The following is a 56,674-nucleotide window of genomic DNA, read 5'->3' as shown; positions in this document are numbered from 1 at the left end:
TGCTGGCCAGCCTGGCCCGCGAGCGGCTGGCGGCCAAGACCGTGTACAGCAACCTGCCGCTGTACCTGCTGCCCGAGCGCTTCACCGTGCTAGAGGCCGTGCAGGCCACTCAGGCCTGCCTGGGCGCGCCGGTGAACAACACCTCGCTGCGCAAGCGCCTGGAGCGGATGAAGGCCGTGGACTGGGTGTGCGACACCGGGGAGCGCCATCAGCCCAGGCTGGGGCGGCCGCAGCAGCTCTACCGGCATACGCCTCAGTCGCCAGACTTGTTCACGTTCGAGCGCAGCCTGTTGCCCGAAGGGTTGGGCGGATGAAGGCGGGCGCGGAGTCGGGTCCGGTTGCGGAGCCGTTGCGCGCCGCTCGTTCCGCTTCGGTACAGGCGGTTTTCGAGCAGGGCAATCGGCCAATTCACCGAGCTCATCAAACACTTGAAGCTATGCTGATGCCATGACCAGCCCCCCTCAGTTGCGCCAACCTTGCCCACCCGGCGCCTGCGATTGCGGGCGCGAGCAACTGGCCGACTGTGCACCGCCCGCCCAGCGCATCCTGATGCTGACGCGCCAGGAAGAGAAAAAGCTGCTTCAGCGTCTGGAAAACCTCAATGACCTGGCCGACCTCTACCACCTGCAACAGCGCCTGTACGACAACCTCGGCATCCGCCTGAACATCAGCCCCGGCCACAACGAGGTACGCACCCGGCTTGGCGTTCTCATCGAACTGGAGGCGCAGCCTGGGCTGTGCCGCAAGACCCGCCGGGAAATCCCCGCCGCTATCCGCCGTGGCCTGGAGCGCAACCCTGACGTGCTGTACCGCCTGCTGGATGCGCACGACTTGCTGGGCAGCGGCTGAGGGGCTTGCACCCTGGAGTGGATCGCCCCGGATATTGCTGACTAATTTTGCAGAAGCTTCCTACGTTCTTTGAGGACCTGCCCTGCGCCTGCGCAGCGGCTTACCCTCAAGGAGACAGGCAATGACTTCCGTATTCGACCGCGACGACATCGTGTTTCAGGTAGTGGTCAACCACGAAGAGCAGTACTCCATCTGGCCCGACTACAAGGCCATCCCCGCCGGCTGGCGCACCGTGGGCAAGAGCGGTTTCAAGAAAGAGTGCCTGGCCTACATCGACGAAGTGTGGACCGACATGCGTCCGCTCAGCCTGCGCCAGAAGATGGCCGAAAGCGCGGCGCAGTAAGCCGTGACAGCCCTGAACCTGCTGTGCCTGCCGTACTCCGGGGCCAGCGCCATGGTCTATGCGCGCTGGCGGCGCAAGCTGCCGGCCTGGCTGCAGGTGCGTCCGGTGGAGTTGCCAGGGCGTGGCGCGCGCTTCGGCCAAGCGCTGCACACCGACCTGCAGGCCCTGGCCCGGCAGTTGGCCGATGAACAACGCCTGGCGGCCAGTGGGCCCTATGCGCTGTTGGGCCACAGCCTGGGCGCCTTGCTCGCGTTCGAGCTGGCCCATGAGCTGCAAGCGCTCGGTTGCCCGCCGCCGGTAGCGCTGTTCGCGTGCGGCACCGCCGCGCCGACGCGTCGCGAAGACTACGGCGACACCCAGTGGCGCGAGCCCAAGAGCGACGCCGAACTGATCGATGAACTGCGCGAGCTGCAGGGCACCCCCGAAGAGGTGTTGGCTAACCAGGAGCTGATGAGCCTGACCCTGCCGATCCTGCGCGCCGATTTCCTCATGTGCGGCCACTACGCCTACCGTCAGCGCCCAGCGCTGCGCTGCCCGGTCCATGTGCTGGCCGGTGATGCCGACCGTGCCAGCGAAGAACAATTGCTCGCCTGGGGCAAGGAAAGCCTGGGGCCGTTCGAGCTGCAGATGTTCAGCGGCGGGCATTTCTTTATTCATGAGCAAGAAGATCGGGTGCTCGACACGCTGGCCCAGCGGTTGCAGCCTCATCGACTTTCGGCCTGATTGACGTAGTCCTTTACCTGGGGGAGGCTAGGTCGACTCTCTATTCAGGCGAAGGACGCCCTTATGCTGATCGATCCACGCCAGACCACGCTGCTGGTGGTCGACATCCAGGAAAAACTCATCGATGCCATGACCGACCCTGTCGGGATGCGGGCTCGTGCGCGCTGGTTGCTGGCCGTCTGTAGCGCATTGGAAGTGCCTACCGTGGTCTCCGAGCAATACCCCAAGGGCCTCGGCCATACCTTGGCTGAACTGATGGAGGCAGCGCCGTCGGCTACGGTGGTCGAGAAACAGCATTTCTCCTGCGTGGCGGCCGACTGCCTGCCGGCCACGGCACTGGCCCGCGAGCAGTTCATCGTGTGCGGCATGGAAACCCACGTTTGCGTGCTGCAGACCGTGCTCGGCCTGCGTGCGCTGGGTAAACAGGTGTTCGTGGTCGAAGACGTCTGTGACAGCCGCAGCGCAGCGAACAAGGCCGCAGGGCTGGCGCGCATGCGCGACGCTGGCGCGCAGATCGTGACCCGCGAGATGGTCCTGTTCGAGCTGCTGGGCAGCGCCAGCCACCCGCAGTTCCGGACGTTAAGCAAGACCTACCTGGTGGGGGAGCAGCCCTGAACGGCGCGGCGGGGTCAGGCGCGGCGGATCATGCGGTTCGGGGCCTGTCGCGCAGCACTGGGTCGAGCAATGCTGCAGGCGTGCACGCTCCTGAGGCGGATCTGCCGGGCTTGCCAGGCACCTTGAGCGATCTGTGGCGCTGGCGTCACTACGCCACGGGCGTGTTGCTCGCGGCTCTGCTGCAAGGCTGCGCAGGCCATAAACCTGCACCCGAACCCGAAGCCGAGCCAGCCGCCGTGCGCGCCCAGTTGCTGCGTCTGCTGCCGGCGCAGGTCAAGGACCGCCAGGGCTGGGCCGAAGACATCCAGACCGCGTTCAGCGCCCAGCACCTGCGCGCCGATCAGAGCAACCTGTGCGCCGTGCTGGCGATCACCGAGCAGGAATCCACCTTCACGGCTGATCCGCAGGTGCCGGGTCTGGGCCGCATCGCTCGTGAGGAAATCGACCGCCGCGCCGGGCGCTTGCACATCCCGCGTCTGCTGGTCGACCGCGCACTGAACAGCACATCGGCCAATGGCAAGACCTACCAGCAGCGCCTGCTGGCCGTGCGCAGCGAGCGCGAGCTGAGCGAGCTGTACGACGATGTGATCGCGGGCCTGCCGCTGGGCCGTACGCTGTTCGCCGGGCTCAACCCGGTGCACACCGGCGGGCCCATGCAGGTCAGCGTCGATTTCGCCCGCAAGCACGCGCACGGCTACCCCTACACCTACAGTGGCACCCTGCGCGATGAAGTCTTCACCCGCCGCGGCGGGATGTATTTCGGCATTGCCCACCTGCTGGACTACCCGACGCATTACCCGGCGCCGCTGTACCGCTTCGCTGATTTCAACGCTGGTCGCTATGCCAGTCGCAATGCCGCCTTCCAGGCCGCCCTGAGCCGTGTCACGGGTGCCAGGCTGGCGCTCGACGGTGACCTGATCAACCCAGGTGCGCTGCTACCCGGCAAGACTGAACAGGCCGCGCGCACCCTGGGCGTCAAGCTGGGCCTGCGCAACCCACAGATCCGCCGGCAACTGGAGCAGGAAGATCAGTTGGCGTTCGAGGAAACGGCGATCTACACGGGCGTCTTCGCCCTGGCTGACGCCAAGGCCGGCAAGCCGCTGGCGCGCGCGGTGCTGCCCGGGATCGTGCTGGAAAGTCCGAAGATAACCCGCACGCTGACCACGGCGTGGTTTGCAGAGCGTGTCGATGCACGCTACCAGCGCTGCATGCAACGTTGAGGAGACCTGGGCGGCTCAAGTATTTCGCGGCCTCAAGGATTGAGGCGCGCGCGGATAACACGACCGATGAGAAGTGCCGCGCAGTGGCGTTCCCGGAACGTCAGGCAGGTCAAGCACGGTCATTGTGTGATTTGGCGGCGTACAGGCCACTCGCTGGCTGAGAAACGGCTGCCAGTTGGTGAACGGAGCTGCAGGGGAGGGGCTTGAAAGGCATTGGACAAGTCCCGCGCAAGAAAGCGGGGTACTGCAACGGCGTGACCCGTGAACACGGGTCAGCGCCGATTACGCATTACTGCTTGGGCGTGGTGTTGTCAGTGCCTGGCAGCGAATTGGTGCTGCCGTCGTTGTTTTTTGGCTTGGGCATGCCTGCGGCCGAATCGGAATTGGTACCCGAACCCGTGGTCGAGTTGTTTTTCATGCCGCTGGCACCGGAATTGACGCTGCTGCCTTGACCCGCTGTGGTGCCAGGGGTGGTGCTGCCGGGCGTGCTCATGCCGTTGCTGGTGTCCGCACCACTGCCGTGCGTGGTCGAGGTGCTGGTATGCGGTTTGGTCGCGTCGTGGTTCATGTCAGTCGCAGCGAAGCTGGCAGTGGAAGCCAGGCCGAAGCTCAGGGCGAGTGCAATGGAAAGCGGGCGAATGCTGATCATGTGAATCTCCTGAAGGCAAGGGATCTTACATGCTGTTCGGCCGCGAGAATGGGGGCGGGGTGCCCGGCCGGCGACAGACGGTCGCCGGCGCTAGGTTACTGAATGTTACGTCGCAGACGGCTTGTCTGCGTCCTGCGCTGTATCGACCGGATCGGCGTAGGCGTGCGTATCGGCCATGGTCGGGTGCTCGTGCGCCGCATGAATCAATGCCTCGGTTACCCGCAACTCGGCGCCGGTCGGCGAGAAGGTGGCCGACGGTGCAAACGGCGCCGGGTGCTCGGGCGCCGGGCGTTTGCCGCGTCGCCAGAGGAAGAAGCTCACCATGCCCAGGTTGACCACGGCAAAGGCCCAGAACAGCCCGGCTTCGCCGTAGGCGGTCATCGCTGGCGAGATCATCAGCGGCGCAATCGCCGAGCCTAGCGAGTTGATCAGCAACATGCCCTGGATCATCGGCACGATGGCGTCGGCCGGAGCCCGGTCGGCAGCGTGGCTCACCGCCACCGGGTAGATCGCAAAGACCCCGCCGCCGAGCAGGAACAGCAGCGCTGGCAGCAGGTGCGATCCGGCCGGCAGCAGCAGAATGCCCACCGACAGCAGCACGCAGAGCGAGCCGAGCACGATCAGCACATCCTGGCGGTCGGTGCGGTCCGACCAGCGACCGACCGGGTACTGCAGCAGCATTGCGCCGAGAATCACCCAGGCCATCATGCTGCCCACCGCTCCAGTGTCCAGGCCGATACGCTGCAGGTACAGCGGCAGCAGCGAGTACACCGCCGCAATCGCCACGCCCGAGCCGAAGCAGCCGACCAGGCCACTGGGCGTCACGCTGAGCAACTGGCGCGGCTTGAGCGGTTCGACCTGATCGAGCAATGGCGACACCCGCGGCAGCACGCCAATGGGCAGAATCGACAACGACGCCAGCATGCCCGCGACCATGAACGGCGCAGTGGCGCCCCAGCCGGCCAACTCGCCGAGAAACGCCTGGCCCAGCACGCCTGCGCCATACAGCGCGATCATGTACAGCGCCAGCAGGCGGCCGCGGATCTTCGCGTCACCGGCCAGCAGCATCCAGCTTTCGATCACCAGGAATACCCCCACGGTGGCCCAGCCGTTGATCAGGCGCAGCACCATCCAGCCCCAGGTATCGACGAACAAGCCTTGCAGCAGGATGGTCGCGGCGATCAACGAGGCGAAGCAGGTGTAGGCGCGGATGTGGCCGATGCGCAGGATCAACCGATCGTTGAACAGTGCGCCGAGGGTGAGGCCGAGGAAATAGGCCGAGGCCACGACCCCGATCATCGTCGCCGATTCGCCAGCTTCGCCCAGGCGCAAGGTGGTGAGGGACGACAGGAAACCGTTGCCTAGCGCAACGATGAACAACCCGAGCAATGGCGCCAGCGCCATGCCCAGCAAACGCACGGACATACGTACCTCAAATGGGAAAGATCGATGAGTGCCTCGTTCGCCGCGCAGCACGCCGCCGCCTCCAATGAGGTCAGCGCTGCAACGAGATGCCAGGGAAAGTCTGCGACCAGGCATGACGCGACCACGGGCCCCTGCGGGCAGTGGACGGTTCGATCACCCCTGGTCCAGAGGCGGCGCAGGAGGACAGGGTCATGGCGACGGGTTGCCAGTGTTCGTGGCGACTGGACGAAAAGGCCGAGCGGATTCTACGGGCGCAGGCGTCAGTCAGCAGAAGATTCTGCTGCGACAGGATGACGCACCGGCGCGACCGGCTGCGCTGTCTGATCTGCTGAGCTTCGACTAGTGTGTAGTGAGTGTCGACAAGGACATGTTCTCATTCAATGGAGGTTCACCATGAAGTACCTGTTGCCTGCTGCTGCGCTGGCGCTTGCAGCTGTTCTGTCCTCGCCGGTGGCACTGGCTGAAGGCGATGTCGCGGACGGTGTGCGTCACGATGTGCGTGAAGCCGACAAGGGCGTCGACCATGATGCCAAGGAAATCGACAAAGGCATCAAGCACGATGACAAGGAGATCGACAAGGGCGCCAAGCACCTGGACAAAGAGCGGCACAAGGCCGACAAGCATGTCGACAAAGAAGTGAAGAAAGACCTGTAAGCCGACCCGCCGATCACCACCTGGGTCCAGGCGGGAGTTTCCCCCTGGGCCCAGGTCAACGCCCTGGGCGCAGGGTCGTTGCCTAACCGCAGGCCCAATCCATCTGCATCAACGCCAGGTCGAACTGAGCCGTGCCGCCGCCGAAGTTGAAACCGCCAAAATCCTCCTCGCAGCCCAGGTAGCGCGGCCCGAAATCCGGGTAGCCCTGCTCGGGCATCATCGTGCCGCCCAGGTGATTCAGGCCGAAGAATCGCTCCAGGTCCAGGCCCTCAGCCTGCTCGCTGAAGGCTGGCACGTAACCGCTGTCGACGCATTCGTGTTCCCACTCGCGCGGCGGCTTGCCAACGTTCGGGTCGCCCTCACGCACCCGGGTACGAATGGGCAGCGCCGTTTCCAGGCCGGCATCGGCAAGCAGTGCAACCGGTGGCTGACCAGGCTCGCGCACGGGCATGTCGTAGAAATACCTCGGGTAGGGTTGCGTCAGCCACGCCGGCTCCGGGCCCAGCAACTCGCTGGCCGGCAAGCGCGGCGGTGGGCACAGCGCGCCATCGAACTCGGCCTGGGTCAGCCACAGGGCCGCATAATGGGTGCCAAGAATGTCTTGCATGTCGAAGCGGCGCGGGTGGCGATCGCGGGTGTGCTGCCACAGCACCCGCAGCGCGGGGTCACTGGGTGGCGTTTCGCTCGCCGGGGCGGCGTAAAACGCCTGCACGGCCTCATTGCCTGACAGCTCTTCGAACTGATCGTCGACGAACACGCTCAGTGCCACCAGCGCTTCACCTTGCGTGCGGTACTCAGGCGGCACATGCAGCGTGAATGCATGGCGCAGCGGGTGGCCCAAGGCCTCACTCATGGGCCACTGGCTCGTGCGCAGGCCTGGCGGCAGGCCCAGGCTCCAGCCACCGGCCCACTCGGCGCCGCGCTCGGAGGTGGGCTGAAGGCGCTGCGCATCGCGCAGCAGGTCATAGGCGACGGTCAGGCTCGGGTCGGCCAGCAGCTTGGGTGGGGTGGGGTACACGGCGTTGGGCAGGCTGATCTGCAGCGCCTGGATCGCGTCATCCCGAAAGGTCACCCGCAGCTCGTGGCCTTCTGCGGTGAACATCTGGCATTGGCGTTCTCCCGGGTGGTGCTCGTCGTTTGGCGGTAGTGGCTCAAGCAGTGGCTGCGCGGCAATCGCGGCGGTGTAAGACATCGACAGATGCAGCTTTTCAATGGCCTGTTCAGTGGCGAACGGCCTGAAAAAGCGCACCGAGCCCACCGTTGCGCCCCTCTCCAGGCGGATGCGCAAGCCTTGTTCGTAGGTATCAGGCAGGTAGCCATCGGCATCGGCCTGGGCGGCGAGGGCAGCTAATGAACCCGGCAGCGCGTGGGCGGGCAGTGACGGGCGCAGGGTGGCAAGAGTCGAGGGCTTCACGAGGGCTCCATGGCGGGTGAAGAAACGCTGCACAGCGTAGCGCAACAGACGCGGCGCGGGGGGGGGGTGATCGTTGCATTGACGAGAACGGCCACACCGGTGATCGATGTCCGGTTTTCCAGGGTAGGAGCCTCTGCATTCGGCACCGCTACCCTGCGGGTGTCGCCTGTTGTCAGCGACCGCGGCGGCGAGACACGCGGGCCTCGATGTTCTTGCGGCCGATGAGCAGGGGCGGGGCTTGCGTGACGGGTTCATCGGCCAGCCATTTGTACATCACCAGGCAATCGACCAGCCCGAGGCGGGCATGTCGATAGGCTTTGGGCAGCCGCCCGACCGTCTCGAAACCCAGGGCGTGCCACAGCGCCACCGCCACTTCATTGGTCGCCACCACCGAATTGAACTGCAGCGCCAGCAGGCCGCTCTGGCGGGCCAGTTTCTGCGAGTGCTCGCACATCGCCCGCGCCACGCCACGCCCGCGCGCGGCCTCACAGACCATGTAGCCGCAATTGCCCACGTGCGCACCGGGCCCGGCGGCATTGGCTTTGAGGTAGTAGGAACCGAGCAATTGCCCGGCGTCCTCGGCGACCAGCGTGTGCATCGGTAGCTCGAGCCACAGGTGGCGCGCCTGCTCGAAGCTCAGCTCGGGGTCGTAGGCGTAGGTTTCGCGGGCCTGGGCCACGGCCTGGAAAGTGGGCCAGAACCGCGCGAAGTCGTCCGGCGTCATGGGGCGAATGTGCATGGGCAACGTTTCCTGTGCGATCGAACCGCGCAGTGTGTGATGCCCCACGCTGCGGCGCAAGCCTGGCGGCGTCGAGCGCTGCCCATGCAGGCGGGCTTGCTCATGCGGCCGCGGGTCTGACGCCTTGCGTAGCAGCCACTCAGGCCTGTTCAGGTCCCGCCCAGCGCATCGAGAGCCCTGGCCGAATACACCAGGGCGGCTCCGGCGTTCATCGCCACTGCTACGCCCAGTGCCTCGGCGATTTCTTCGCGGCGAGCGCCGTGTTCCAGTGCGGCCTTGGCGTGCACGCTGATGCAGCCGTCGCAGCGGGTGGTGACGGCCACCGCGAGGGAAATCAGTTCACGGGTCTTGGCGTCCAGGTACTGCGTCTTGGCGCCCGCGCCGCTGGCGGTCAGGTAACCCGCGACGGTATCGGGAGACAGTTCATGCAGTTCGCCAATGCCCGCCATCAGCTGTGTGCGGTAGCCATTCCAGTCGAGCATGCTCATGGTCTTCACCTCAGTCGGTTCTGTGCAGGAACCGTGAGGCTAACCGGGCGCCGCGCGCTGTGCGGTGGGCCTTGGGGTGTAAATGCTTGCGACTTTCGGCTTGCTACCGGGCTCAGATGTAGATGAAGAGCAGCACCAGCGCCGCGACCACCAACCACTTTTCCAGGTAGTAACGGGTGCGGTTGCGCTTCTTCAGCGCTTTGCCGCGTTCGCGAATACGGTAGATGCGGGTGAACAGGCGGTTGATGGCGCCGGTCTTGTCATTGGCATCATTCGGCGCGGCGGCCGCGGCCATCACATTGCGGCTGAACCAGCGGTTGAACGCGGTGGCCCAGCGGTATTTGAGCGGGCGCTCGACGTCGCAGAACAGGATGATGCGGTTGTGCTCGGTGGTGTTGGCGGCGTAGTGGATATAGGTTTCGTCGAACATCACGGCCTCGCCGTCGCGCCAGGCGTATTTTTCGCCGTCGACGTTGATGTAGCAGCCGTCGTCGTTGGGGGTATCCAGACCCAGGTGGTAACGGTACGAACCGGCGTAGGGGTCGCGGTGGCGAACCAGCTTGGCGCCTGGCGGCAGGGTGGCGAACATGGCCGCCTTGACCGTGCCGATGCCCTGCAGCAGCTCGGTGGTGCGTGGGCACAGGCTGATCGCCGACGGATGGCTTTCGCCATACCATTTGAGGTAGAAGCGCTTCCAGCCGGTCTTGAAGAACGAGTTGAAGCCTACGTCATCGAAGTTTTCGGACTTCTTGATCTCGCCGCCGTGCAGCAGTTGCAGGGCTTCTTCGCGGATCTCCTGCCAATGGGCCTGCAACGGAGCGAGCTCGGGGAAGGCTTCGAGCGGCAGGTAAGGTTTGGCGGGATGGCGCGAGAACAGGTACAGGAAGCTGTTGATCGGCGCCAGGAAGCTGGAGTGATCGCCCAGTTGTCGGGTCAGCTTGTGACGTACGCGGCCGCGCAGGTGTACGTAGCTGATGGACAGGACGAAGATCAGGACAAGGGCGATTTTCATGGGCGGTACTTATCGACAGATGTGGCCAGAGTGATGGCGCAAGCCCATCAGCATACCAATGGGGATTGAACTTTGTACATTCTGTTACATCAGCTTGGACGGCAACGGGTCCATCGCGCAGGGCCGGCCGCCTGCCGGACCGGCCGCTCCACACGGCCCGGCCAAGCAACACATCCAACGTCGGTTGATCGCGACGACGGCTAGCCGCGCAGCGCCTTCACCACCTGCTCGACACTGGCCTTGAGCCCCGCCACAGTGTCATCAGCATCGCTGTCGACCACCACCAGCACCGCCCCGCCTGCCTTGATTGCCTCGGCCAGGGCCGCATCAGGCTGGCGATGGTGCAGCACCAGCGCCACATCCTGGGCCTTGAGGTTGTCGGTCAGTGCTTTGAGTGCGCTGGGCTCCCAGCGGTCGTCTTCGGGCAACGGCTGTTCGACCACGTCGAGGTTCAGGCCGCTGGCCAGGTAACCCAGGCGCTCTGACAGGTTGACCACGGTGAGGTTGTCCACCTCGGCCAGTTGCGTCTGGCTGGCCGAGAGCAATTCCAGCATCTGCCGCTTGATACCGGCCAGATTGCTCTGGATCCGGGCTTTGTCGGCCGGTGCCAGGCGTTCGAGGTCATTGGCCAGGACATCGGCCATGCGCCCCAGGTTGGTCGGGCTGAGCCAGGGGTACGCGGCAAAGGCGTTGTCCCCCTGCACGGCGATGCCTGGTAGGGCGCCGTCCACTGGCCGCGCGGCGTCGATCTCGACGATGCGGATATTGCTGCGCCGGGCCATGGGATACAGCGGGTCGTCACGCCAGATCGAGCGCAGGCCGATCACCGCGTCTGCCTTGCGCGCGGCCTTGTCCAGGCTGGCGCCACCACGGCCACTGAAGAACGACGGCTGACGGCTGGCCGGCAGGTTGGCAGGAGCGGCGCGGTTGAGCTGCACCGAAGTGCCGTCGAGCAGGGCGGCAGCCAGGCTGTGGGTGACCGGCACGGTGGTGAGCACGGTCACCGCGGCCGCTTCATGCTGACCTGCTGCCGCCTGCTTGCCCGCTGGCGCGCTGGGGGCTGGCGCGGCCAGCGCGAAGGCGGGCAGGCCAGCCAGGGCCAGGGCCAGAGAGAGCTGCTTGAGCGAGAAGGTCATGCCGGGCTTCCTTGCAGGTGTAGGGTAGGGGTGCAGGCCAGCGCGACGGCCCGGTGCTGAAGGCAGAGGGTCATGCCGGATTTCCTTGCAGGCGTGGGACGAGGGCGCGGGCCAGGGCGGCCAGGGCGAAACACAGACCGGCCATGAGGATGATCGCGGCGCCCGACGGAATGGGCAGGTCGAACACGATCGGCAGCAGAATGCCGGTCAGCGTACTGAAGGTGGCGATCAGCACGGCGATGAAGAAAAAGCCTTTCAGCGACTGGCTCACCAGGCGCGCAGCGGCCGCCGGAATCACCAGCAACGCGCCCACCAGGATCGCGCCGATGACCTTGACCGCGGCCACGGTAACCAGGGTCACCAGCACCACGAACAGGTAGTCGAGGGTCTTCACCGCCACACCCCGTACTGCCGCCAACTGCGGGTTGAAGCTGGCCAGCATGATGCGGTTGTACAGCGGCACCGCCAGGCACACCACCAGCAGCGCGACGATCCCCAGCACCAGCAGGTCCTCGCCGCTGACGGTCAGTACCGAGCCGAACAGGACGTTTTCCAGAATGTGCACGTTGATCTTCCCCGCCAGCATCAGCAGCAGGCTTGCGCCCAGTGCCAGTGACACGGAGAGGAACACGCCGATCAGTGTGTCCGGCGACAGCCCGGTGCGGTTGCGCAGGAAATTCAGCAGGATGCCGAACAGCAGGCAGTAGCCGAACAGGCTGCCGTACGGCCCGGTATAGGGCTCGCCGAGCAGAATGCCGATGGCCACGCCGGTCAGGGCCGCATGGCCGACCGCTTCGGAAAAGAACGCAAAGCGCTTGACCACTACCAGGGTGCCCAACCCGCCCAGTACCGGGCCGATCATCAGGCCTGCGAGCAGCGCGTTGATGACGAAACCATAGGCCAGCGCTTCGGGCAGGTAGCCGGCGTTGGCCCACTCTTGGACCCACTGCCGGAACAGTTCAAAGCTCATCAGGCGTTCTCCTCGCGGCGCGGGTGAACGGAAAACAGGCTGAGCAGCCGCTCCGGAGTCAGCGCCTCGGCGGGCGCAGCGTCGAACAGCACCTGGCGGCTCAGCCCGGTGACCCGGTCGGCCAGACGCAGCACCGCCTGCAGGTCGTGCTCGATCCACAGCACCGTGGTGCCGGCGGCGCGCCAGGCATGCAACAGCTGCTCGAACACCTGGATGCCCGCCTCATCCAGAGCGGACATCGGCTCGTCCAGCACCAGCAACTGAGGCGTCGGAATCAGCCCCTGCGCGAGCAATACCCGCTGACGCTCGCCACCGGACAACGCGCCCATGCGCCGCGAGCGTTTGTCGAGCATGCCGACCCGTGCCAGGGCCTGGTCGATGTCCGGGCGTACGCGCCGCGACAGCCCGAGAAACGCGGGGCGGCGCTGGCACATGGCGGCCATGAAATCATCCACGGTCATCGGTAGGCCGCGATCGAACTCCAGCGCCTGCGGCACGTAGCCGATCACTTCAGCAGCGCTCGGCCAGTGCAAGGTCAGCCGACCCTGGTGCGGCATCTGCCCCAGCAGGGTCTTGATCAGCGAGCTCTTGCCGCCGCCGTTGGGTCCGACGATGGCATGAATGCTGCCGGCCGCGACCGTGAAGCTGACCTGCTCGAGAATGCGCGTGCGGCCTAGGGTCAGGTCGATACCGGCGAACTCGATGCGTGGGCCACCTGATTCGGGAAGCTTGGCCGCGGCGGTCATGTACGGTTCTCCTCGATGGCACGTACGACCGTGTCGAGGTTCTGCTTCATCTCGACTTCGTATTTGTCCTTGGTGTATTCGCCGTAGGAAATGTGCGTCAGCGGATACAGTCGCACGCCCGATTCACGCTGGATGGTTTCCACGTAGGCTGAGGGGAAATCCATTTCCGAGAAGATCACCTTCACGTCCAGCGCCTTGAGCTGGTCGATGGTCTTCTTCAACTGCGCCGGGCTCGGCTCGATGCCGTGGGCCGGTTCCACGACTGCCGTGACTTCCAGGCCGAAGTCGCGCACCAGGTAGTCGTAGGCGGCGTGGATGGTGGCCACGCGGAAGGTGGCGTTGGGCGCCTCGGTGACCTTGGCCAGGGCCGCAGCGCGCAGGCTGCGCAGACGCTTGGCGTAGGCGCGGGCGTTCTGTGTGTAGAACTTCGCGTTATCAGGGTCGAGCTTGCCCAGATCCCGGGCGATGTTGTTGACCTGGGCGATGGTGGTGCTGATCGACAGGAAGGTGTGCGGGTTGACCACTTTGCCAGCGCCGCGCGCAGCGATGCCGGTGGCGGCCAGGAGCGGCACGTTGCGGTTGGCTTCGATGGTGGCGATGTCGGGCTTTTCGCTGGCGGCGATCATGCGGTCGGCAAAGTCGTCATGGCCCACGCCGTTGAGCACGATCACGTCCAGCGTGCCGATGCGTTTGATGTCTTCGGCTCGCGGTTCGTAGGCATGCGGGTTGAAACCGGCTGGAATCAGCGGCACCACCTCCGCCCGGTCACCGACGATATTGCTCACGTAGCTGTAGTAGGGATGCAGGGTGATGCCGATGCGCAGGGGTTTACCGGCATCGGCCAGGGCCAGGGCGGGCAGGGCGCAGGCGATCAGCAAGGCAAGGGCGCGGCGCGCCAGGGTGGAGCGAAACATGGGCAGAGTCCTTGGTTCAGTGACGGTGCTGGCGGGTAACCCCAGCGTCGAAATGGCTGACGACCTGTTGCCAGCCGGCGCCGATCAGCGCGCTGGGCGTGCGCGCCAGCGGCGGGTTGCCATCGCCTGTGCGTTGCAGCCAGACCACTGGTTCTGCGCCATCGTCGGCGGGCAGCAGCACCAGCAGGCTACCGGCCACCTCGGGCGCCTGGCTCTGGCCCAGGTAGGCATCCTCGGCCAGGCGCTGCCAGTGGTGGCCGCCGCGGCTCTGGCTGCTGGCATCGACCACGAAGGGCGGCAGGCCGTCTTCGGCCAGCCGCTCGACCTCCGGGCTGCTGCCGTTGTCTTCGCGCAGCAGGCGAATTTCGTCGACGGCCACGCGCAGGTCGGTGTAGAGGCCTTGCTCAGCAGGCGTCAGTTCGCGGCGGGCGTCGATTTCATGGGCGGCGATGCTGACCTCATCCTCGCGCTCGCCGCGCACGCCCACCACCGTAGCGGCCAGCAGCACGATCACCAGCGCGGTCAGCAACACATAGAGGGTTTCATGCCCGGCACCGGCCGGGCGTACCACCTGGGCGCGGCTCATGGCGCAGCGATGTCGGCGTGGTCGACTTCCACCACATGGCCGGGGCCGGCGTCGAACAACACGTAGAACTCACCGTCCGGGCGCTTGAAGGTCAGCGTCGAGTCATCGCCCAGCTTGCCGCCGACCAGTACCTGCTCGTCATACCCGATCACGTCAAGGGTCACGCCGGCGGCGCCGCTGCCATCGGAGAAACCGCCCTTGCAGGTGATCTCGCCGGTGGCTTTTTCGTCGCATTCGCACATCGGGTTGTGCGCCAGGGCAGGGCCGGCGCACAGCGCCAGCACGGGCAGGGCGAGCCTGCGGATCAGGTGTTTCATGGTTTGCCTCCTTGTTTGGCGAGCCAGGCTGCAGTCGCGGGCGAAGCCTCGGCGAGGGGAACGGACGCCTGGTACATCTGGCCGTCCCAGCCTTCGATGGTGATCCAGATGTGCGCGTCGGGTTGGGTGCGCAATGGAATGGGCAGCGAGGTGAGCATGCGATACGGCGAGCCGAAGCCGATGCTGCCGGCCGCCCGCAGGCTGCGCGGCTTGCCGATGCGCAGGTAGATGGCCTTGACGCCCTCCTTGCACTCGGCGCACAGGGCCAGGTTGAAGATCTTGAAATAGCCCGCCGGTCCGTCCTGCTCAGGGGCAGCGTCGCGCATCTCGGCCAGGCTCACGCTCCAGCGGCCAACCGGGATATCGGCCTGAATATGCTCGCCGAGGCCGCCTTCACCGCGGAACAGGCGCATGTCGGCGAAATACTTGGGCATGAACGCCAGCGGAATCAGGATCAGCAGGATGTTCAGGTGGAAGCGCCATTTCAGCCACCAGTGCTTGAAGCCGCGTGGCGGCAGGGTCTGAGCCTGGTTCATGAGTGCACCTGCGGCGTTTCTTGGGCGGCGCGTGGTGCGCGCACCCGTGCCGGGCGCTCACTGCGCTTGAGCGCGGCGGCAGTGGCCTGGGCAGTGCGCTTGGTCCAGATCAGCAGGCCGCTGAGCACCATCAGGGTCAGGACCAGACCGAAGAAGAACCACACCAGCTTGATCGCCAGGCCGCCGAACTCGCCCGTGTGCAGCGGGCGCATCGACTCGATGACGAATTCCAGTGCGCTGCGGTCGGCCAGCAGGAACTGGCTGTCCACCACCCGCGTATAGGGGTTGACCGACGCCGACTGGAACATCAGCGGGTACCAGCCGCGCCCGCCCATTTCAAAGTGGCTATAGGCCGTGGCTGGCAGGGAAATGAAACTGATGTCCAACCCGGAGATGCTGGCTTCGGCAATGCGCGCAGCTTCATCCAGGCTGATGCGCGGGGCGGCGCTGCCATCGGGCATCTGCGGCACCTGTTCGCGGGCAATGACCGGCACGATCGGCTCGCTCGAGGTGGTGATGTGGTTGTCGCCCAGAATCGCCTGGATCAGGAACCAGGTGCCGGTGATGGAAATCACCGCGATGAACCAGATCGACCAGACCCCGGCCAGGCGGTGTACGTCGCCCCAGAAAATCCGCGAGCCATGGCCGGTACGCACCGGCTTGAAGAAGCCGCGCCAGAATTTCTTGTAGACCACCAGCCCGGTGACCAGCGACGCCAGCATCGGCAGGCCGAGCAGCGAAACCAGGTACCAGCCCCAGCTGTAGCCGTTGGTGAAGGGCACCAGCCACCAGCCGTGCAGGGCGCGGGTGAAGGCTTCGAAGTTGAAATCGGGGCTCTTGCCCTGAATGACGCCGGTGTAGGGGTTCACATACAACGTGGCCCGTGAGCCGTCGGGGCGGGTCACGCCCAGGTTGAGGGCGAAGTGCGAGCCATCGGGCTGGCGGATCGAATCGACCGCTGTGTCCGGCTCGGCGCGCTTCACGGCATCGAGCACTTGCTGGAAACTCAGGCGCTGGGCGTCGGCCGTGGGCTTGCTGGCGCGCACATCCGGGTTTGCCAGCCAGACGATTTCCTGGCTGACCACGGCGAGCATGCCGGTGAAGCAGACGATCAGCACGAAGAACCAGATCGGCAGTGCGAGCCAGCTGTGAACCAGGAACCACAGCCTGGATTTGGATTTTTTCGGGGATTGAGCCATCAGTCGATCTTCTAGAAGGGGGTCGAGCAAACGCTCGACTTTATAGGGGCTGCACTAGTAAGGACGAATGAGAATCGAAATACTGCTTGATTAATTGAAAGCAAATGTTTCGGCGCCAGTACAATCGGCCCGCGCGATGATCGCGCAGGCCGACTGCAGAGGTGTTGACCTGAGTGCGTGAATTATTTCATGCGCTGTCGCGCACCCACGCTGGTGCGGTGCGGCCGTGCTGGCGCGCGATGTCCTGAAACAGTGCTTCACCGATTTCTGCAGCCCGCGCCGGGAGTACCGACAGCAAGGTGTCGCTCAGGCCATGGCTGCTTTCGCAGAAGCCTTGCAGGTACACCGAGGCGTGCAGGTCCGGGCCGGTCAGCAGGCGGTAGTTGCGGTCGACGCTGTAGTCTTCCAGGTAGCCTGCCAGTGGCGCCAGCAGCTCGCGGTGCGAGCTGCGCGCATAGCCGGTGGCAAGGATCACCGCGTCGTAGCGGTGGGTCTGCTGGCCGCCGGTGGCCAGGTCGGCGATGGTCAGCTCGATGCCATCGGCACTGGCGCTGACTGCTTCGATCTGCCGGCGGCAGAGCACATTGTGGCGGAACTGATGGGCGACTTTCTGCCGGTAGAGGATGCCGTAGATGCGTTCGAGCAGGTTGAGGTCCACCACCGAGTAGTTGGTGTTGTGGAACTGGTCGATCAGCTTGCTGCGTTCGGCGGCGGGCTGGTTGAACACCAGGTCCGTGTAGTCGGGCGCGAAGATCTCGTTGACGAACGGGCTGTCGTCGGCGGGCTTGAGGCTGGCGGCGCGCAGGATCATGTCGACCTTGACCGACGGGTAGCTGTCGTTCAAGTCGATGAACGCCTCAGCCGCGCTCTGCCCCGAACCGATCACCGCAATGCGCATGGGCTTGCCCTGGGCGCAGGGCAGCCTGGCCACGCTGCTCAAGTACTGGGAATGGTGGAATACCCGCGGATCATCCTTGAAACCGCGGAAGATGTCCGGGACCTTCGGCGTGCCGCCGGTGCCGACCACCACGCTGCGTGCCCGGCGCACCTTTTCCCGGCCCTGGGCATCCTGCGACACCACGCGCAGGTGCTCGACGCGGCCCAGGTGCAGTTCAGGCTCGATGCGCAGCACCTGCTCGCCGTACTGCGCCTGGGTGGCGAAATGCTCGGCAGCCCAGCGCAGGTAGTCGTTATATTCCAGCCGGCACGGATAGAAGGTGCCGAGGTTGATGAAGTCGGCCAGGCGCTGTTTCTGGTGCAGGTAGTTGACGAAGCTGTAGGGGCTGGTGGGATTGCGCAGCGAGACCAGGTCCTTGAGGAAGGAAATCTGCAGCTCGCTCTGGCTTGCAAGCGTCTCGCCATGCCAGCGGTAGTCGCTCTGCTTGTCGATGAACAGCGCATCGAGGGCGTGACCGTGGGTCTGGGCGAGTTCTTCCAGGGCGATGGCCAGGGCCAGGTTGGAAGGGCCGAAACCCACGCCGATCAGATCTTTGGGTGTGTCCGAAGTTGAGGTCTGGCTCATGGCGGTGTCCGTAGAAGTCGAGGGAGGCATGCCTGCCGTGTGGGTACGGCGCCTGCGCAGGTACTTCAAGGGAACGAGCTGCTGTGGGGGGAATTTAGCGCCGCGACCCTGGGCGCATCGCCAGGGAACGCGCCAGGTGGCTCAAGCTATGTGCGGCCGCTGCCGATACAGCGGTTACCTCGTATGACGCCCGCGCAGGAGCGCTCCCCCCATGGTGAATTTTTCCAATGTGATGGTCCCTGCGGCCACAAGCACCGCCACTGCCGCCAGTAGCGCGAAGGTCAGTGATCAGGCTACCGCCGCCAGTAGCGCCAACGCTGGCGACCAGGCCACGCCGGCGACACCGCGGACTCAGGGCAAGACCTTCAATGAAGGCCGTTCGCCCCAGGCGGCCGCGGGTTCTGGCGCCAGCAGCAAAAGCACTGACAGCGAAGCGCTCAAGCAGCTCAAGGCGCAGATCAAGGAATTGCAGAAGCGCCTGGCAGAGGAGCAGCGCCAGCTGCTGCAGATCAGTGCGCAACGGATCACCGAGCAGGCCAAGCAGGCCGCGATCGCTGGCAAGCAAGCCAGCATCGCTTCGCTCAACGCAGCGTTGATGACCGCGACGGGGCAATTGCTGACGTTGTTGACGGCACAGGGCAAAGGGTCGGCTGGAAGCATGGTGAGTACCCGCTCCTGACCTCCAGACAGGGCAGTCGATAAAGTTGGCCGCCGTCGGCGGGCGTTCCTGCAGTGCAAGCGAGCCGCCACCCCAGCTCAACACCACCCAGTCCGCTGTTCAAAACATAGATGAGGTTGTATCCACAACCCATTGATTACCCTGAAAAACCGTGGGAGCGACTTCAGTCGCGATGGGCCGCAAAGCGGCCCCAACCCAAGCACCGCATCTGTTCTATTGCAACGCCAAAGTCGCCCTAAGCCGGCATCGCCCTCCTCATGACCAGAATCGCCACAGTCCGCACAAAGGTCGGCTTCCCCATAACGTCAGACGTTTTACTTAGCCACCTAATAAATATTTTGACATTCACTGCCTAAGCAGTAACATTTGCACACACTTACCCTCCCGTGGTGTGCCATGCCGCATTTCACTCCCGACAATTTCCCGCATTGCGCCATTGGCATGCTCCTCGGCCGGGCCGCGCTGCTCAAGGACCGCATCCTCGATTCTTACCTGGAGAGCGAGGGCGTCACTGCCGCGCAATTCAAGGTGCTGATCATCACCACCCAGTATCAGGTCGATACGCCGGCCGAGCTGTGCCGGTATCTGGGCCTGGACAGCGGCTCGATGACACGCATGCTCGACCGCCTCGAACAGAAGGCGCTGATCCAGCGCCAGCGCTGCCCGCAAGACCGCCGCCAGGTACGCCTGGCGCTGACCGCCGATGGCCAGCGCCTGGCCGACCGCCTGCCCGAGGTCGGCGCCCAGGCCATGAACGAACTGGTCGGCGTGCTCCAGGGCGACGAGCTCGAAACCCTCGAACGCCTGCTGGCCAAGGTCCTGCTCAACGCCGGTGATCCGATAACCGTCCGCCGCTTCGGCGAACGTTGAACCCTTACGTATTCATCAAGGTAACGCCATGGCCACTTCCCCTGACGCCCAAGCCCCCGACGGTAAAGCCGCCGAAGCCAACCCTGGCGATGGCAACGCTGCAGCCGGCACCGCACCCGGCAGCGACAACACCGAGCAGCCCGTCAAGTCGCGCAAGCGCAAGCTCTGGCTGCTCGGTCTGTTGCTGCTGGTGATCCTGGGCGCCGCCGCCGGTTGGGCCTGGTACACCCTGGTCGGGCGCTGGGAAGAGAACACCGACGACGCCTACGTGAATGGCAATGTGGTGGAAATCACCCCGCTGGTCACCGGCACCGTTACCAGCATCGGTGCGGACGACGGCGACCTGGTCCACGCCGGTCAGGTGCTGCTGCGCTTCGACCCCTCCGACACCGAAGTGGCTTTGCAGTCCAGCCGTGCCAAGCTGGCCCGCACCGTGCGCGAAGTACGCGGGTTGTACAGCAATGTCGACGCCCTCAAGGCCCAGGTGCAATCACGCCAGGCCGCGCTGAAGACCGCACGCGACAACTTCAACCGGCGCAAGGCCCTGGCCCAGGGTGGGGCGATTTCCGCCGAAGAGCTGTCCCACGCCCAGGACGACGTGACCACTGCGCAAAGCGCCGTCGACAGCGCCCGCCAGCAACTCAACACCAGCACCGCCCTGGTCGACGACACCCAGGTGGCCTCCCACCCAGATGTCATGGCCGCTGCCGCCGAGCTGCGCCAGGCCTACCTCGACAATGCCCGCACCACCCTGGTAGCACCGGTGACCGGTTACGTGGCCAAGCGCACCGTTCAGCTTGGCCAGCGTCTGCAGCCGGGTGCCGCAACCATGGCGGTGATCCCGTTGGACGAGGTGTGGATCGACGCCAACTTCAAGGAAACCCAGCTGCGCAAGATGCGTATCGGCCAGCCGGTGCACGTGACCGCTGACCTGTACGGCGATGACATCGAGTACCGCGGCACCGTGCAGAGCCTCGGCGCCGGCACCGGCAGTGCGTTTGCCCTGTTGCCCGCGCAGAACGCCACCGGCAACTGGATCAAGATCGTCCAGCGCGTGCCAGTGCGCATCCAGCTCGACCGCGAGCAGTTGCAGCGCCACCCGCTGCGCATCGGTCTGTCGACCGTGGTCGAAGTCGACCTGCACGATCAGGATGGCCCGGTACTGGCCCAACAACCACCGCAGCAGGCGACCTATTCCACCCAGGTGTATGACCAGCAGCTGGGTGAGGCAGACGCGCTGATCAGCCGCCTGATTCGCGACAACAGCGCCGCTGGCAAGACGGCCGCACCATGAGCCAGGCAGGCGCTGCGCAGTTCACCCCGCCGAGCCTGCTGCTGACCACCATCGGCCTGTCGCTGGCGACCTTCATGCAGGTGCTCGACACCACGATTGCCAACGTGGCCTTGCCGACCATTTCCGGCAACCTCGGGGTGAGCTATGAACAGGGCACCTGGGTCATCACCTCGTTCGCCGTGAGCAATGCCATCGCCTTGCCGCTGACGGGCTGGCTGAGCCGGCGTTTCGGAGAGGTGAAGCTGTTCATCTGGGCCACCTTGCTGTTCGTGCTGGCCTCGTTCCTCTGCGGAATCGCCCAGTCGATGCCTGAACTGGTCGGCTTTCGCGTGCTGCAAGGCGTCGTTGCCGGGCCTCTGTACCCGATGACACAAACACTGTTGATAGCGGTGTACCCCCCGGCCAAGCGGGGGATGGCCCTGGCCTTGCTGGCTATGGTCACCGTGGTGGCGCCGATTGCCGGGCCGATTCTGGGCGGCTGGATCACCGACAGTTACAGCTGGCCGTGGATCTTCTTCATCAACATTCCCATCGGCCTGTTCGCTGCCGCCGTGGTGCGCCAGCAGATGCGCACGCGGCCGGTGCACACCAGCCGCCAGCCGATGGACTACATCGGCCTGTTGAGCCTGATCGTCGGCGTCGGGGCGCTGCAGGTGGTGCTCGACAAAGGCAATGACCTGGACTGGTTCGAGTCGCCGTTCATCATCGGTGGCAGCCTGATTTCCGTGATCTTCCTGGCGATTTTCATCATCTGGGAGCTGACCGACCGCCATCCGGTGGTCAACCTGCGGCTGTTCGCGCACCGTAACTTTCGCGTCGGCACGATCGTGCTGGTCGGCGGCTACGCGGGCTTTTTCGGCATCAACCTGATCCTGCCGCAGTGGTTGCAGACACAGATGGGCTACACCCCCACCTGGGCGGGCCTGGCCGTGGCGCCGATCGGCTTGCTGCCGGTGATCATGTCGCCATTCGTGGGCAAATATGCCCACCGCTTCGATCTGCGCGTGCTGGCAGGCCTGGCGTTCCTGGCCATTGGCGCCAGTTGCTACATGCGTGCGGGCTTCACCAGCCAGGTGGACTTCCAGCACATCGCGCTGGTGCAGCTTTTCATGGGTATCGGCGTTGCGCTGTTCTTCATGCCGACCCTGAGCATCCTGCTGTCGGACCTGCCGCCGCACCAGATTGCCGATGGCTCGGGGCTGGCGACGTTCCTGCGTACCTTGGGCGGCAGTTTTGCCGCTTCGCTGACCACCTGGATCTGGATTCGCCGCGCCGACCAGCATCACGCCTACCTCACCGAGCACATCAGCCAGTACGACCCGGTTACCCGCCATACCATCGAGCAGATGGGCGGCGCGTCCCAGCAGACGTACGCGCAGCTCGAGCAGATCGTCAATGCCCAGGCCTACATGATGTCGACGGTCGACTATTTCACGTTGATGACCTGGATTTTCGCCGGCTTGATCGTGCTGGTGTGGTTTGCCAAGCCGCCGTTCACGGCCAAGGCTGCGCCGGGCTCGGGCGGGCATTGAGGGTGCGGCAGCGGGGCGTGGTCTGGTCTACCGTGGAGGATCTTTCCCGCCACGTAAGGAGATGCGTATGCGGCCTGTCATGATCATCACAGGCGCCACGCGCGGTATCGGGGCAGCAACTGCACGCCTGGCGGCGCGCGCGGGCTATGCGGTGTGCCTGAACTACCACCGCGATGAAGGCGCCGCTGCGCAGGTGCTGGCCGAGCTGCAGGATCTGGGTGCCGAGGCGGTCGCGCTGCGTGCCGATGCCAGCGTGGAAAGCGAGGTCATCCGGCTGTTCGAGGAGGCTGAGCGTGCCTTGGGGCCCGTCACGGTGCTGGTCAACAACGCCGGTACCGTCGACCTGCAGAGTCGTCTCGAAGCGATGAGCGAGGCTCGCCTGCTGCGCATGATGAAAATCAACGTGGTCGGCCCCATGCTTTGCGCCAGGGAGGCGGTGCGGCGCATGTCGCGGCGCCATGGAGGGCAGGGCGGCAGCATCGTCAACGTGTCGTCGCGCGCGGCATTGCTCGGCTCGCCCAATGAGTACGTCGATTACGCCGCCTCGAAAGGCGCGCTGGATACGTTCACGGTGGGGCTTGCGCTTGAGGTGGCCAGCGAAGGGGTGCGGGTCAATGGCGTGCGACCCGGCCTGATCCATACCGGTTTTCATGCGCTGAGCGGTGATGCCGAGCGCGTCGATAAACGCGAAGCAGGCGTGCCCATGGGGCGTGGCGGTCAGGCCGAGGAGGTCGCCGAGGCGATTCTCTGGCTGGCCTCGGCCAAGGCATCTTACGCGACGGGAACGTTCATCGATGTGAGCGGCGGGCGTTGATGGCGCAGAGCAAGCGCTTTGCCGAGATGTGCGTCACCAGCGTCACGCAGCGAAGTTCATGCAAGTAGTACAGGAGGCTATCTCGGCCTTTCGTGAAAAGCCTTGAAACTCGCTCAGGCTGTGTTGAATCAGCCTGAACCTTCGCTGAAGACCATTGGCGCGGGCCAAGGCCTGATGCAAGTTCGAAAGATCAGCAGGCTGCTTGATTAAAAAACCCGCCCGCGTGCATCAATGCTCAAGCGGGCGGGTTTCATGTTGGATCAACGGTCAACAGAAACCGTTACTTGGGCATCGACCACGGCTGCAGGTCGTAGCCCTTGTCGTACAGTTCAGCGCGTACTTCTTCGATCAGGCTGGCCCATTGGGCAGGGTCGGAATAGGTACGCGACGACACCTGCTTGCTGCCGATACGCGTGTTGGTCCGGTCGATCACCGCCAGGCTCAGCTCTCCAGTTCCATTTGGCGCATCCCAGGCTACACACTGGAAGGGCTCGAAAGCGTGGTCGGCGATCAGCAGTGCTTCGTTGACACGGAGCGGGGCGTTCATGGGTAGCTCTCTCTAGATTCCTGTACTGCGAAAGTAGGTCCGCACGGCGGTCATGCAAACAGCGCCTGCCAAGCGGGGTTACTTGTACTGATGCACGCCGGTAGTGAATGAGTCACACATTTGTGAAAAACTTTTTCGGCCTGTGGTGGGCGACGTTTTATAAGCACGGCCGTGTGACGTCAGTTGCGCTATAAAATTCCTGGGCCGGTAAATTCGACGGGAATTTGGCAGACAGACGGTCGTGGGTGAATGCAAAGTAGTTGCTACCTTTAATTCCGGCGTCGCAACTATTTGTTTCCAATCGGAAAACTATTAATTGACGCCAAGGAACGGTCATGTCAGAAACTGCGCCGCTGCGCCGCTTGCTCATTGTTGACCCCTGTGATGACTGTCATCGCCTGCTCCCTGGCCTGCGCAGCGCGGGCTGGGAGGTCAGCAGTTCGACCCTGGCCACGGCCCTGGAACACCCCTGCGACATCGGCGTGCTGCGCCTGCAAGGCTCGCACCTGCGCCACCCGGATGCGGTGAAGGACCTCATCAAGCGCAGTAACACGGAATGGATCGCCGTGCTCAGTGCCGAGGAGCTGCGCACCCAGAACGTCGGCGACTTCGTGTGCGAGTGGTTTTTCGATTTCCACACGCTGCCCTTCGATGTTTCACGTGTGCAGGTCACCCTGGGCCGTGCCTTCGGCATGGCGCGGCTGCGCGGCAGGAATGTGCCGACCGTGGACCTGCCGGACCACGAGCTGCTCGGTGACAGCCGGCCGATCCGCGAACTGCGCAAGCTGCTCGGCAAGCTGGCGCCCACTGAATCGCCGGTGCTGATACGCGGCGAAAGCGGCACTGGCAAGGAGCTGGTGGCCAAGACCCTGCACCGGCAGTCGCAGCGCAGCGACAAACCGTTCGTGGCGATCAACTGTGGGGCGATCCCCGAGCACCTGATCCAGTCCGAATTGTTCGGCCATGAGAAAGGCGCCTTCACCGGAGCGCACCAGCGCAAGGTGGGGCGCATCGAGGCGGCCCACGGCGGCACGCTGTTCCTCGATGAGATTGGCGACCTGCCGCTCGAGCTGCAGGCCAACCTGTTGCGCTTTCTGCAGGAAAAGCACATCGAGCGGGTCGGCGGCAGCCAACCGATTGCCGTGGATGTGCGAGTCCTGGCAGCCACCCACGTCGACCTGGAAAAGGCCATCGAGCGCGGGCGCTTTCGTGAAGACCTCTATTACCGCCTGAACGTGTTGCAGGTCCAGACCGCGCCGCTGCGTGAACGGCACGGCGACCTTTCGATGCTGGCCAGCCACTTTGCCCACTTCTACAGCCTGGAAACCGGCCGCCGACCGCGCTCATTCAGCGACAGCGCCCTCTCGGCCATGGGCCACCATGATTGGCCGGGCAACGTGCGCGAGCTGGCCAACCGGGTGCGGCGCGGACTGGTCCTGGCCGAGGGGCGGCAGATCGAGGCACAGGACCTTGGCCTGGAAGCGGCCGAGCAGGACGTGCAGCTGTTCGGCACGCTGGACGACTACAAGCACCGCGCCGAGCGCCAGGCGTTGTGCGATGTGCTCAACCGCCACAGCGACAACCTGAGCATTGCCGCGAAGGTGCTCGGCGTGTCGCGGCCGACCTTCTACCGGCTGCTGCACAAGCACCAGATCCGCTGACCGCCGCACGGCTGCGCCGGGCAGGGGCGTGCGTTATCATGCCAGCCCCTTTCCCGCACCTGAGGCCCCGCCGCCATGCCCTTGAACGCCGAACAGATGGGCGAATTCCGCGCCTTTGCCGAAACCCTGGCCGACGCGGCTGCCGCGGCGATCCAGCCGTACTTTCGCGCCAACCTGTCGGTCGAGGACAAGGGCGGGCGGATGTATGACCCGGTCACCGTCGCTGACAAAGCCGCCGAAGACGCCATGCGCACACTGATCGAGGCGCGCTACCCGGCTCACGGCATCCTCGGCGAAGAACACGGTGTTGCCCAGGGCAGCAGCCCGTTGACCTGGGTGCTCGACCCCATCGACGGCACCCGCGCCTTCATTACCGGGCTGCCGCTATGGGGCACGCTGATCGCCTTGAACGACGGCGAACGCCCGGTGCTCGGGGTGATGAACCAGCCGTTCACCGGCGAGCGCTTCATCGGCACCGGTGACGCCGCCTGGCTTGGCGATCGCCCGTTGAAGACCCGTGCCTGCACGGATCTCGGCGCGGCCTCGCTGATGTGCACCACCCCCGACATGTTCGAGAGCGCCAGGCACAAAGCGGCATTCGAACGGGTCGCGGGCAAGGCGCGAATGCTGCGCTATGGAGGCGACTGTTACGCCTACTGCATGCTGGCCAGCGGTTTTGTCGACGTGATCGTCGAAGCCAGCCTGCAGCCATATGACGTGCAGGCCCTGATGCCGATCATCGAAGGGGCGGGCGGAGTGATGACGGCCTGGGACGGCAGCTCGGCGCAGCATGGCGGCTGTGTAGTGGCCTGTGGCGATCCGGCGCTGCATGCGCAGGTGCTGGCGCTGCTCCAGCACGCCGATGGCGTGGCGCCTGGGTGTGATGTGCAGGGCGAGTAGGGTGGGTCCGCGGCCAGGCCGGTGAATGCGCTTCTGGTCGCGAGGGCTGGCACAACCGGCCCATCACGCCGAATCCTGTGGACGCGGTTGCAGCCCGGATCGATGCGGGCTGCCGCGCCGAGGTGGCGAATGCCCTACGGCCACTGCACGGCCTGTCGCACTTTTTCCACCCTTGAGGCTCTATCTCTGGCCAGGCCCCGCCACCCCGGCGCGGCTGCCAGACTTCGACCCGGTGCCGATGGTTGCTCCCAGATCCGCTTCCCTTTCACGCCTGCTGCTGCTGGGCGTCTTGTCCGTGATGGCCGGTTGCACCCATGAGCAGGGTCGCGACATCGTGCAGCAGCTCGGCGACGGCAAGCCCAGCGAGCTGTTCCAGACCAGTGTCGACCGCATGGCAACCTTGTCGATGCACGACAACCTGGACAGCCTCTACCTGCTGATGAACAAGCTCTACCAGCGCAATCCGAACCAGTGGAAGCAGTCTGGCTACCTCGACGCCGCCACCGCCGAAAAGCAGATACGCCTTGCCATCGAGCAGCGCCAGCCGCTGCCGCAACTGGGGCAGCGGCGGGACCTGGCAGCGCTCAGCTACGCCTTGGACCCGGCGTTTCGCGGTGATCGGGTAGGCGCGTTCATCTATGCCATCGGCAGCATGCTGGTCACCGCCCACGGCGGGCGCACCGAGTTCTACATCACCGATGCTATCGACCCACTGTTCGTCAACAACGCCGCACGCAATATCGAGAAAGCCACCTGGATGCTCAGCCAGCGCCAGGATGCCAACGGCGTCCTGCTGCTGTTTTCCAACGAGATTTCCGAAGCGGGCAGCAACCTCAGTTTTGCCGTGGAATTCGGCAAGATCGTCGCCCGGCTCGACCTGCTGGCGCAGATGCTCGACGAGCGTTACCGGCGCATCGGCCTGAACTACGCGCAGAGTTTGCTGCTGATGAATTTCCTGCCGGTGCAGTGAGGCGCTGCAGCGCTGTACACTGGCAACCTTTGCCGGTCGCTGCTGTTTCACACTGTCCATCGAGGCTCCCCTTGGCACTGCAACAAGGTTTTCTCCTCACCCGACACTGGTACGACGCCGCGCAGGGCACCGTGCTGGAGTTCTGGGTGGCCACTGACGATGGTCCGCGTTGCCTGCGCCTCGCGCCGCAGCCATCGGTGGCATTCATCGCCGAGGTGGAGCGCGAGCCGGCCCTGGCGGTGATTGCCGGGGAGGCGGGCGTGGAGCTGCGTGAGTTGGCGCTGCGCGACTTCACCCAGCGTCCGGTGCTGGGCCTGTACTGCCTGCACTACCGTCAGTTGCTGCAGCTGGAAAAACGCCTGCGCGCGGCGGGGATCGAGGTGTTCGAGGCCGACATCAAGCCGCCGGAACGTTACTTGATGGAGCGGTTCATCACCGCTGGCGTGTCCTTCAGCGGGGAGGCCAACGCCGACGGGGTGCTGTGCAACGCCCAGCTCAAGCCTGCGCCCGACTACCGCCCGACGCTGCGCCTGGCCTCACTGGACATCGAGACCACCGAGCGTGGCGAGCTGTACAGCATTGCCGTCGAAGGCTGCGGCGAGCGCCAGGTGTACATGCTCGGCCCGGCCAACGGCCCCGAGGCCCGGCAGGATTTCGACCTGCAGTACTGTGCCAGCCGCGGCGAACTGATCACCTGCCTGAATGACTGGCTGCTGCGTCACGACCCCGACGCGATCATTGGCTGGAACGTGGTGCAGTTCGACCTGCGCGTGCTCCATGTGCAAGCCGCCAAGCATCAGGTGCCGCTGTACCTGGGCCGCGACGGCCAGCCGATGACCTTGCGCGAGCACGACAGCCGCAGCCACTTCTTTGCCGCTGCGGCCGGCCGCCTGCTGATCGATGGCATCGAGGGGCTGCGCTCGGCGACCTGGAATTTCCCGTCCTTCAGCCTGGAAAACGTTGCCCAGACCCTGCTCGGCGAAGGCAAGGCGATTGCGACGCCTTACCAGCGCATGGGCGAGATCAACCGCATGTTCGCCGAAGACAAGCCGGCGCTGGCCCGCTACAACCTCAAGGACTGCGAGCTGGTCACGCGGATCTTCGCCCACACCGGGCTGCTGGCGTTTCTGCTGGAACGGGCCAGCGTGACCGGCTTGCCGGCTGACCGCAGCGCAGGGTCAGTGGCCGCATTCTCGCACCTGTACCTGCCACTGATGCACCGCCAGGGGTTCGTCGCGCCGAACCAGGGCAGCCGGCCTGACGAAGCCAGCCCGGGTGGTTTCGTCATGGATTCGCGGCCCGGGCTGTACAGCTCGGTGCTGGTACTGGACTACAAGAGCCTGTACCCCTCGATCATCCGCACCTTTTTCATCGACCCGGTGGGGCTGATCGAAGGGTTGCGCCAGCCAGATGACGAGCACTCGGTGGCAGGCTTCTGCGGGGCGCGCTTCTCGCGCACCCGGCACTGCCTGCCGGCCATGGTCGAGCGAGTGTGGCAGGGCCGCGAACAGGCCAAGCGCGACGGCAATGCGCCCTTGTCGCAGGCGTTGAAAATCATCATGAATGCCTTTTATGGCGTGCTCGGTTCCAATGGCTGCCGCTTCTTCGACGCGCGGCTGGCCTCATCGATCACTCTGCGCGGGCACCAGATCATGCGCCAGACCCGCACGTTGGTCGAAGCCCAAGGCTATGACGTGATCTACGGCGATACCGACTCGACGTTCGTCTGGCTCAAACAGGCGCACAGCCAGGAGGACGCCGCAGCCATCGGTCATTCGCTGGTCAGCGCGGTCAACCGGTGGTGGCGCCAGCACCTGAGCGACACGATGGGCCTGGACAGTGCCCTGGAATTGCAGTTCGAGACCCATTACCAGCGCTTCCTGATGCCCACCATCCGCGGCGCCGACGAGGGCAGCAAAAAGCGCTACGCCGGCCTGGTGCAGCGCGACGATGGCCAGTTCGAGGTGATCTACAAGGGCCTGGAGTCGGTGCGCACCGATTGGTCACCGCTGGCCCAGCAGTTCCAGCAGGGCCTGTACGGGCGCATCTTTCGCGACGAACCCTATCGCGACTATGTCCGCGAGTACGTGCGCAGCACCCTGGCAGGCGAGCAGGATGCGCTGCTGGTTTACCGCAAGCGCTTGCGCCGGCCGCTGGACGACTACCAACGCAATGTCCCACCCCACGTCCGCGCCGCGCGCCTGGCCGATGCGCACAGCGCCAGCCTCGGCCGCCCGCGCCAGTATCACAGGGGCGGCAGCTCGATCAGTTACGTGATGACCGTGGCCGGACCCGAGCCGCTGGAAAACCTGCAATCGCCCCTCGACTACGATCACTACCTGGACCGGCAACTGCAGCCGGTCGCCGATGCCATCCTGCCGTTCGTGGAAGAAAGTTTCGCCACGTTGATCGATCGGCAGATGCCGCTCTTCTGAGCCTAGATAAGCACCTCAGCTGACTGTGCAGCCGCCTCTACCCTGCAGCGCTCATCACTCAGAGGGCTGCACCATGCACCAACCTACCGCTTTCCAGGTCCGCGAAGCCGAGCGCTATCAGGACGGCCTGATCCATGCCGCGTTGCCCGCCTGGCTCCGCGCGGCAACAGTGCCTCAGTTGCAAGCGTTGCAGGACGCCAGTGCGCTGAGCCTGTACTGGCGTGAGCGCTGTGAACGCTTGCTGGCGCCACTTCAAGGCGTCGACGCGTTCTGCGCGCCGTTGCTGGAGCAGGCGCTGCAGGCGCAATGGCCTGGTTTGACCCCGCAGGCCCTGTCCTGGCGCAGCGGTCAGCGTGAACCTGTGATCACCTCGCAGCCCATCGGTTACCCGGTGACCACGGCCGTGTACCACAACGTGTCGGTGCTCGAGGCGGCCATGGCCAACTTCAGCGCTGAGCAGACCGAGCCAGGCGGCATGCTGGCCGGCAATCGTCTGGAGTGGGCGGTTGAGCGCGCCGATGCCCTGCCCACGCCGGCAGCCTTTGCCGCGTTCTGCCGTAGCCTTGATCTGGGAGCGCAGTATCAGCGCCATGTACGCCAGCTGCTGCGTCCAGACGGCCAGGCCGGTGTCGAGGTGTTGTCGGTGCTGGCGCGGCACCAGCGCTATGCGATGCTGGTAGACGTACATCGAGCCCGGATCGAAGGGTTGCTGAACGATGAGGAGCACACCTTGCTGGTGCGTCTGTGCGGCCTGCACTGGCCGTTGACGCTGGGGGAGGACAGGGTACAGGTACGCAGGCTGACCCTGCTGGGGTGCGCGCTGGAACAGATCATGGTGGTGGATGTGCGTGATGAGGACTGGTCGCCACTGGCGACCTCGTCACGCCAGATCATCGTGTACATCCCCGGCGATCCACAGTCGCCGCTGCGCCGCTATGCGAGCCTGCGGCGCTTTGCCAACGACCTGGGCAAGCGCCTGCGCACGCCAGCCTATCAGCGCTTTTTCAGCCGCTTCGTGCGCCGGCGTGACAGCCAGCGGTTTTTTTCCGCAGTGATCAATGGCTACGCAGCGGTCGGCGACCTGGCCAACATCGACCTCGAAGAGCACCTGAGCGACTGGGCCACGCCACCGTTCGATGCCTTGGCAGGCGCGCGTATCGCACAGATCGAGGACGATGCCTCACTGATCGCCACCCCGGTGGCGCAGCTCGATCAGGCGCTTCAGCGCGAGCACGATCAGCGCCTGGCAGCCGAGGGCTGGACCTTGCTGAACCTGGCGGGCCTGTTCGTGCCGGGGCTGGGCGTGGTGCTGCTGGGCGTGACCGCCTGGCAACTGCTCGATGAGGTGTATCTGGGGGTGCAGGCATGGCGCGACGGTGATCAGAGCGAAGCGCTGGATCACCTGTTCAACGTTGCCTTGGAGGTTGCCAGCGTGGCCGCGGTGGCCGTAGGTGCTGGTGTCGTGCACCAGGCCTGGACCCGCTCGCCGGTTGTGGATGAACTCCTGCCCCTGGCCCAGGCCGATGCCAAGCTGCGCCTGGGACGCGCGGATGTCCAGCGCTGGCGCACTGAGGTCCCGGCGCAGGCGCTGCGTGACGCTCAAGGTGTGCGCTGGCTGGGCGAGCGCAGTTGGGTCGACATCGATGGGCACAGCTATGCCGTGCACCCAGCCGGCGACGCTGATCGCTGGACCCTGCGCACGGACGAGGGTGTGGTCCATGAGCTGACGCACAATGGCGCTGGCGCCTGGCGCTTCTGGTTCGAGCAGCCGGCGCAGTGGCGTGATGCACGCTACCTGTTTCGGCGCCTGGCGCTGAGCGAAACGCCGTTGAGTGACGAGGCCATCGATGTGATCCTGCAGGCCACCGACACCGATGCGGACCAGCTCAGGGGCTTGCACGTACAAGGCCGTAAGGCCGATGCGCTGTTGCGCGATACGACCCTGCGCGTGTCCATCGACGTGCGCCTGGGCGAGGCGATCGCTCGTTTGCGCAGTGGTCAGCCGCTGACCGACAGGGCACTGCTCGAGCACGCGCGCCGGCTGCCGGGCGCGGCCGAGTTGGACGACCAGGCGTTGGCCGAGCTGATGGCGCTGCACCGTCGAGCCCTGCATGAGCAGATCGCCCAGGCGTCTCAGTACCAGGATGGCACCGCTGTGGCGCCGCTCCTGCGAGACTTTCCCAGGCTCTCCAGGGCCGTTGCTCAAGACCTGCTCGAGCACAGCCACGCCCTGGATCGCCAGCGCTTGCTGGAGACCGGCCGTGTACCGGCGAACCTGGCGCGCGCGGCACGCCGCGCCCAGCAGCGTGAGCGGCAGGCCCGGGCCTATCAGGGGCTGTTCATGGAGACGCTGCAAACGCCTGACCTGGCGCGGCTTGCAGTCAGTCTGACGGCCCATCTGCCGGCGGCCCACGAGCCCATGGCCTGGCGCCTGTTCGAGGCCGACCAGCGTGATGTGGCGATCTGGGTGGTGGGCGAGGCGCCGACGGCGCGTCGTCTTGACCTGGTGCATGACGCAGGCACGTTCGAACTGCTCGACGCCGAAGGGCGCGTCCTGAGCCCACCCGGCGAATTGTTCAGCACCTTGGCAGTGGCCTATGGCGAACCCGCCCGCGAGGTGCTGGGCGTGGGTGAACCCTTTGCCCACAACCTGCGGGTGCTGCTGGGGCGTCAAGCCTTGGTCGAGCGCAAGCAACTGGCACAGCTGTTGGGCCAGCGACCGCCGCAAGGCTGGTTCCAGGTGCCTGAACGGCTGGCCGATGGTCGCCTGGGCTATCCGCTCAGTGGCCGCGGGCGAGGCCTGCCGGCGCCACGCGGCTTGGGCGCCCGGGTACGTATGTTGTACCCGCTGATGAGTGACGAACAGATCGAGCAGTGGGCGGAGCAACTGCGTGCCAGCGGCCAGCAGATCGAGCGGGAACTGGGCCGACTGGCCAGCGAGATGCACCTGTTGCAGCGAACCTTGCAGCGTTGGGTCCTGGGCGGTTCAGGCATGCTCGTGCGCATCGACCGGAGCCGCTTCAGTGATCAACTGGTAAGCGCGTGGCGACGAATGACGCCTCGGTTGAACGGTGGCACCGGCCACACACTGCGCTACCGTCTGCAGATACGGGGTACGCAACTGCCGAGCCTGCCCAGCTTGCCGGAGGTCATCCGGTTAAGCCACATCGATGAGCTGTCACTGCGCAACGCAGGTCTGCGTGAGGTGCCAGCAGAGTTCATGCGCAGCTTTCCAGCCCTGCGCATCCTCGACCTGAGTGGCAACAGGCTGCAGCGGCTGCCGCCAGGCATCGATCAGATCCGCGGGCTGAGCGATCTGTCGCTGGAAAACAACGCCATCGAGCTGGATGCTGCACAGGCGACAGTGTTGTCACGCTGCGAGAGCCTGCGCATCTTGAACCTGGCGGGTAATCCGCTACGCATGGACTTTTCCGTACGGCGCATGAACCGGCTGCATGCGCTGAGCCTGAGATCGACGCAGTTGCCGAGCTTCCCCGTCGGGCTGCTGGAGCGCCCGGAGTTGATGGTCGCAGACCTGCGCGACAACCGCATCAGCGAACTGCCCGAGGCGTTTTTCCAGGCACCGCAATGGTTGGCCAATAGCATTCTGGTCGACGCCAACCCATTCGATGAGGCTACCCTGGGCCGCCTGCGCCTGATGGCCTCGGGTGTGGCTGCTGCGGTTTCAAATACCAACACCACTCCCAGCGCACTGCTCGAGAGCTGGCTGAGCGGGGTCGAGCCGATGCTTGAGGCGCAACGCCGCGAGTGCTGGGAAGCGCTACGCTCGCGGTCGGGCGCAGAGGGTCTTTTCGATCTGTTGAGTCGTCTGCGCCAGACCGCAGAGTTCAACCAGGCCAACGCGACCCTGGTGCCGCGCGTCTGGAGCCTGCTCGAGGCTGCCGTAGAACATCCAGATCTGGGCGAGGAGCTGTTCAACCTGGCGAACCTGCCCTTGACCTGCCAAGACAGCGCCGCATTGAGCTTCAGCTCCCTCGAGCTGCACATGCTGGTGTGGCAGGCGCGGCTGAGCGCGCGCAGCGGCGCAGTGTCCGAACAGCAGGCGTTGCTGCACCTGGGCCGACAACTGTGGCGCTTGGACGAGGTGCAGCGGATTGCCTTGGCGGACATCGCAGCACGCCGGGCAGACGGTGCTGACCCCGATGAAATCGAGGTGGCGCTGGCGTACCGGGTCGGCCTGCGCGAGCCACTCGATCTGCCCGCTCAGCCGCAGGACATGCTCTTTGCCGAGGTCTCCGGGGTGGACCCGGCGCGACTGGAGCGTGCGCGTCTGGAGGTGCTGAGCGCCGAGCAACCGAGCGCCCTGGCCGCGTCTCTGGCGCAGCGCGAGTTCTGGCGGACCTGGCTTGAACATCACTACAGCGAGCGCCTGCAAGCCCTCGATGCGCCGTTTCACGAGCGTTTGCTTGCGCTCATGGATCAGGCAGAGGCAAGCGCCACGCAGGATGGAGACTACCTCCAACAGATAAACGCGGTGCGCGATGAACGCGAAGCTGCTCGTGCCGAGCTGTACCTGACCCTCACCCAAGCCATTCTCGACGCCCAGACGCCGCGATGACCCTCGACCCACGGTGAACGCACAGCCAGCTCAGGGTGGCCGCTGACGCGGACCCTGGGCTACGCTGTGGGTATGCGGAAATTATCTGAATTTTTTGTAGGCTTGATCCGAAATCGGACGTTACCCTGAGGGCACCCGTGATTGCCTGGCAGGGTTCAGCATTGCCGATTCGCACTGGCCCAGGTGATCCGTCGTGACCGGAATCAACAAGGAGATGCCCATGCTCGTCAGGTCCCTGACACTCGCCGCGTTGCTGTGCAGCGCCAGCCCGTTGTTCGCCGCCGACAGCGACGCGCCCCTGGCCAGGGAACTGGGCAAGGCGCGGCCATTGGTGGTGATCGCTCCCAGCTCGGCCGATCCGACACTGCGCAGTCTGAGCCAGGCCATCAAGGACCCGGCCACCGAGGCCGGCTTCAAGGAACGCAATCTGGTGCTGTTCAGCGTGGCCAACATGATGGGCATGCGCGAGGACAAGAACCTTGAGCAGCAGGCCACCATGGCCTTGATTCGTGAGTTGAAACTGGGCGCCAGCAAAGGCACCCGGGTGATTCTGGTCGGCAAGGACGGTGAGCATCATGTGCTCAAGGACGGTGACAGCACCGAGCCGCTCGATCCGCAGGCGATCTTCAAGGCAGTGGATGAATTGCCTGCCAGTGAAAAAGCCATCACCGCGCCTGAGCCGGTGGCCGCTGCCCCGGTCGTGGAGAAATCCGGCAACAAGCACGCCAAGCCGGCCAAACCCGTCAAGCCATCTGCCCCGCCCAAACCGCTGGAAGATTGACGCCAGGGCTGGGGTTCACCAAGCACGGGCTGCAGCGTGGGGATCAGGCGCTGCACGCCTGTCTCGACCTGTAACGCCTCTACATCCGCCGTGCATCGAACGCGTCCCTCAGCGCGTCGCCGATGAACACCAGCAGCGCCAGGAGCAGCGCCAGGGCGAAAAACGCCGTGAAGCCCAGCCAAGGCGCCTCCAGATGCTGTTTGCCCTGTGTCACCAGCTCCCCTAACGAGGCGCTGCCGGCGGGCATGCCGAAGCCGAGAAAATCCAGCGCCGTCAGCGTGGTGATCGCCCCGGTCAGCATGAACGGCACCAGGGTGAGCGTTGCCGTCATGGCATTGGGCAGAATGTGCCGCCACATCACCTGCGTATCCGACAAGCCCAGCGCTCGCGCCGCCTTCACGTATTCCAGGTTGCGCCCGCGGAGAAACTCCGCACGTACCACGTCCACCAGGGCCAACCAGGAAAACAGCGCCATGATCCCCAGCAACCACCAGAAATTCGGTTCCACGAAACCGCTGAGGATGATCAACAGATAAAGCACCGGCAGCCCCGACCACACCTCCAGCAGGCGCTGCCCGAGCAGGTCCACCCAGCCCCCGTGGTACCCCTGCAAGGCCCCGGCGGCAACGCCGATCAGCACACTGATCAGCGTCAGGGCAACGGCGAACAGCAACGATACCCGGGTGCCATACAGCACCCGAGCGAGCACGTCGCGGCCCTGGTCATCCGTGCCCAGCCAGTTGCTCGTGCTCGGCGGGCTGGGGGTTGGCACCTGCAGGTCGTAGTTGGGGGTATCGGGGCCAAAGGGGATGGGCGCGAAACGCATCCAGCCACCCTGATCGGCGATCAGCTGGCGCACGTACTGGCTGCGGTAGTCGGGCTGAAACGGCAGCTCGCCGCCAAATTCCCGTTCGCTGGAGCGCTTGAGCGCCGGCACGTACAGCTCGCCCTGGTAGCCCAGCAGCAGCGGTTTGTCGTTGGCCACCAGCTCGGCGCCCAGGCTGAGCAACAGCAGCCCGGTGAACAGCCACAGCGACCACCAGCCCCGGCGATTGTCGCGAAAACGTTGCAGGCGACGGCGCGCCAAGGGCGACAGCATCAGTGCGCCCTCGCCGTGAAGTCGATACGTGGGTCCAGGGCGGCGCAGGCCAGATCGCCGATCAGGCGAATCAAGAGGCCCGCCAGAGTGAAGATGAACAGGCTGCCGAAGACCACGGGGTAGTCCCGCGAGACAGCCGCCTCGAAACCCATGCGCCCCAGGCCGTCGAGCGAGAAGATCACCTCGATCAGCAGCGAGCCTGCGAAGAACACCGTGATCAGCGCCTGGGGCAGGCCGGCTACCACCAACAGCATCGCATTGCGCAGCACATGCCCGTACAGCACGCGCCGCTCGCTGAGGCCCTTGGCCCTCGCGGTGACCACATATTGCCGTGCGATTTCATCGAGCACGGCGTTCTTGGTCAGCAAGGTCAGCGTGGCAAAGCCGCCAATGACCAGCGCGGCCACCGGCAGCACCAGGTGCCAGGCGTAGTCCGCGATCTTGCCCAGCAGGCTGAGCTGGTCGAAATCCTCCGACACCAGGCCGCGCACGGGGAACCAGCTCAGTGAGGTGCCGCCAGCGAACAGCACGATCAGCAGCAGCGCAAACAGAAACGAGGGCAGGGCGTAGCCGATGATGATCAGCAGACTGCTCCACGCGTCGAAGCGGCTGCCGTGGCGCACGGCCTTGCGGATACCCAGCGGAATCGACACCAGGTACGTGATCAAGGTGGCCCACAGCCCCAGCGACAGGGTGACGGGCAGCTTGTCGAGAATCAGGTCGGTAACCTTGGCGCCGCGAAAGAAGCTGTCACCAAAATCCAGCCGCGTGTAGTGCGTGAGCATCAGCCACAGCCGTTCGGGGGCAGATTTGTCGAAGCCGTACTGGCGCTTGATGTCGTCCAGCAGTTTGGGGTCCAGCCCGCGGCTGGCGCGTGACTCGCCGCGCGGCACCTCGGCGCTGGCCCCGGGTGCGCCGCCGCCGATCCCTTGCAGGCGCGCAACCGCCTGCTCGACCGGGCCGCCGGGTGCAGCCTGGATGATCACGAAGTTGACCAGCAGAATCGCCAGCAGGGTGGGAATGATCAGCAGCAGACGCCGCAGCAGATAGCCAGTCATGGTCTGTTCCTGAGCCGTTCGGCCATCTGCGCATCGGTCAACGCGGTGCGGCTGACCTCCCACCAGGTGTCCAGGCCCTCATCGTACAGCGGCGCCTGCGCGGGCCGACCGAAGCGGTTCCACCACAGCGTCGAGCTGCCGGGCGGGTAGTAGTTGGGAATCCAGTAGTCGTTCCATTGCAACACCCGGTCCAGCGCGCGGGCGTGACGTAGCAGGTCGGCCTGGCTGTCGGCACGTACCAGGCCGTCGAGCAGACTGTCTACCGCAGGGTCACGCAGCACCATGAGGTTGTTCGAGCCAGGGTCGGTAGCGGCGGCCGAGCCGAAATAGGTGTACAGCTCGGCGCCCGGCGACAGGCTGACCGGGAAGCTGGCGGTGACCATGTCGTAGTCGCGGCTCATCAGTCGGTTCACGTACTGCGCCGGGTCGATGTTACGGATGTCGAGGGTGATGCCGATCTGCGCCAACGTGCGCTTCCACGGCAGCAACAGCCGCTCCAGCCCGGCCTGACCGTTGAGAAACGTGAAGCGCAGGGGTTCGCCCTTGGCGTTGACCAGCTGGTCGCCCTCGACTCGCCAGCCGGCGCGCTGCAACAGCGCCAGGGCCTGCAACTGCTGCGGGCGGATCAGGCCGCTGCCATCGGTGCTCGGCGCCACGAACACCTGATCGAATACCTGCGCCGGCACCTGATTGCGCAGCGGCTCGAGCAGCTCCAGCTCGGCGGCATCGGGCAGTGCGCGTGCGGCCAGCGGCGTGTTGGAGAACACGCTCTGCTGGCGAATGTACATCTGCCGCATCATCTGCCGGTTGGCCCACTCGAAGTCCCAGAGCATGGCCAGCGCCTGGCGTGTGCGCCGGTCTTGGAACACCGGCCGTTCGAGATTGAACACGAACCCTTGCGCAGCTTGCGGCTTGGCCGGCGCGAGGTGGGCGCGCTGCAGGCGGCCATCGTCGAGCGCTGCGCCCTGGTAGCCCACGGTGTAGGCGGTGGCCGAGAACTCGCGGTTGTAATCGTAGCCACCGCCCTTGAGGACCTGCCGGGCGACTTCGGTGTCGCTGAAGAACTCCACGCGCAGGCGATCGAAGTTGTAACGACCCCGGTTGACCGGCAGGTCCCTGGCCCACCACGCGGCGTCACGCTCGAAGGTGATGCTGCGGCCGTTGTCGAGCTTGCCGATGCGGTACGGCCCACTGCCCACCGGCGCGCTGAAGCCGGCACCCTTGGCAAAGTCGCGCGTCTGCCAATCGTGTTCGGGCAGCACCGGCAGGCTTGCGACGTCCAGTGGCAGGGTGCGGCCGTGGCCGGGGGCAAAGTCGAAACGCACGTGCCGGGCATCTTCCACGGTCACGCCGGTGACATCGGCGAACTGAGTGCGGTAGCGCAGGCTGCCTTGGCTCAGCAGTCGGTCGAACGAGAACTTCACATCCTCGGCGCGTACCGGTTTGCCATCGGCGAAGGTGGCGCGCGGATCGATTTCCACACGCAGCCAGGCATCTTCCGGGCCGCGCTCCAGGCGCCGGGCGATCAGGCCGTAGACGGTGTAGGGCTCATCGAACGAACGCACGGCCAGCGGCGCATACAGCCAGCCGTCGACTTCGCTGACGCCGGTGCCCTTGTCGATGTACGGCAGGATATGGTCGAACTGGCCGAGACTCAGCGCAGAACGACGCAAGCTGCCGCCCTTGGGCGCGTCAGGGTTGACGTAGTCGAAATGGGTGAAGGAGGCGGTGTAGCGCGGCGCCTCGCCATAGACGGTGAGGGCGTGGCTGGGGTCAGCGCAGGCGGGCAGCGCCGCTGCGCTGAACAGGCAGGCTGCAAGCAGGCGCTTGCAACGCTGCCAGGCCGGCCGCTGAGAAAGGCGACGGGCCAATTCAGGATCAGTCCTGGCGGCTGGTCACTTCCAGCAGGTGGTAGCCGAACTGGGTTTTCACCGGGCCCTGAACGACGTTGACCGGGGCGCTGAAGACCACGGTATCGAACTCCTTGACCATCTGGCCTGGGCCGAACGAGCCCAGATCACCGCCTTGGCGGCTGGACGGGCAGCTGGAGTTGTCTTTGGCGACCTGGGCGAAATCGGCGCCGCCTTCGATCTGAGCCTTCAGCTCGTTACATTTTTCTTCGCTGGAAACCAGGATGTGGCGGGCGGTGGCTTTGGCCATGGGGAGGACTCCTTTTAGTGAAGGCGCAAGCCTAACGCAGTTTTGGGGGGAATGTCTTCCCGTGGATTGACGTGCTTACTGGGGTAGGCATAGCCTCATCGGACCGTCGCGTCTGTCTGGCGAAGTTTGATCTACAGAACATATCTGTGTAGTTTCTATTCCTGAGATCAAGTCTTGGGAGTCGCTCATCATGGGGCATGTCATCAGCCCACCGCTTACCGCGCCGAAGCATACCCATGCCATCGCGCTGCGCACCGCCGTCAACGTCCTGGAAAAATGGCACGCCAGCCCTCGACAGATCGAAAGCATTCTGCGCATTTCTCGCAGCACCTGCAGCCGCGCCAAGGACGCAACGCGCGCGGTGAGCCTGGATGAGGATCAACTCGCACGTACCAGCCTGGTGCTCAACATCCATGCCAGTCTGCGCACGCTGTTCGACAACCCCGATAACGTCTACGGCTTCATGCGCATGGCCAATGACAACCTCTTCTTCGCGGGGCGGGCGCCGCTGGAGGTCATGGCCGAAGGCTCGTTCATCCACCTCTACGAGACCTTCCGCCACATCGACGGGCTGCGCGGTGCGCAGTGGTGAAGGTGAGTCGTCTGCAACCGCGGCAGGGCGATGAATGCCTCAAGGCTCACCGCCTGGTGAATTCGAAATTTCCGCCCATCGCCCTGTTCGACGATGTGGCCAGTGCCGAGGAATTCGACGCGCTGTATGCGGTGCAAGCGCTGACCAATCCGCGCTTGCAGGCTGAAGTGGGCAGCCTGGCGTTGATTGCGCGGGACCAGATCCCCTTCGGCATTCAAGGCTGCGCCTACGCCACGGCACCTTTTACCCACGTCAACCCGAATGGCTCGCGCTTTGGCGATGGCAGCTTCGGCATCCTGTATCTGGCCGACACCATGGACACTGCAGTTGCGGAGGTGCGCCATCACCAGCAGGCCTACTGGAGCAAGGTTCATGGCCTGAACTACGAGCGCTTCGTGTTTCGTGGGCTGGTGTGCCAGTTCGTCGAGGCGCGAATGCTCGATGCCACGGCGTTGCCGCTGTCACACCCGATTTACGCGAGCGATGACTACAGCGCCTCGCGGGTGCTCGGCCAGGACACGCTCAAGGCCGGGGCGCCGGGCCTGCGCTACCACTCCGTACGCGCCCCGGGCCACACCTGCTGGGCGCTGATGACGCCACGGCCCGTGCGCTCGATCGTGCAGTCGCACCACTACGAGATGGTCTGGAATGGCGCGATCACCAGTGTCAGCAAGCTGGTCGGCAGCGGCTGACACGTCGGGGGCTGCCAGGCTGACGGTGTCGACCTGCCAGCCGCTGCCGGCCTTGGCAGCACCGCGCCGCTTCACCCTGCCAAACGCTCAGCCGCCGCGCGCAACAACTGCGCGGTGGCGTCCCACCCCAGGCAGCCATCGGTGATCGACACGCCGTATTCCAGCGGCCCCTTGCCCAGCGCCTGGGCGCCGTGGTGCAGATGCCCTTCGAGCATCATCCCCACCACCGAGCCATCACCCTCCAGGCGCTGGCGCAGCACCTCATCGAACACCGCCGGCTGGCGCGCCGGGTCCTTGCCGCTGTTGGCGTGGCTGCAATCGACCACGATCCGCGCTGCCAGCCCGGCCTTGTTCAGGCCCTGACGTGCCTCGGCCAGGTGTGCTGCGCTGTAGTTGGGGCCGCTGTGCCCGCCGCGCAGCACCAAGTGGGTGTCCGGGTTGCCGAGGGTTTCCACGATCGCCGGGTGGCCGTGGGCGTCGATGCCGAAGTGGCGGTGGCCATGGGCGGCGCTGCGCATGGCGTCGCAGGCGATGGCCACGCCGCCGTCGGTGCCGTTCTTGAACCCCACGGGCACGCCAAGGCCGCTGACCAGTTCACGGTGAATCTGCGATTCGGTGGTGCGCGCACCGATCGCCGCCCAGCTCAGCAGGTCATCGAAGTAGCCAGCGGCCATGGGTTGCAGCACCTCGTTGGCCAGTGGCAGGCCGCGCTCCAGCAGGCCCAGCATGAGTTCGCGGCACAGCGTCAGGCCGGCCTGCATGTCATCACTGCCGTCCAGGTGCGGGTCGTAGGCCAAGCCTTTCCAACCGACGGTGGTGCGCGGTTTTTCAACGTAGGCGCGCATTACCAGCAGCAGGTGGTCATCGACCTCGGTGGCCAGTGCCTGCAAACGGTCGGCGTACTCCAGCGCGGCGCGCGGATCGTGCAGCGAGCAGGGGCCGACGATCACCAGCAGGCGCGGGTCGTGGCCTTCGAGGATGGCGCGCACGGCGCTGCGGTGCTGGCTGACCTGCACGGCGAGGTCACTGCGCAGGGGCAGTCGCTGCTTGAGTTGAAGGGTGCTGGGCAGGCGATGGCTGAGGGCGGTGTTGGCGGCCGCAGGTTGAGGCTGGGCGTGAACGGGATTGAGGGGCAGGGCAAGGGTGGCACTGTGCATGATGATCTTCCTTCGGCGGACGGCGGGGTCAAGCCCGCAACGTCGGCACTAGACAGGTGTTCGACAGGTTGTTCGCGACGATCGCGGCAGCGTCGTCGAGGGCGTGGGCGTGCCACCGGAGCAGAACCGATCGGAGGCGGCAGGCTGGCCCGAACGGCATTGGCTAAATCGCCAGGTAGCAGTGCAGGTGCGGTAATAGTTGAAGTGGTTCATGTCGGTGTCCTGTCTGATCGAGTTGAAAAAAAACCAAGGCCTTGAAACGCAAAACCCCCGGTCGGGAAGCCGACCGGGGGTTTGAGTATTCTCATGTTCGGCGGCCCTCGAAAGTGGGCGCCGTGTGGGTATCAGCGGCGCCTAGTGGCTAAACCAATACCCGAAGTAATAGCTGGCGACAGACACGCAGCCGCTCACCGCCGAACGCTGAACGCGATCGCTGGCAAGGCTGTGGATGTGTGAATGTGTCTGCATGATGCTCTCCGTGATGGGGTCCGAGCTTACTGCACCTGGCGCCGCGTATTCAATGGCCATGTGGGAAGTTTTCCTACTTCTGTCAGCGACGCAGATACGCGCTGAAGTCGATATCGCCTGAACTGAGAATGGCCTGAACCCGATTGTGCACGTTGAGCTTGCGCAAGATCGCCGACACATGCGCCTTGACCGTGGTCTCGGCAATGTCGAGTTGGTAAGCGATCTGTTTGTTCGATTCGCCCTTGGTCATTCGCTGCAGTACCAGCAGTTGCTTGCGGGTCAGCGCCTGCAGTTGCTCGGGCGCGAAGGCGGGGTGCGTAGGGACCGCACGGCGCGTGCCGGGCTTTTGCGTGCGGATGATGTCAGGCGGCAGGTAGACGTTGCCATTGAGGATCTGCTCGATGGCCTCGGTCATCTGCGCGCGTGGTGAAGACTTGGTGATGAAACCCACCGCGCCATAGGTGATGGCCTGCAGCACCACGTGCTTGTCCTGTTCGGCAGACACGATCACCACAGGAATGGTGGGCGCTTCGTTACGCAGGTTCATCAGCCCGCTCAGCCCGTGCATGCCGGGCATGTTGAGGTCGAGCAGGATCAGATCGAGGTCGTCGTGGCCCTGGGTCACGGCCAGGGCACTGTCGAGATCGGCCGTTTCCATCACTTCGCTGCCGGGAAAACCATCGGCGATGACGTTGTGGATGGCCTCGCGGAACAGCGGGTGATCGTCGGCAATGAGAATTTTGTACATGGCTGTGCACCTTGTTTTTATTGAAATGTGCCGGCGCGCAAGGTCGGAACGCCCGGGTGCCGTGCGTTCTCGCCTGAGTGGTAAGCCTATTAGGACTTTCAGACAACGCATTTGTGAATGCGACCATCGAGAGCCAAACCGCTACCAAAGTAGTAGAAAGCAGCGCCTCGGCGTACAACCATTACTGCGCGCACTGCCACGGGCTTGAGGCCAAGTCGGGCGGTATCACCCCGCAACTGCGGTCAGTGGCCAGCTTGAAGTCAGGTGCATTTCTTTCCGACTTCAGACAAAAACGACAGGTTCTTCACATTATTTTTACCTGGGCCTTGGCAAGGTAGAGCCACATCCGTTAGACATTGGCCCGCTTTCCCCGGCGGGCTTTTCTTTGCCTGCTTTTCTTCGCCAGGCGTACCGAGCCATTCACCCCACGTACGTAGGTGCGCAAGAGGGTGCTGGCACATCGCTTTTCTGCGACACTGTCATCCGTCCTGGCTAAGCACTGGTGTCGGGCTGCAACGCCTCTTTCCGCATTTTCATTTGACTGGCCGCAGCATCCGAATGCAGGGCGGTTGGGAGATACCTTGCTCAACGTTTCTACGCACGCCACCGCTGCCGACCGCCTCTCTCATGTGCTGGAAGCCAGCGAGCGGTTGGCCGCTGCCATGTCGATAGACGAAGTCATCGGGGTCTTGCGCGACCTGGCGCGCAGGGCGGTCGGCGCTGATGGGATCGCGGTGATCATCGAGCAGCAAGGCGCCTGCGCCTATGTGGCCGAAGACGCGGTCTCGCCCCTGTGGCAGGGCCAGAGTTTTCCCGCAGAGCACTGCATTTCAGGCTGGGCCATGCACCACGGTGAAACGGTTTCAGTCGCTGACGTACGGCTCGACCCCCGCCTTCCGCGGGGCGCCTATGCCTCGACGTTCGTTCGCAGCCTGGTGCTGGCGCCCATCGGCAGGCCCAAGGCGTTTGCTGCCTTGGGCGCCTACTGGGCGGAGGTCGGCGAACACGACCCCGATACCATCAAACAGCTGGAAAGCCTGGCTCGTGTGGCCACCATCGCCATCGAGAACGCTCGCCTCACCCAGGCACGCAATCGCGTGGCAGCGGTAGGTGCAACCCAGAACCGCATCCTCGCACTGGCCGTCCAGGAACGGCCGCTGGACGTGACGCTGAATGCGATCGTGGGCGAAATCCAGGGGCTGTCGCCGTCTGCGTTCGTCAGCGGCATCCTCCTCCTTGACGCTGCTCGGGAAAAGGTCGAGCACTGCGTGGGCCCGGCGCTTCCCGATGTCTACCGTGAGGCCGTCACGGGCCTTGCCGTCTGCCCGCAGAGCCTCGCACAGGCCATGCTCGACATCCCCAGCGCCGCGGGCTGGGCGGACTTGCGGGCGCTGGCCGAGCGTCAGGGTCTGCGCATCTGCGGGTCGATCGCGATTCATTCGGCGCAGGCCGACCTGCTCGGTGCGTTGCTGTTGTATCACCCTGAAGTCCGCGAGCCGTTGTCTGCCGATACCGAGATCACCGACTTCGTGGTGCAGACGGTTGCGCTGGTGGTGCAGCGTGCGCGATCGGACCTGGCGATCCGTGCCAGCGAGGGCAGGCTGCGGCTTGCCGTCGACCATGCCGATGTGGGTTTCTGGGACGTGGATTTCGTGCAGAACACCCTGGTCTGGCCGTCGCAGACCAAGGCGATGTTCGGTATCTCGGCGCATGTAGCGGTCACCCTGCAGGACTTCTACGACGGGCTGCACCCAGACGACCGCGGGCACACGATCGACGCCTTTGCGGCCGCCATCGACCCCGAACGCCGCGCGCTGTATGAGGTGGACTACCGCACCATTGGCCGTGAAGACGGCATCGTGCGCTGGGTGGCGGCCAAGGGGCGAGGCGTGTTCGACAGCGCCGGCCACTGCCTGCGCGTGGCGGGCACGGCGGTCGAAATCAGCGCGCGCAAAGCCGCTGAAGAAAAGCTGCGTGAGCTCAATGCCACCCTCGAAGGGCGTATTGCGCAAGCCATCGCCGAGCGTGAAGACGCGCAGAAGGCGTTGCGCCAGAGCCAGAAGATGGAAGCCATGGGCCAGCTCACCGGTGGCGTGGCGCATGACTTCAACAATCTGCTGACCCCTATCGTCGGCACCCTCGACATGCTTCAGCGCCGCGGCGTGGGCGGTGAGCGCGAGCAGCGACTGATCGCCGGCGCCATGCAGTCGGCAGAGCGGGCCAAGACCCTCGTCCAGCGCCTGCTGGCCTTCGCGCGGCGACAACCCTTGCAAACGGCGCCGGTGGACGTGGCACGGCTGGTGAGCGACATGGCCGATCTGGTGGCCAGCACCACGGGCCCGCAAATCAAGGTGGTGGTCGATGCGCCCACGCACCTGCCCGCGGCCATCGCTGATCAGAACCAATTGGAAATGGCCTTGCTCAACCTGTCTGTGAACGCCCGTGACGCGATGCTCGAAGGCGGCACCATGCGCATTTCCGCCAGTCTGGAAGTGGCCGGGCAGGGGCACCGGTCGAAACTGCCGAGCGGTGAATACCTGTGTTTGTCGGTGGCAGATACCGGCACCGGCATGGACGCGGCGACGCTGGCGCGCGCTGTGGAGCCTTTCTTTTCCACCAAGGGCATCGGCAAGGGCACCGGGCTGGGCCTGTCGATGGTGCATGGCCTGGCCTCGCAGCTCAACGGCGCACTCACGCTGCAAAGCTCGCCTGGCCTGGGCACCAACGTGGAGTTGTGGTTGCCGCGCAGCCCGACCAGACCGGTGGCGCCATTGCGTATCGTCGATGCGGTGGAGGCGCCCGTCACCTGCGGGATCGCGCTCCTGGTCGATGATGAGGAGGTGGTCCGCGCCAGCACCTCGTACATGCTCGCTGAGCTGGGCTACCGCGTGGTCGAAGCGACCTCGGGCGAGGAAGCCTTGCAATTGGTGGCCGCCGGCGAGCCGTTCGACCTGCTCATCACCGACCACCTCATGCCGGGGATCAACGGCACCGACCTGGCCAGGGTGGTGCGGACCTCCAGGCCAGGCACGGCGATCCTGCTGGTGTCCGGCTATGCCGAGCGCGAGGGGCTCGATGCCGACCTGCCGCGCCTGACCAAGCCGTTTCGCAAGAACGAGCTGGCGGCGAGCCTGTCGCAACTGTGCGGTGAGCGACGCGAGCGCGAGGTGGGCAGGTGAAGGGTCACGGGGGCGTTTCGAAGGGTTGAGTCACGGTTGATTTTCATGGCTCCCCAACGTGTGTTCACGACCCGGCAGGCCAGGTATCGATCCAAGGGCATTGCCCGATAGGGTGGATGAGTGCCTTCCAGGCAATACCCATCAAACATCACGGCTTGTCGACATTCTCTTCACGACATTTTCACCGGCGGTTTGGGAAGGTAGAGCCACATCCGTGAAACACTTGGCCCGCATCCCCCAGCGGGCTTTTCTTTGCCTGCGTTTTTTGCAGTGGCCTGAAGCCTCAACGAGCGGTACCCGCTTGGGCAGCTGTCACAGCTCACGCCCCTCATCCACTCCATTGACCATCAGATACAGCAGCGGCCCGACAGACACGAATACTGCGGTCAGGGCCAGATAGGGCAGCACTGCGACCCATGGCTTGCCCCGTCGCTGGTTGCTTCTCACCATCCAGAGCGCCGCCAGCGCCGCCATGAGATACAGGTCGATGACCACCTGCGCAGTGTCCGGGCTGGCGATCAGCGTCATGCCAAAGGCCAGTAACGACTGTTCAGCGATCAGCATCGTCCAGCCGGTGTAGAGCGAAAAAAGCACCAGCGCCACCAGTGCGATACAGCGAAGTTTCATCTGCGTGTCCTCGGTAGGGTTTCCCAGGCACGGTAGTGGTAGGGTGGCGGGCACTCAATGACCTGTGAGGTCATCGAGATCCACTGTCAGGGAAGTGCCAAGGATGCGCCATCACCGGTTGAACCCCAGCCATGTCGAACCCACCGGTGCCGCCGGTCAGCAGGTTCGCCACTGGCGGCTACAGGCGGGCATGAGCCAGCTCGATCTGGCGCTCAGTGCCGGAGTTTCGCAGCGTCACCTCAGTTGTGTCGAAACAGGACGCGCCAAGGCCAGCCCCAGTACCTTGCATGCGCTGCTGTCGGCACTGGATATACCGCTGGAGCACTGCAACGCCGTGTTCCTGGCCGCCGGTTACGCCCCGCGCTATGCGGCGACGCCCCTTGAGGCACCCGACATGGCCGTGATCCACGCCGCCCTCGAGCAGATCCTGCAGGCCAATAACCCCGCGGCTGCCATCGTCATCGATAGCCAGTGGGACATCATCGCGGCCAATACCAGCACCGGGCTGCTGCTAAGGATGGCGGGTCTGCCTGCCGACCTGCCGCCAGGCTTGAACCTGTTGGACACGCTGCTGCGCCCCGGCGGGCTGGGGGATCGCCTGGCCAATGCACAGGATGTGCGTGCCCTGACCTGGCAGCGGGCCTGTAGGGAAGCTGCGAGCAATCGTGCATTGGCCCAGCGTCTGCGCGGGATCACGGCACCGACGATCGCGTTGCCCGCTGCCCCCGCCAGCCCGGTGGCGCTGACGCGCGTTGACACCGCAGAGGGTGAGTTGAGCTTTCTGTCCACCTTCACCACGTTCGGCATGCCAGCAGATATCACGGTAGCGTCGCTGCGCATCGAGCACCTGGTGCCGGCCGATGCGCAGACTCAGGCGCGGATGAGGGCAGCGTACGAACAGTGGCAGGCTACAGGGTAGGTGCCGCACCCGAGCCGGCGCAGACGGCCAGGCAGCGGCTCTTGCGCTGGGCTGCCAGGCGGCGGTAGGGTCGTTGCGCAGGTCGACCCGAACTGCCTTCGAATCCTTACTGCCAGAGAACCCAGGTGAACCTCTCGAATCCGCTGTTGCAGGTCCTGTTCCCGTTGCTGATGATTGCCGGCATCTACCTGTTGATCCGCTGCATCGCCCGGTGCAAGCGGATGATCTTTCCCGCCATACGGGTTCGCTTTCCGGCCAGCGCGACCCCTTTCACCCTGGACCTGCCGCAGCCAGGCCGTTATGTGATCAGTGTGCTGATCCCGCCGATGACGTTCATCTCCGGCGTCGCTCATTTTTCTGCCAGGTTTTCGGTCACGCGCACCTCGGACGGCACCTCGCTGGAATACCGATCCTATGGACGATCGCTGTTTCGCGTTCAGCGCACCGACATGTCCGGCAAACAGGCGTTGCCACTGGGTGAGTTCCAGTGCGTGGCACCTGGCGAACTCCAGGTGACCTGCCTGAACCCCGAAACGATCAGGGCGAACTATGAACTGGAGGTTGCCCCGCATGTGCCGGTGTTGACGCTGCTTGCGTGTGTCCTGGCCACGATTGCCTCATCGTTCATGGCGATAGGCGGGTTGGTGATGTCGCTCATCGTGCTGTTCGGGGCGGGTTGAGCGAGTCTGGCGGCGCCTGGCGTTTACTGCTGCTGGCGGGCGTGCGCCTGGGGCGCTCGCCCTGACGGCAGGATCGCCGCGCTGGGCGGCCCGGCCGCCGCGTTCGAGACCGATCGATTGGCCCGGCTCATTCGCAGGTACAGGCTTGCTGAAACGTTTCTTCGAGTTTATAAAAAGGCACAACTCCAAGAAAGGCGACTGCCATGACCCCGCTCAAACTCTTCATCACCCTAGGCGCCCTGTCGGCTGCCTCCCACGCCATGGCCTGGGACTACGTACTGCTCGATACCGACAAACCTGCCCAGAACTGGCAAATCACCAGCGAGCAGCTCGGGGTCAAGACCGCCAAGCCTTTCAGTGTCACCCTGCGCACGCTGCATGGTGGGCGCCAGGAAGGGGTCAGCGTCGTCGACATCGACAATGGCGCGATGAAACTGTCCGTAGTGCCCACACGCGGCATGAACATCCTGCAGGCCTCCGTGGGCGATGTGCGCATGGGCTGGGACTCGCCGGTCAAGGACGTGGTCAATCCGGCCTTCATCGAGCTCAATGGCCGCAATGGCCTGGGCTGGCTGGAAGGTTTCAACGAGCTGGTGGCCCGCTGCGGCTTCGAATGGGTAGGGCACCCGGGTATCGACAATGGCGAACTGCTCACCCTGCACGGTCGGGCGGCCAATACCCCGGCCAGTAAAGTGACCCTGCACATCGATGAAACACCGCCCTACGCCATCACCTTGCGTGGCGAACTCAAGGAACAGGCCTTCAAGAAAGTCGACTTCTCGGTCGCCACGCAAGTGATCACCGACCCCGGCAGCGTGACGTTCGCAATCAGCGACACCTTGACCAACAACGGTGATTATCCGAAGGAATACCAGGCCCTGTACCACAGCAACTTCAGTACGCCGTTCCTGGAGCAGGGCGCGCGTTTCGTCGCCCCGGTCAAACAGGTCTCACCGTTCAATGACAAGGCCAAGGCCGACCTGCCTGACTGGCAGACCTACCGCGCACCCACCCGGGACTATGACGAAACGGTATACAACGTGGTGCCCTATGCCGATGCCAATGGCGACACCCTGACCGTGCTGCATAACGCGGCGGGTAGCCTGGGGGTGGCGGTGGGGTTCAACACGCAGACACTGCCCGTGTTTTCACTGTGGAAGAACACCGATACCCAGGGCCAGGGTTATGTCACCGGGCTGGAGCCGGGCACCAGCTTTTCCTATAACCGCCGTTACCAGCGCCCGCTGAACCTGGTGCCAACCCTCGAACCAAAAGGGCAAAAACAGTTCCGCATCCGCTACAGCCTGCTGGCTGATAAAACAGCGGTCGACCAGGCCGTGAAGCAGATAGACGCGATTCAGGCTGGGCGTGAGACCGAGGTGCGGCAGACGCCGCTGGTTGATCTGACGAAGGAATGACGTCGCGGGTGCTGGGTGAACGACCTTGAGCACAGGGTAGGCGAGGGCCAGCCAGTGGGGAGCACGCGCAACTGGACGGCCTGGGCACGATAACGGCGGCGGGAGACTGGCCGCGTCGGCGCGAACTGCAGGGCAAAGCAGGCTTGCCTGCTTATAAATGCGATCAATGCTTATCCGCGCCCCGCTATCAGGAAGATACAGACGTCCTACCTCCCGCCGTCCGCTTCCTCCCAGCAGGACGCCGTGCACGCGCTGTATCGCGACCACAGCCAGTAGGATGGACGGCTCGCCGGGGGGAAGGGGGCGTGACGGCATCCCCGCTCAGCCCCTCGCCGTCCGCCCTCAGATCACCTTCACCGCCCGGCCGATGAACTGAATCGGACCGGTCGGCCGGCCAGTGGGCGAGCCTCCGGCTTGCTCCAGGGTCAGCTCGAACAGCTGATTCGGCTCGAGCGGCGGCAGTTGCTCGACAGGCACCTGCGCCCGTTCGCCGGGCCTGACCAGGCCCAGTGAGACCGGCGCGTTCCACTGATCGGCCTTGGTCCAGAACTGCAGCACCTTGCCACTGGGCACCTGCACCGTGCCCAAGGGGATCAGTTGCAGCGACTGGGTGTTGCTGGCCTGCACCACCCAGCCAGCCGCCTGATCGCCAGGTGCGGCGAGCACCACGACATAGGTGGTGGGGGCAGGGGCTGCGAACCACAGCAAGACGGCAAGCAATGCGCTGGTAAACACACCGGCGCCAGCCAGGCCTTGCCAGAACAGCACACGTTGCCACCAGCGTGTGGCGGCGGCCACCGGGGTCAGCGCATTCAGGCTGCGGGTGATGCGGCCCCACAAGGGCGCACTCGGTGTGACTGGCCTGGCCAGTGCATCGAGCGGCTGCAACCGGGTTTGCCAGGCCTCGACCGCCGCTCGCAGGGCCGGGTCGTGGTCCAGGCGATTGGCGACGTAGGCGCGCTCTGCGCTCGTCAAGGTGCCCAGCACGTACTCGCCGGCCAGTTGTTCGATGTCGTCCGGGCGTTCGTCGCCCACTTCACTGTTCATCCCATGCACTCGCGCAAGGCAGCCAGGCTGCGTTTGATCCAGGCTTTGACGGTGCCCAGCGGAGCGCCGAGCAACTGGGCGATCTGTCCATGGCTGCAGCCTTCGACATAGGCATGCAGCACGCAGGCGCGGCGAGCCGGTTCCAGTGCATCCAGGCAGTGGTAGAGGCGTGCCGAGGCCGCGTGAGCCTCGAGCGCTTGCGCGTAATCGGCGGTTGCCAGCAAGGCGCTGAGCTGCTCTTCATCCAGCGGCAGGTCGCGCTGGCCGTCGCGCACTTGGTTCAGGGCCAGGTGACGGATGATGCTGTAGATCCAGCCACGCGCCGAGCCGCGCGCGGCATCGAAACTGCCGGCCCGGGTCCAGATGCGCACGAAGCCATCGTGCAGCACGTCTTCGGCACTGGCGGTATCGCGGGTGATGCGCCGGGCAACGCCGAGCAGGCGCGCGCCTTCGTGGTCATAGAGGGCGTGCAGGGCACGTCGATCGCCGCTCGCACAGGCGTGCAGGCAGCGCTGGAAATCGAAAGGGTCGGCGGGTTCGGTCAAGGTACGCTCAGTGGGTTGGGGCTGGGCAAGGTCCCGGTCGGGGCTGTGGGTCAGCGTAGACCAGCCAGGCAACGATGCCTGGCGGCCTTGCGTGGAGCAGGTTCAGCCGCCCCCGGGTGCAAACGCCGATGACCCGAGCGATGGCCGCCGCGCGACGGCCGAGCTTCACCCCACTGCGTTCACGACCTCGATCACTTGGCTGCCCAGAAAATGTAGTCGGCCTGATACTTCACCACCTGCTGCTCACCTTTGTTCTGCGTGCCGCACGTGCTGGACGGTGCCACGCCACCCTGGGTGGCCAGGCGCTGGATGTACGTCACTCCCTTCATTGCACCTTCGCCTTCAGCAGGGTTGGCCTTGACCAGCTGATAGGGAATGTCGCCTTTGCCAGCCGGCGCGATGGCCAGTTGCGTGCCGGTGACGCTCGAACCGTCCTTGCCTTTCCAGGTAGCAGGCGGGCCGAAGTAGTCACCGACCACGGTGCCGCTGCGGTCCTTGAGTTCGGCTTTGGGGCCGACGAAGAACCACTCGGTCTGGCCAGGGGCACTAGCCTTGTCGCGGCACTCGTAGGTGATCTCGCCGACGCCAGTGGTCTTCAGCACGATCGCATTGCCGGCAGGCACCTTGACCGCATCCGGCGTCGCCATGGCAGCGTGCGCAGCTGGTAGCGACAGGCCCAGCATCAGGCCGCAGGCGAGCAGGGTAGAGGCGGGTTTGAAGGTCATGGTCAATCTCCTGAAAGGTCGACTGGCAGCGCGTCTGCCAGTGCTTGGGGTCCGGGCAGTCATTCGCTGCCTGCACGTACTACCCGCCAGGATCGAATCTGGATGCAGCCGTTGGAAAATAAATCCGCAAGCCGTGGCGTGTCTGTTCATCGACCCATGCGCCATCGAGGCCCGCCGGCCTTGCGCGGCGCATGAAATTTGCGTCACCACGCAGCATTGCCCGCCGTGCCCGTGTCTCACCCAGCAACGTGCACGGCGGCCAGTTGCGCCCTCGGCTATCCTGCGCCAGCGTTGTGCGCGTGACCTCTCATTGGCCTTTCCTCCCGAGCCTTGCCCATGCCCGTATTCAACCCCTCCATTGCCATCTGGACCCTGGCCGCCGTGGCCACCGCAGCGGTCATCCTGCGCCCCTGGCGCGTTCCGGAATGGATCTGGGCCGTCACCGGCGCCGTGCTGCTGACGCTGTTCGGCCTGATTCCGCTCAAGGCGGCGCTGGGCGCGGTGGCGCAAGGACGTGATGTCTATCTGTTCCTGATCGGCATGATGGTGCTGGCCGAACTGTCTCGCCAGCAAGGCCTGTTCGACTGGCTGGCGATGTATGCCGTGCAGCACGCCAAAGGCTCGGGGCAGCGGCTGTTTGACCTGGTGTTTCTGGTCGGCACGCTGGTCACGGTGTTTCTCTCCAACGACGCCACGGCGGTGGTCCTCACTCCGGCGGTGTACGCCGCCTGCAAGGCGGCCAAAGCACAGGCGCTGCCCTACCTTTTCATCTGCGCATTCATTGCCAATGCCGCGAGCTTCGTATTGCCGATCTCCAACCCGGCAAACCTCGTGGTCTTCGGCAGCCAGATGCCGCCGCTGCTCGACTGGCTGCGCCTGTTCGGCCTGCCGTCGCTGGCGGCCATTGCGCTGACCTACGTGACGCTGCGCCTGGCCGTGCGCAAGCAGATCGCCCAGCCGCTGGTGACCACCGCCGCGCTGCAGCCGTTGTCCAGCGGCGGGCGGTTGTGTGCGTGGGGCATTGCTGTGACGGCGGTGATTCTGGTGGCGGCCTCGGCGATGGGCTGGGAGCTGGGCTTGCCGACGTTCTGCGCGGGCGTTGCGACGGCGGGGCTGATTCACCTGATGCAGCGTCGTTCGCCCATGCCGGTGCTCAAGCAGGTCGCCTGGGGGGTGTTGCCGTTGGTCGCAGGGCTGTTCGTACTGGTGGAGGCCGTGGCGCAGACGGGGGTGATCGAGCGCCTGGCGCTGGCGTTGCAAGGGTTGGCGCAGCACTCGCCGGTGCAGGCCAGCTGGGCGGCGGGAGTGTTGTCGGCCATTGCCGGCAACCTGATGAACAACCTGCCGACCGGCCTGATCGCAGGGTCGATGGGCCAGTTGGCCGAACTGCCAGCGCAGACCACAGCGGCCCTGTTGGTCGGCGTGGACCTGGGCCCCAACCTGTCGATCACCGGATCGCTCGCGACCTTGCTGTGGCTGGTCGCGATTCGCCGCGAGGGCGAACACGTCGGGGCTTGGGACTTCCTGCGCCTGGGCATGCGGGTGATGCCGCCGGCGCTGGTTGCCGCGTTGGCCTTACTTCACCTTTGAAGCAGGGGCCAGCGGTGCAGGCGGGTTCTTCAGCTTGATCACATCACCGGTAACGGTGGTGGTGTAGCCGTTCAGCACGTAGGCCCAGAACCATTTTTCCTGGACCTGGGTGTTGATCAGCGCATCGCCGCCCTTGGATTTGATCGCCGCATTCTGCGCGCGCACGAAGCGGTTGTTCTGTTGGACAGGGATGAAGCCGATGACCATCAGGCCGGTGGCAGAGCCTTCACCACGACCGAGTACGGTGTACTCGCTGCTGTCATAGTGCGGAGTGGTCATCGGTACGCCGGTGCAGCCTGCCAGGGTCAGGGTAAACAGGCTCGCGGCCACTGCTTTGGAAAAGAAATTCACGTGTAACTCCATGCTGAAACCCCCCGGATCCATTTCCAGGGGGCGGTACTCTACCTGTCTGGCCGATGCATTGATATGCGCATCGCGCGGCGGCTAGAAATCCCAGCGCGTGGTCAGCATATAGTTGCGCGGCTCGCCGTAGGCGCCTGCCGTATAGAAACCCAGGTTGGTGTAGTAGCGGGTGTCCAGCAGGTTGTTGGCGTTGAGCGTGGCCGACAGGTGCTCGTTGAACTGGTAGCGCGCCATGGCATCGACCAGCCAGTACGGCTTCTGCTCGAAGTCTTCATAGTGATCGCGCGGGCCATTCCAGATCGCTTGCCAGGCGCGGCTCTGCCAGCGTGCACCGCCGCCGATAGTCAGCTTGTCGAAGGCGCCGCGCAGCGTGTAGGTGGTGTTGAACGTGACTTGATGTTCCGGCTCGAAGGTCGAGATCTTGTCCTGGTTATGGTCGCGCACGATCTTGTGGGTGTAGCCCGCCTGCAGCTGCCAGCCGGGGGCCAGTTCGCCCGACGTCTCGATCTCATAGCCCTTGGTCACCGCCGGGGTGCCTTTGAAGGCGTAGTTGCCCGGTTGCGGATCGCGGTTGTTGTACTCATCGTCCGGCACGGAGCGGTTGTCTTCGTGGATCTCGAAATACGCCGCGCTGGCATTGAGCCGGCCTTCGAAGAACTCGGCCTTCAGGCCCACCTCGTAGTTCTGGCCTTCGTCCGGGTCGAGCAGCTTGTCGTCGCGGTCGCGGTTGTAGTTTTCCTGGGGCATGAAGATATCGGTGTAGCTGGCGTACAACGAGTAGGTGTCGTTCAGGTCATAGATCGCGCCAACGTACGGCACCACACGGCCGGTTTCGCGGTAGGTGGGCGTGTTGCCGGTCAGTTGGTAATTCACCACGCGTGCGCCGAGGATCACCTTGAGGTCATCGGTCATGTTCAGGCGGGTGGTCATGTAGCTGCCGGTCTGGCGCACGGTGTCGTCGAGAAACTGCGTTTGCTCGCCCCAGTTCGGCTCGCGCTGCTTGCCGTCCCAGTGGTTGAAGTCGACCACGTTGGGCCCATAGGTGGTGTAGTTCCACCAGCCCTTGCCTTTCCAGTGGGCGTTGGCGATGGAGCCGCCGAGCACCAGCTCGTGCTCGCGGCCGAACAGCTCGAACGGGCCGCTGACGTACAGGTCGGCCGAGTCGCTGACGGTGTCGCCGGTGTACTTGCCGGCGGTGATCTTCGAGGTGCCGTCGGGGTTGGGGGTGGCGCCCTGGATCGAGCCCATGGCGGCATGGTAGCCGTTGATCTTTTGATCGAGCTGCAGCTTGCTCACCCAGCCGTTGCCGAAATCGTGTTCGAGCATGGCGAACACGGTGCGCGTGTACTGCTCCCAGGCGCTCCAGTTGGCCGCGTTGTTGAACGAGCGCGACACCTTGTTGTGATTGCCCTCGGAGTCGATCAGCGGAAAGCTGCCCGACCAGCTCGAGGCCTTGGGCAGGCTGTCCTGATAATCGCCACCGACGGTCAGCAGCGTATCGGGGGTCAGGTCGAATTCGAGGATGCCGTAGTAGACCGGGGTCTTGCGGCTGTAGCGGTCCATGAACGAGCGCTTGTCTTCATAGGCTGCCACGGCGCGGCCACGCACCGTGCCTGCCTCGTTCAGCGGGCCGCTGAGGTCCAGCTCGCTGCGGTACTTGTCCCAGGAACCTGCGCCCAGGCTGACGTGACCCTGGAAATCGGCCGTGGGTTTCTTACGCACCAGGTTGATGGTTGCGCCCAATGAGCCGGCCCCGGTGAGCAGCCCGGTAGCACCCTTGAGCACCTCGACGCGGTCGTAGATGGCCATGTCGCTGAGGGTGTTGCCGGCCGAATAGCCGACGTTGCGCGCCGTCGACGGGATGCCGTCGTACTGGAAATTGTTGATCGAAAAACCGCGCGCGTAGTAGTTGGTGCGGTCGCTGTCGTAGGCCGAGACGGTGATGCCAGGGGTGTGGCGCATCACGTCGTCGACGTTGTTGAGGTTGAAGTCGTTGAGGTGCTGACGGGTCATCACGGTGATCGACTGCGGCGTTTCGCGGGGCGTGAGCACCAGGCGCGTGGCGGTGGCGATGGAGCCTGGCGTGTACGAGCCGCTGCCTTCGGTGATGCTGCCCAGCTGGTTGGAGACGATCTCGGTGGTCCCCAGCTCCAGCATGCCAGCGTCGGCGGTGTGTGCGGCGGCGCTGATGCTGTAGCGCCCGTCGCTTTCGCGCAGGGCCTGCAGGCCGGCGCTGCTGAGCAACTGCTGCAGCCCCTGGTCGGCGGTATAGCTGCCGTCCAGCCCGGCCGTGCGCTGGCCCCGGGTGAGTGCGGGGTCGAACGACAGCACCACGCCTGCCTGGGCAGCAAAACGGGTGAGCGCCGGGCCCAGGTCGCCTGCATCGATGTGGTAGGCGCGCGGGCTGTCAGACGCCGCCTGGGCGGGCAGCACGTGGCTCAGGCCGAGCAGGGTGGAACAGAGCAGGGCGCGGCGCAGGTGGGCGGCC

Annotated in this window: 53 protein-coding genes and 1 pseudogene (1 of these 54 only partly in view); 26 read left to right on the top strand and 28 right to left on the bottom strand. The window is 64.9% G+C overall.

Annotated features, from left to right (window positions below):
- From RT028_RS02075 to RT028_RS02050, 6 genes are all read left to right on the top strand, one after another.
- Positions 1-314: the final stretch of an NUDIX hydrolase gene (locus RT028_RS02075; RefSeq protein ID WP_312931900.1), read on the top strand. The gene continues 397 nt to the left of window position 1, outside the view; 314 of the gene's 711 nt are visible here — the last part of the coding sequence; the start codon falls outside the window, past its left edge; the stop codon is at positions 312-314.
- Positions 315-447: 133 nt separating this feature from the next.
- Positions 448-849, top strand: a complete 402-nt coding sequence (locus tag RT028_RS02070) for a hypothetical protein (RefSeq protein WP_312931898.1) — start codon at positions 448-450, stop codon at positions 847-849.
- A gap of 121 nt (positions 850-970) precedes the next feature.
- Positions 971-1,192, top strand: a complete 222-nt coding sequence (locus tag RT028_RS02065) for an MbtH family protein (protein WP_312931896.1) — start codon at positions 971-973, stop codon at positions 1,190-1,192.
- 3 nt (positions 1,193-1,195) lie between these two features.
- Positions 1,196-1,915, top strand: a complete 720-nt coding sequence (locus RT028_RS02060; RefSeq protein ID WP_312931894.1) for an alpha/beta fold hydrolase — start codon at positions 1,196-1,198, stop codon at positions 1,913-1,915.
- A 63-nt stretch (positions 1,916-1,978) separates the two neighbouring features.
- A complete protein-coding gene (locus RT028_RS02055; protein WP_312931892.1) occupies positions 1,979-2,530 on the top strand; it encodes a hydrolase in 552 nt (183 codons plus the stop codon).
- 131 nt (positions 2,531-2,661) lie between these two features.
- A complete protein-coding gene (locus tag RT028_RS02050; protein ID WP_409567133.1) occupies positions 2,662-3,750 on the top strand; it encodes a DUF1615 domain-containing protein in 1,089 nt (362 codons plus the stop codon).
- 289 nt (positions 3,751-4,039) lie between these two features.
- On the opposite strand, the gene RT028_RS02045 is transcribed toward RT028_RS02050, so the two are convergent.
- Together RT028_RS02045 and RT028_RS02040 are read right to left on the bottom strand one after the other, a co-directional pair.
- Positions 4,040-4,399 carry a hypothetical protein gene (locus tag RT028_RS02045; RefSeq protein ID WP_312931891.1) on the bottom strand — a complete coding sequence of 120 codons (360 nt, stop codon included), beginning with the start codon at positions 4,397-4,399 and terminating at the stop codon, positions 4,040-4,042.
- A 105-nt stretch (positions 4,400-4,504) separates the two neighbouring features.
- Positions 4,505-5,824, bottom strand: a complete 1,320-nt coding sequence (locus RT028_RS02040) for an MFS transporter (protein ID WP_312931889.1) — start codon at positions 5,822-5,824, stop codon at positions 4,505-4,507.
- Positions 5,825-6,217: 393 nt separating this feature from the next.
- On the opposite strand from RT028_RS02040, the gene RT028_RS02035 reads away from it, so the two are divergent.
- On the top strand, positions 6,218-6,478 hold the full coding sequence (locus RT028_RS02035) for a hypothetical protein (RefSeq protein ID WP_312931887.1): 261 nt from the start codon (positions 6,218-6,220) through the stop codon (positions 6,476-6,478).
- A gap of 82 nt (positions 6,479-6,560) precedes the next feature.
- On the opposite strand, the gene RT028_RS02030 is transcribed toward RT028_RS02035, so the two are convergent.
- From RT028_RS02030 to RT028_RS01970, 13 genes are all read right to left on the bottom strand, one after another.
- Positions 6,561-7,892, bottom strand: a complete 1,332-nt coding sequence (locus RT028_RS02030) for a hypothetical protein (RefSeq protein WP_312931885.1) — start codon at positions 7,890-7,892, stop codon at positions 6,561-6,563.
- A 172-nt stretch (positions 7,893-8,064) separates the two neighbouring features.
- Positions 8,065-8,631, bottom strand: a complete 567-nt coding sequence (locus RT028_RS02025; protein WP_312931882.1) for an N-acetyltransferase — start codon at positions 8,629-8,631, stop codon at positions 8,065-8,067.
- A gap of 149 nt (positions 8,632-8,780) precedes the next feature.
- Positions 8,781-9,119 (bottom strand): carboxymuconolactone decarboxylase family protein, encoded by a 339-nt coding sequence (locus tag RT028_RS02020; protein WP_312931880.1) that lies wholly within the window; start codon positions 9,117-9,119, stop codon positions 8,781-8,783.
- Between the two features lie 112 nt (positions 9,120-9,231).
- On the bottom strand, positions 9,232-10,131 hold the full coding sequence (gene lpxO / locus RT028_RS02015) for a lipid A hydroxylase LpxO (protein ID WP_312931878.1): 900 nt from the start codon (positions 10,129-10,131) through the stop codon (positions 9,232-9,234).
- Positions 10,132-10,331: 200 nt separating this feature from the next.
- A complete protein-coding gene (locus tag RT028_RS02010) occupies positions 10,332-11,267 on the bottom strand; it encodes a metal ABC transporter solute-binding protein, Zn/Mn family (RefSeq protein WP_312931876.1) in 936 nt (311 codons plus the stop codon).
- A gap of 70 nt (positions 11,268-11,337) precedes the next feature.
- A complete protein-coding gene (locus tag RT028_RS02005) occupies positions 11,338-12,237 on the bottom strand; it encodes a metal ABC transporter permease (RefSeq protein ID WP_312931873.1) in 900 nt (299 codons plus the stop codon).
- On the bottom strand, positions 12,237-12,983 hold the full coding sequence (locus RT028_RS02000) for a metal ABC transporter ATP-binding protein (protein WP_312931870.1): 747 nt from the start codon (positions 12,981-12,983) through the stop codon (positions 12,237-12,239). Before RT028_RS02000 ends, RT028_RS02005 begins: the two co-directional genes overlap by 1 nt.
- A complete protein-coding gene (locus tag RT028_RS01995; protein ID WP_312931868.1) occupies positions 12,980-13,897 on the bottom strand; it encodes a metal ABC transporter substrate-binding protein in 918 nt (305 codons plus the stop codon). Before RT028_RS01995 ends, RT028_RS02000 begins: the two co-directional genes overlap by 4 nt.
- A 16-nt stretch (positions 13,898-13,913) precedes the next feature.
- Complete coding sequence (locus RT028_RS01990) at positions 13,914-14,483, bottom strand: DUF6162 family protein (RefSeq protein WP_312931865.1); 570 nt, start codon at positions 14,481-14,483, stop codon at positions 13,914-13,916.
- The gene (locus RT028_RS01985; RefSeq protein ID WP_312931858.1) at positions 14,480-14,800 is read right to left on the bottom strand and encodes a hypothetical protein; all 321 of its coding nucleotides are present in this window, start codon (positions 14,798-14,800) and stop codon (positions 14,480-14,482) included. The genes RT028_RS01990 and RT028_RS01985 overlap by 4 nt, the downstream gene beginning before the upstream one ends.
- Complete coding sequence (locus RT028_RS01980; protein WP_312931856.1) at positions 14,797-15,336, bottom strand: thiamine pyrophosphate-binding protein; 540 nt, start codon at positions 15,334-15,336, stop codon at positions 14,797-14,799. The genes RT028_RS01985 and RT028_RS01980 overlap by 4 nt, the downstream gene beginning before the upstream one ends.
- On the bottom strand, positions 15,333-16,535 hold the full coding sequence (locus tag RT028_RS01975) for a PepSY domain-containing protein (RefSeq protein WP_312931854.1): 1,203 nt from the start codon (positions 16,533-16,535) through the stop codon (positions 15,333-15,335). Before RT028_RS01975 ends, RT028_RS01980 begins: the two co-directional genes overlap by 4 nt.
- 187 nt (positions 16,536-16,722) lie before the next feature.
- Positions 16,723-18,057, bottom strand: coding sequence for a SidA/IucD/PvdA family monooxygenase (locus RT028_RS01970; RefSeq protein ID WP_312931852.1), 1,335 nt, complete (start codon positions 18,055-18,057; stop codon positions 16,723-16,725).
- A 211-nt stretch (positions 18,058-18,268) separates the two neighbouring features.
- On the opposite strand from RT028_RS01970, the gene RT028_RS01965 reads away from it, so the two are divergent.
- From RT028_RS01965 to RT028_RS01945, 5 genes are all read left to right on the top strand, one after another.
- Positions 18,269-18,736 (top strand): hypothetical protein, encoded by a 468-nt coding sequence (locus RT028_RS01965; protein ID WP_312931849.1) that lies wholly within the window; start codon positions 18,269-18,271, stop codon positions 18,734-18,736.
- 396 nt (positions 18,737-19,132) lie between these two features.
- Positions 19,133-19,606, top strand: coding sequence for a MarR family transcriptional regulator (locus RT028_RS01960; RefSeq protein ID WP_312931847.1), 474 nt, complete (start codon positions 19,133-19,135; stop codon positions 19,604-19,606).
- Between the two features lie 28 nt (positions 19,607-19,634).
- Positions 19,635-20,900: an efflux RND transporter periplasmic adaptor subunit gene (locus RT028_RS01955; protein ID WP_312931844.1), complete on the top strand. Its 1,266-nt coding sequence runs from the start codon at positions 19,635-19,637 to the stop codon at positions 20,898-20,900.
- The gene (locus RT028_RS01950; RefSeq protein WP_312931842.1) at positions 20,897-22,432 is read left to right on the top strand and encodes a DHA2 family efflux MFS transporter permease subunit; all 1,536 of its coding nucleotides are present in this window, start codon (positions 20,897-20,899) and stop codon (positions 22,430-22,432) included. The genes RT028_RS01955 and RT028_RS01950 overlap by 4 nt, the downstream gene beginning before the upstream one ends.
- A 67-nt stretch (positions 22,433-22,499) precedes the next feature.
- Complete coding sequence (locus tag RT028_RS01945; RefSeq protein ID WP_312931840.1) at positions 22,500-23,246, top strand: SDR family oxidoreductase; 747 nt, start codon at positions 22,500-22,502, stop codon at positions 23,244-23,246.
- 280 nt (positions 23,247-23,526) lie between these two features.
- Here RT028_RS01945 and RT028_RS01940 read toward each other — a convergent pair whose 3' ends face one another.
- On the bottom strand, positions 23,527-23,793 hold the full coding sequence (locus tag RT028_RS01940; protein ID WP_312931838.1) for a hypothetical protein: 267 nt from the start codon (positions 23,791-23,793) through the stop codon (positions 23,527-23,529).
- A gap of 335 nt (positions 23,794-24,128) precedes the next feature.
- Here RT028_RS01940 and RT028_RS01935 point away from each other — a divergent pair, with 335 nt between their 5' ends.
- From RT028_RS01935 to RT028_RS01910, 6 genes are all read left to right on the top strand, one after another.
- Entirely contained in the window at positions 24,129-25,454 is a 1,326-nt protein-coding gene (locus RT028_RS01935) for a sigma-54 dependent transcriptional regulator (RefSeq protein WP_312931836.1), read from the top strand.
- Positions 25,455-25,529: 75 nt separating this feature from the next.
- Positions 25,530-26,354: a histidinol-phosphatase gene (gene hisN, locus RT028_RS01930; RefSeq protein ID WP_312931834.1), complete on the top strand. Its 825-nt coding sequence runs from the start codon at positions 25,530-25,532 to the stop codon at positions 26,352-26,354.
- 238 nt (positions 26,355-26,592) lie between these two features.
- Positions 26,593-27,324 (top strand): hypothetical protein, encoded by a 732-nt coding sequence (locus tag RT028_RS01925; RefSeq protein WP_312931831.1) that lies wholly within the window; start codon positions 26,593-26,595, stop codon positions 27,322-27,324.
- Positions 27,325-27,395: 71 nt separating this feature from the next.
- The gene (locus RT028_RS01920; protein ID WP_312931829.1) at positions 27,396-29,759 is read left to right on the top strand and encodes a DNA polymerase II; all 2,364 of its coding nucleotides are present in this window, start codon (positions 27,396-27,398) and stop codon (positions 29,757-29,759) included.
- 73 nt (positions 29,760-29,832) lie between these two features.
- Complete coding sequence (locus tag RT028_RS01915; RefSeq protein ID WP_312931826.1) at positions 29,833-34,338, top strand: NEL-type E3 ubiquitin ligase domain-containing protein; 4,506 nt, start codon at positions 29,833-29,835, stop codon at positions 34,336-34,338.
- A gap of 220 nt (positions 34,339-34,558) precedes the next feature.
- On the top strand, positions 34,559-35,119 hold the full coding sequence (locus RT028_RS01910) for a DUF4174 domain-containing protein (protein ID WP_312931824.1): 561 nt from the start codon (positions 34,559-34,561) through the stop codon (positions 35,117-35,119).
- Positions 35,120-35,198: 79 nt separating this feature from the next.
- Here RT028_RS01910 and RT028_RS01905 read toward each other — a convergent pair whose 3' ends face one another.
- Genes RT028_RS01905 through RT028_RS01890 form a run of 4 tightly spaced genes read right to left on the bottom strand, consistent with a single transcriptional unit; the run spans position 35,199 to position 39,436 of the window.
- The gene (locus tag RT028_RS01905) at positions 35,199-36,218 is read right to left on the bottom strand and encodes an ABC transporter permease (protein WP_312931822.1); all 1,020 of its coding nucleotides are present in this window, start codon (positions 36,216-36,218) and stop codon (positions 35,199-35,201) included.
- The gene (locus RT028_RS01900) at positions 36,218-37,276 is read right to left on the bottom strand and encodes a microcin C ABC transporter permease YejB (RefSeq protein ID WP_312931820.1); all 1,059 of its coding nucleotides are present in this window, start codon (positions 37,274-37,276) and stop codon (positions 36,218-36,220) included. The genes RT028_RS01905 and RT028_RS01900 overlap by 1 nt, the downstream gene beginning before the upstream one ends.
- Positions 37,273-39,099 (bottom strand): extracellular solute-binding protein, encoded by a 1,827-nt coding sequence (locus tag RT028_RS01895; RefSeq protein ID WP_312931959.1) that lies wholly within the window; start codon positions 39,097-39,099, stop codon positions 37,273-37,275. The genes RT028_RS01900 and RT028_RS01895 overlap by 4 nt, the downstream gene beginning before the upstream one ends.
- Before the next feature lie 55 nt (positions 39,100-39,154).
- Positions 39,155-39,436 carry a peptidylprolyl isomerase gene (locus RT028_RS01890; protein WP_312931818.1) on the bottom strand — a complete coding sequence of 94 codons (282 nt, stop codon included), beginning with the start codon at positions 39,434-39,436 and terminating at the stop codon, positions 39,155-39,157.
- Between the two features lie 190 nt (positions 39,437-39,626).
- On the opposite strand from RT028_RS01890, the gene RT028_RS01885 reads away from it, so the two are divergent.
- Complete coding sequence (locus RT028_RS01885; RefSeq protein ID WP_312931816.1) at positions 39,627-40,028, top strand: antitoxin Xre-like helix-turn-helix domain-containing protein; 402 nt, start codon at positions 39,627-39,629, stop codon at positions 40,026-40,028.
- A complete protein-coding gene (locus tag RT028_RS01880) occupies positions 40,022-40,720 on the top strand; it encodes an RES family NAD+ phosphorylase (protein WP_312931814.1) in 699 nt (232 codons plus the stop codon). The genes RT028_RS01885 and RT028_RS01880 overlap by 7 nt, the downstream gene beginning before the upstream one ends.
- Before the next feature lie 71 nt (positions 40,721-40,791).
- Here the strand turns inward: RT028_RS01880 and RT028_RS01875 are convergent, their stop codons facing one another.
- Both RT028_RS01875 and RT028_RS01870 read right to left on the bottom strand, forming a co-directional pair.
- Positions 40,792-41,877: a 3-deoxy-7-phosphoheptulonate synthase gene (locus RT028_RS01875; protein WP_312931811.1), complete on the bottom strand. Its 1,086-nt coding sequence runs from the start codon at positions 41,875-41,877 to the stop codon at positions 40,792-40,794.
- A gap of 550 nt (positions 41,878-42,427) precedes the next feature.
- Entirely contained in the window at positions 42,428-43,093 is a 666-nt protein-coding gene (locus RT028_RS01870) for a response regulator transcription factor (RefSeq protein ID WP_312931809.1), read from the bottom strand.
- 152 nt (positions 43,094-43,245) lie between these two features.
- Between RT028_RS01870 and RT028_RS20225 the strand changes: the two are divergent.
- Together RT028_RS20225 and RT028_RS01860 are read left to right on the top strand one after the other, a co-directional pair.
- A pseudogene (locus tag RT028_RS20225) lies at positions 43,246-43,431 on the top strand (c-type cytochrome); the annotation flags it as partial.
- A 243-nt stretch (positions 43,432-43,674) separates the two neighbouring features.
- Positions 43,675-46,272, top strand: coding sequence for an ATP-binding protein (locus tag RT028_RS01860; RefSeq protein ID WP_312931807.1), 2,598 nt, complete (start codon positions 43,675-43,677; stop codon positions 46,270-46,272).
- A gap of 312 nt (positions 46,273-46,584) precedes the next feature.
- On the opposite strand, the gene RT028_RS01855 is transcribed toward RT028_RS01860, so the two are convergent.
- A complete protein-coding gene (locus RT028_RS01855; RefSeq protein ID WP_312931805.1) occupies positions 46,585-46,899 on the bottom strand; it encodes a DUF2834 domain-containing protein in 315 nt (104 codons plus the stop codon).
- 103 nt (positions 46,900-47,002) lie between these two features.
- Between RT028_RS01855 and RT028_RS01850 the strand changes: the two genes are divergently transcribed.
- The 3 genes from RT028_RS01850 (at position 47,003) to RT028_RS01840 (ending at position 49,916) form a co-directional block, all read left to right on the top strand.
- On the top strand, positions 47,003-47,818 hold the full coding sequence (locus tag RT028_RS01850) for a helix-turn-helix domain-containing protein (RefSeq protein ID WP_312931804.1): 816 nt from the start codon (positions 47,003-47,005) through the stop codon (positions 47,816-47,818).
- Positions 47,819-47,982: 164 nt separating this feature from the next.
- A complete protein-coding gene (locus RT028_RS01845; RefSeq protein ID WP_312931802.1) occupies positions 47,983-48,498 on the top strand; it encodes a hypothetical protein in 516 nt (171 codons plus the stop codon).
- Between the two features lie 203 nt (positions 48,499-48,701).
- Positions 48,702-49,916 carry an aldose 1-epimerase family protein gene (locus RT028_RS01840; protein ID WP_312931800.1) on the top strand — a complete coding sequence of 405 codons (1,215 nt, stop codon included), beginning with the start codon at positions 48,702-48,704 and terminating at the stop codon, positions 49,914-49,916.
- A gap of 342 nt (positions 49,917-50,258) precedes the next feature.
- On the opposite strand, the gene RT028_RS01835 is transcribed toward RT028_RS01840, so the two are convergent.
- The 3 genes from RT028_RS01835 to RT028_RS01825 all read right to left on the bottom strand — a co-directional run bounded on the left by RT028_RS01835 (position 50,259) and on the right by RT028_RS01825 (position 52,233).
- Entirely contained in the window at positions 50,259-50,963 is a 705-nt protein-coding gene (locus RT028_RS01835) for an anti-sigma factor domain-containing protein (protein ID WP_312931798.1), read from the bottom strand.
- Complete coding sequence (locus RT028_RS01830; RefSeq protein ID WP_312931796.1) at positions 50,960-51,508, bottom strand: sigma-70 family RNA polymerase sigma factor; 549 nt, start codon at positions 51,506-51,508, stop codon at positions 50,960-50,962. Before RT028_RS01830 ends, RT028_RS01835 begins: the two co-directional genes overlap by 4 nt.
- Before the next feature lie 191 nt (positions 51,509-51,699).
- A complete protein-coding gene (locus RT028_RS01825) occupies positions 51,700-52,233 on the bottom strand; it encodes a DUF3455 domain-containing protein (RefSeq protein ID WP_312931794.1) in 534 nt (177 codons plus the stop codon).
- A 336-nt stretch (positions 52,234-52,569) separates the two neighbouring features.
- Here RT028_RS01825 and RT028_RS01820 point away from each other — a divergent pair, with 336 nt between their 5' ends.
- Positions 52,570-53,823, top strand: a complete 1,254-nt coding sequence (locus tag RT028_RS01820; protein WP_312931792.1) for an arsenic transporter — start codon at positions 52,570-52,572, stop codon at positions 53,821-53,823.
- Here RT028_RS01820 and RT028_RS01815 read toward each other — a convergent pair.
- Both RT028_RS01815 and RT028_RS01810 read right to left on the bottom strand, forming a co-directional pair.
- Positions 53,809-54,174: a hypothetical protein gene (locus RT028_RS01815; protein WP_312931790.1), complete on the bottom strand. Its 366-nt coding sequence runs from the start codon at positions 54,172-54,174 to the stop codon at positions 53,809-53,811. The two genes, RT028_RS01820 and RT028_RS01815, sit on opposite strands and share 15 nt — an antisense overlap.
- Positions 54,175-54,267: 93 nt before the next feature.
- Positions 54,268-56,674 (bottom strand): TonB-dependent siderophore receptor (locus RT028_RS01810; protein WP_409567130.1); only part of this gene is annotated, 2,407 nt, incomplete at its 5' end.

It is taken from the genome of Pseudomonas sp. (assembly GCF_032058845.1).
In the GTDB taxonomy this organism is placed as follows: Bacteria; Pseudomonadota; Gammaproteobacteria; order Pseudomonadales; family Pseudomonadaceae; genus Aquipseudomonas.
The sequence above is the reverse complement of the archived record's forward strand: the minus strand, read 5'-3'. Positions and strand labels throughout refer to the sequence as shown.

What these genes read in the sequence shown, in the direction of transcription:
- RT028_RS02070 (WP_312931898.1), top strand. Translation starts at nt 448, where the DNA reads ATGACCAGCCCCCCTCAGTTGCGCCAACCTTGCCCACCCGGCGCCTGC.
- RT028_RS02065 (WP_312931896.1), top strand. Translation starts at nt 971, where the DNA reads ATGACTTCCGTATTCGACCGCGACGACATCGTGTTTCAGGTAGTGGTC.
- RT028_RS02055 (WP_312931892.1), top strand. Translation starts at nt 1,979, where the DNA reads ATGCTGATCGATCCACGCCAGACCACGCTGCTGGTGGTCGACATCCAG.
- RT028_RS02045 (WP_312931891.1), bottom strand. Translation starts at nt 4,399, where the DNA reads ATGATCAGCATTCGCCCGCTTTCCATTGCACTCGCCCTGAGCTTCGGC.
- RT028_RS02040 (WP_312931889.1), bottom strand. Translation starts at nt 5,824, where the DNA reads ATGTCCGTGCGTTTGCTGGGCATGGCGCTGGCGCCATTGCTCGGGTTG.
- RT028_RS02035 (WP_312931887.1), top strand. Translation starts at nt 6,218, where the DNA reads ATGAAGTACCTGTTGCCTGCTGCTGCGCTGGCGCTTGCAGCTGTTCTG.
- RT028_RS02025 (WP_312931882.1), bottom strand. Translation starts at nt 8,631, where the DNA reads ATGCACATTCGCCCCATGACGCCGGACGACTTCGCGCGGTTCTGGCCC.
- RT028_RS02020 (WP_312931880.1), bottom strand. Translation starts at nt 9,119, where the DNA reads ATGAGCATGCTCGACTGGAATGGCTACCGCACACAGCTGATGGCGGGC.
- lpxO (WP_312931878.1), bottom strand. Translation starts at nt 10,131, where the DNA reads ATGAAAATCGCCCTTGTCCTGATCTTCGTCCTGTCCATCAGCTACGTA.
- RT028_RS02010 (WP_312931876.1), bottom strand. Translation starts at nt 11,267, where the DNA reads ATGACCTTCTCGCTCAAGCAGCTCTCTCTGGCCCTGGCCCTGGCTGGC.
- RT028_RS02005 (WP_312931873.1), bottom strand. Translation starts at nt 12,237, where the DNA reads ATGAGCTTTGAACTGTTCCGGCAGTGGGTCCAAGAGTGGGCCAACGCC.
- RT028_RS02000 (WP_312931870.1), bottom strand. Translation starts at nt 12,983, where the DNA reads ATGACCGCCGCGGCCAAGCTTCCCGAATCAGGTGGCCCACGCATCGAG.
- RT028_RS01995 (WP_312931868.1), bottom strand. Translation starts at nt 13,897, where the DNA reads ATGTTTCGCTCCACCCTGGCGCGCCGCGCCCTTGCCTTGCTGATCGCC.
- RT028_RS01990 (WP_312931865.1), bottom strand. Translation starts at nt 14,483, where the DNA reads ATGAGCCGCGCCCAGGTGGTACGCCCGGCCGGTGCCGGGCATGAAACC.
- RT028_RS01985 (WP_312931858.1), bottom strand. Translation starts at nt 14,800, where the DNA reads ATGAAACACCTGATCCGCAGGCTCGCCCTGCCCGTGCTGGCGCTGTGC.
- RT028_RS01980 (WP_312931856.1), bottom strand. Translation starts at nt 15,336, where the DNA reads ATGAACCAGGCTCAGACCCTGCCGCCACGCGGCTTCAAGCACTGGTGG.
- RT028_RS01975 (WP_312931854.1), bottom strand. Translation starts at nt 16,535, where the DNA reads ATGGCTCAATCCCCGAAAAAATCCAAATCCAGGCTGTGGTTCCTGGTT.
- RT028_RS01970 (WP_312931852.1), bottom strand. Translation starts at nt 18,057, where the DNA reads ATGAGCCAGACCTCAACTTCGGACACACCCAAAGATCTGATCGGCGTG.
- RT028_RS01965 (WP_312931849.1), top strand. Translation starts at nt 18,269, where the DNA reads ATGGTGAATTTTTCCAATGTGATGGTCCCTGCGGCCACAAGCACCGCC.
- RT028_RS01960 (WP_312931847.1), top strand. Translation starts at nt 19,133, where the DNA reads ATGCCGCATTTCACTCCCGACAATTTCCCGCATTGCGCCATTGGCATG.
- RT028_RS01955 (WP_312931844.1), top strand. Translation starts at nt 19,635, where the DNA reads ATGGCCACTTCCCCTGACGCCCAAGCCCCCGACGGTAAAGCCGCCGAA.
- RT028_RS01950 (WP_312931842.1), top strand. Translation starts at nt 20,897, where the DNA reads ATGAGCCAGGCAGGCGCTGCGCAGTTCACCCCGCCGAGCCTGCTGCTG.
- RT028_RS01945 (WP_312931840.1), top strand. Translation starts at nt 22,500, where the DNA reads ATGCGGCCTGTCATGATCATCACAGGCGCCACGCGCGGTATCGGGGCA.
- RT028_RS01940 (WP_312931838.1), bottom strand. Translation starts at nt 23,793, where the DNA reads ATGAACGCCCCGCTCCGTGTCAACGAAGCACTGCTGATCGCCGACCAC.
- RT028_RS01935 (WP_312931836.1), top strand. Translation starts at nt 24,129, where the DNA reads ATGTCAGAAACTGCGCCGCTGCGCCGCTTGCTCATTGTTGACCCCTGT.
- hisN (WP_312931834.1), top strand. Translation starts at nt 25,530, where the DNA reads ATGCCCTTGAACGCCGAACAGATGGGCGAATTCCGCGCCTTTGCCGAA.
- RT028_RS01925 (WP_312931831.1), top strand. Translation starts at nt 26,593, where the DNA reads ATGGTTGCTCCCAGATCCGCTTCCCTTTCACGCCTGCTGCTGCTGGGC.
- RT028_RS01915 (WP_312931826.1), top strand. Translation starts at nt 29,833, where the DNA reads ATGCACCAACCTACCGCTTTCCAGGTCCGCGAAGCCGAGCGCTATCAG.
- RT028_RS01910 (WP_312931824.1), top strand. Translation starts at nt 34,559, where the DNA reads ATGCTCGTCAGGTCCCTGACACTCGCCGCGTTGCTGTGCAGCGCCAGC.
- RT028_RS01905 (WP_312931822.1), bottom strand. Translation starts at nt 36,218, where the DNA reads ATGCTGTCGCCCTTGGCGCGCCGTCGCCTGCAACGTTTTCGCGACAAT.
- RT028_RS01900 (WP_312931820.1), bottom strand. Translation starts at nt 37,276, where the DNA reads ATGACTGGCTATCTGCTGCGGCGTCTGCTGCTGATCATTCCCACCCTG.
- RT028_RS01890 (WP_312931818.1), bottom strand. Translation starts at nt 39,436, where the DNA reads ATGGCCAAAGCCACCGCCCGCCACATCCTGGTTTCCAGCGAAGAAAAA.
- RT028_RS01885 (WP_312931816.1), top strand. Translation starts at nt 39,627, where the DNA reads ATGGGGCATGTCATCAGCCCACCGCTTACCGCGCCGAAGCATACCCAT.
- RT028_RS01875 (WP_312931811.1), bottom strand. Translation starts at nt 41,877, where the DNA reads ATGCACAGTGCCACCCTTGCCCTGCCCCTCAATCCCGTTCACGCCCAG.
- RT028_RS01870 (WP_312931809.1), bottom strand. Translation starts at nt 43,093, where the DNA reads ATGTACAAAATTCTCATTGCCGACGATCACCCGCTGTTCCGCGAGGCC.
- RT028_RS01855 (WP_312931805.1), bottom strand. Translation starts at nt 46,899, where the DNA reads ATGAAACTTCGCTGTATCGCACTGGTGGCGCTGGTGCTTTTTTCGCTC.
- RT028_RS01850 (WP_312931804.1), top strand. Translation starts at nt 47,003, where the DNA reads ATGCGCCATCACCGGTTGAACCCCAGCCATGTCGAACCCACCGGTGCC.
- RT028_RS01840 (WP_312931800.1), top strand. Translation starts at nt 48,702, where the DNA reads ATGACCCCGCTCAAACTCTTCATCACCCTAGGCGCCCTGTCGGCTGCC.
- RT028_RS01835 (WP_312931798.1), bottom strand. Translation starts at nt 50,963, where the DNA reads ATGAACAGTGAAGTGGGCGACGAACGCCCGGACGACATCGAACAACTG.
- RT028_RS01825 (WP_312931794.1), bottom strand. Translation starts at nt 52,233, where the DNA reads ATGACCTTCAAACCCGCCTCTACCCTGCTCGCCTGCGGCCTGATGCTG.
- RT028_RS01820 (WP_312931792.1), top strand. Translation starts at nt 52,570, where the DNA reads ATGCCCGTATTCAACCCCTCCATTGCCATCTGGACCCTGGCCGCCGTG.